This window comes from Goekera deserti, assembly GCF_010685995.1.
Taxonomy (GTDB): domain Bacteria; phylum Actinomycetota; class Actinomycetes; order Mycobacteriales; family Geodermatophilaceae; genus Goekera; species Goekera deserti.
In genome coordinates, this window is sequence record NZ_JAAGWK010000002.1 from 113739 (window position 1) to 171142 (window position 57404).

A 57404-nucleotide genomic window follows, 5' to 3' on the forward strand; every position below is an offset into this window, starting at 1 on the left:
ACCCTCCGGGAGCCGGATGCCGTGCCGCGGGCCGGCGACGACGCCGCGGACGTCGCCTTCGTCGACCTGGCCGCCCTGCGGGCGCTGCCCTGCACGCCGGGGCTGCTCGCGGCGCTGTCCGGCTGGGGCGCGCTCCCCCGCTGAGCGCGCCCCCGGTGGCTCAGCGGGGCGCCGGCTCCGGGCGGCCGGGCTGCTCGCCGCCCCGGGACTCCCCGTAGGACCGCTTGGGCACCATCACCTTGCGCCGGAACACGCACACCACCGTGCCGTCCTGCTTGTAGCCGATCGTCTCCACGTGGACGACACCGCGGTCGTCCTTGGAGCGGGACTCCGTCTTGTCCAGCACGGTGGTCTCGCCGTAGATGGTGTCGCCGTGGAAGGTGGGCGCGATGTGCTTCAGCGACTCGACCTCGAGGTTCGCGATGGCCTTGCCCGACACGTCCGGGACGCTCATCCCCAGCAGCAGCGAGTACACGTAGTTGCCCACCACGACGTTCTTGCCGAAGTCGGTGGTGCCGGCGGCGAAGTGCGCGTCCATGTGCAGCGGGTGGTGGTTCATCGTGATCAGGCAGAAGAGGTGGTCGTCGTACTCGGTGACCGTCTTCCCGGGCCAGTGCTTGTACACCGCGCCGACCTCGAACTCCTCGTAGTACCGGCCGAACTGCATCGTGGAGCTCCCAGTCGTCGGGGATCGAGCAGGACGCCGGGGCGGTCGGGCGCGGCCGCTGCCCGTGCGGGGGCAGCGCGGTCCGCACTCCCACGCGCCGGTGACCCGCTGGGACGGGCGCCGATCCTACGATGGCCCCCGTGACCGTGCAGTCCACCCCCGACCAGCTCGCGGAGCCCGACGTCGTCCGGCTGCCCGCGGGTGCGCGCCGCACCCGCGTCGCCGCGACGCTCGTGGTCCTGGTGCTGCTGCTGTCCGGCACGCTCTGGGGCGAGGACTCCGCGTTCCCCTTCGGCCCGTTCCGGATGTACTCCACCCGCGCCGACCCGGACGCACCGGTGATCTCCACCCGCGTCGTGGGCCTGACCGCGGCAGGCGAGGAGGTCCGGCTCTCCGGCGGGGCCGTGGGCCTGCGGCGGGCGGAGTTCGAGGGCCAGTTGCAGCGCTTCGTCGACGACCCGGCCCTGCTCGGCCAGGTCGCGGACGCCTACGAGGCGCAGAACCCCGACGGCGCCGACCTGGTGGAGGTGCAGGTGGTGCTGCGGCACATCGAGCTCGACGGCGGCAGCACGACCGGGGTCACCGAGGACAGGGTGCTGGTGACGTACCGGCTGGGGGGCGGGTCGTGAGCGTGCTGGCCGAGCGGGAGCAGCGGGACGGCGCCTTCCGCCGGTGGGTGTTCGCCCCGGTGCCGCTGGCTCGCGTCGCGGTCTTCCGCACGATCGCCTACCTGTTCATCCCGGTCGACGTCTTCCTGACGACGGCGTGGGTGCGCGCGCACGCCGACGTGCCCACCGCGTTCTACCAGGAGCTGCTCGTCGGGCGGGTGCTGCACCTGCCCACGCCGACCCACACGCTGGTGCTGAGCGTGCAGTGGCTGCTCGTGGCCGCCGCCGTGGCGGCCGCCACCGGCCGGGCCCCGCGACTGCTCGGCACCGCGGTCTTCCTGCTCTACGGCGAGTGGATGGTCATCGCCATGAGCTACGGGAAGGTCGACCACGACCGGATCGCCTTCCTCGTCGCGCTCGCCGTGCTGCCCACGATCGGCCGGGTGCGGCTGCGCGACCGGCGCCGCTCGGAGGCGGCCGGGTGGGCGATGGGCGCTGTGTTCCTCACGGTCATGCTCACCTACTTCCTCGCCGCCTGGGCCAAGATGCGCTTCGGGGGCTGGGACTGGGCGACCGGCTCGACCTTGGCACGCGCGGTCGTGCGCCGCGGCACGGTCTTCTCCGACTGGACCCTGGGCGTGCCCGGTCTGCTCGAGGCCGCACAGTGGGTCATGGTCGGGCTGGAGTTCGCCGCCCCGCTGATGCTGCTGGTGCGCAGCGACCGGGCGCGTGTCCGGCTGGTGCTCTTCCTGCTCGGCTTCCACGTCATGGTCTTCGCCGGGGTGGGCATCATCTTCCTGCCGCACTGCGTCGCGATCCTCTCGATCCTGCCGTGGGAGCGGGTCACCACCCGCCTGCTGCCCGGACCTGCCCCGGCGCCCCACGAGGGGGCCCCCGCTGCGGCGGACGGTGCCGGCCGACCGGGAGCCGGCCCCCGCCGGGAGGACGCCGCCCCGGGCTGAGCGTGCGGGCGGGCCCCCGGCCGCACCCCCCGGCGGGGACCCGCCCGCAGGCAGCCGACGCGCTCAGATCATCGCGCTGATGCGGGCGGCCATGTCGGTCTCGTGCTGCTGGTAGGCCGACCCGACGTCGGTGAGCAGGGTGCCCATGCCGGTGAGCGCGTCGCTGACCTGCTGGCTGGCCAGGCGCCACTTCTCGTAGAGCTCGGTGAAGCGGGCCGCCGCCTGGCTGTCGGTCCACCCCTCCAGCACCGAGCTGTTGATGCTGCTGGACAGCGTCGCGTGGCGGGACGTGGTGTCCGCCGCCTCCCCCTGGCACTGACCGGCCATCGTCTGCAGCGTCGCGAAATCGACCTTCACGTGTCCTCCTCGGTGTCCCGGGCCGTTCCCGGTGCAGCGGACGGTAGGGCCGTCCGCCGTCCGGCGGGCGCGGTCGTCCACAGGCGGGAGCGCTGTCCACAGATGTCCGCGGCACGGCCCACGGCCCGTCGCCGGCGGTCATCCTCGGCGCGTGACCAGCACAGCACCGCCGGACGGGCCGGCTCCCCGGGGGGTGCGCACCTGGACGGTCGTGTCCCCGGCCTCCCGCCACGACGTCGACGTCGAGGCCGCCGACGACCAGGAACTGGACACCGTGCTGCCGGTGCTCGGGCGGGTGCTGGGCACCTCGGTGACGGCGGTGTGGAGCGGCTCCACCCGGCTGTCCGGCAGCACGCTGCTGGGCAGTGCCGCGCTGTCCCACGGCGCGGTGCTGGCACTGCACGGCCCCGCGCCCCGCTCCCCGGGCACCGCCGGGGACGCGGACCAGCCGGCCAGCGCGCTGGAGCTGCAGGTCACCGGCGGCCCGGAGGCCGGTCGCAGCGTGCCGGTGCCCCAGGGGCGGCTCGTGCTGGGCCGCGGTGCGGGCTGCGGGCTGTCGCTGTCCGACCCCGACGTCTCGCGGCAGCACGTCGTGCTCGACGTCCGCGACGGGCTGATCACCGTGGCCGACCTGGGCTCGGCCAACGGCAGCCGGCTCGGTGACGAGGAGCTGGGAGCTGCCCCGCGCCCCTGGGCCCCGGGGGAGACGCTGCGCGTGGGAGCGTCCGCGGTCCGGCTGGCCGGGCCGTCCGGTGGCGCGCTGCCGGTCGCCCCGGCAGGTGCCGGGCGGTTGCTGCTGCGGCCGCACCACCGGGTGACCTCGCCACGGGTCGGCACCGAGGTCCGCTTCCCCGCCGAGCCGGTGCAGCCGCCGCCGCGCCGGCTCGCCTGGGTCGCGATCGCCCTGCCCGCGGTGGCCGGGGTGGCGATGGCGGTGCTGCTCTCGGCGCCCCAGTTCCTCTTCTTCGCCCTGCTGTCGCCGGTGGTGGCGCTGGGCACGTGGGTGTCCGACCGGTGGTCGGGGAGACGCCGGCGACGGCAGGACGTGCTGTCCCACGCCCTGGAGCTCCGCGCGGCGCAGCAGCGGCTGACGGCGGCGCTGGCCACCGACCTGGCCGCTGCCCGGGCCGCGCACCCCGACGCGGCAGCGCTGACGTCCGCCGCCCGCCGGCGCAGCGCGCCGCTGTGGCAGCGCACCGCGGCGGACCCGGATGCGCTCGTGCTCCGGGTGGGCTCCGGTCCCGGGCCCACGCTGGTCCGGCGCCGCGACGGGGACGCCGGCCCGTCGGGGGTGGAGGCCGAGGAGCAACCGGTCACGGTCGACCTGCGCCGGGCCGGGGTGCTGGGCGTGGTCGGCCCCGTCCCGCTGCTGCGCGGCATGGTCGCCGCGCTCCTCGTGCAGCTCGCCGGCCTGCACTCCCCCGCCGACGCGCGGCTGGCCCTGCTCACCGGCCCGCGATCGGCGGGGGCATGGTCCTGGTGCCGCTGGCTGCCGCACCTGAGCGCGACGGCGGTGGTCTGCTCGTCTCCCGGCCCGGCCGCGGACGAGGACCTGCACCGCACGGTCACCGGCTGGGTGGCCCGGCACCGGGCGGACCGCGGCCCGGGTGGTGCCGGGTGGCTGGTGGTGCTCGTCGACCGCCCGCTGCCGGCAGCCACCGCCGCCCTGCTCCGCGGCGCGCAGGACGCCGGGGTGGTCGTGGTGTGCCTGGCCACCGACGCCGACGGACTGCCGGTACCGGCCGGCGCGGTGCTGGCGATCGGTGGGGAGACCGGCTCGACCGCGGAGCTGTCCCAGCACGGCGACAGCCGGCGCACGGTCACCGCGCTGGACCAGGTCCCACCCGGGACGGCCGCCCGGTTCGCCCGCTCCCTGGCCCCGCTGGGCACGCCGAGCGGGCAGGACGACCTGCCTGCGGCGCTGCGACTGGCCGACGTGCTCCCCCTGCCGGCCGACGGCACCGGCCCCGGCTGGACCCGGTCCCGCACCCGCCTCGTCGCGACCCTGGGTCGCTCGTCGGCCGGGGTCGTGCAGCTCGACCTCTGCGCGCAGGGCCCGCACGCGCTGGTCGCCGGGACGACCGGGTCGGGCAAGTCCGAGCTGCTGCAGACCCTGGTCGCGGGGCTGGCGCTGGCCCACCCGCCCGACCGGTGCTCCTTCCTGCTGGTGGACTACAAGGGCGGGGCGGCGTTCGCCGAGACCGCTGCCCTCCCGCACACCGTCGGCATGGTCACCGACCTGGACCCGCAGTCCACCGCGCGCGCCCTGCGCTCGCTGGGCGCCGAGCTGACCCGCCGCGAGCAGGTGCTGGCCGAGCACGGGGTGCGCGACCTCGGCCAGCTGCCGGAGCACGTGCCGCTGGCCCGGCTGGTCATCGTGGTGGACGAGTTCGCCACCCTGGCCGAGGAGCTGCCCGACTTCGTCCTGGGTCTGGTGGGCATCGCCCAGCGCGGCCGCTCGCTGGGCGTGCACCTGGTGCTGGCCACCCAGCGGCCGGCCGGGGTGGTGTCGCCGGAGATCCGGGCCAACTGCTCGTTGCGGATCTGCCTGCGCACCACCGACGAGGCCGACTCCCGGGACGTGCTGGGCACCCCGGTCGCGGCACACCTGCCGGTCGAGCTGCCCGGCCGCGGCCACGTCCGGTCCGGTTCCGGCACACCGACCCTCGTCCAGGTCGCCCGCGTCTCCACCCGCCCCCCGGGCGCAGCGGCGACCGACCCTGTGGTCCGGGAGCGCAGCTGGCCACCGGGCACCGGGACGCCCGCGGCGCCGGGCACCCCCGGCCCGGCCCCGGCCGGCGACGACGCACGCACCGAGGACGCCCGCACCGAGGACGCCCGCACCGAGGACGCGCCGACGGACCTGGCCCGGCTGGTCGAGGCACTGGTGTCCGCAGCCGCCGCGCAGGGCATCGCCGGAGCACACCGGCCCTGGCAGCCACCCCTGCCCGACCGGCTGCCCGCCGAGGTCCTCGCCCGGGAGCCCGACGGGTCGCCCGAGCCCAGCTGCACCCGGCTGCGGCTGGGCCTGGTCGACCGGCCGGACGCGCAGGCCCGTGACCTGCTGACCCTGGACCTGGACTCCGGCGGTGCGTGGCTGGCGGTCGGCGGTGCCCGCAGCGGCCGCAGCACGCTGCTCCGCTCGGTGCTGCGCACCGCCACCGCCGCGCTGCCGCCGTCCCGCCTGCAGGTGCACGTGCTGGACCACGGTGGCGGTGCGCTGGCCGCCGAGGGGGCCATGCTGCCGCACGCGGGCACCGTGGTCGGCGGGGACGACCCGCTGCGCACGCTCCGCCTGGTGCAGCGGCTCACCGCCGAGGTCGCCGACCGGCGCGCGGGCGACGGCCGGCAGCGCCCGCGGGTCCTGCTGCTGGTGGACGGCGCCGAGGCGCTCGGCACGATGCTGGACGAGATCGACCCCGCGACCGGGTCGGCCGGCCTGCACCGGCTGGTCCGGGACGGCGCTGCGGCCGGGCTCACCTGCCTGCTCACCGCGGACCGTGCCGTGCCGGGCGGCCGGCTGGCCGCGGTCGCCACCCGGCGGCTGGTGCTGCCGCTGCCCGACCGGGCGGACTACGCCGTCGCCGGCCTGCCCGCGCGGGCCGTGCCGGCGCACCGGCCCCCGGGCCGGGCGCTGATCGGCGAGGAGGCCTGGGAGTGCCAGCTCGCGCTCCCGCCGGTGGACGCCCGGCCCGCCCGGGACGCACCCGGCACCCCGGTCCCGGACGGGGTGCGCATCCCCGAGCTGCCGGCGGAGGCGTCCCTGCCGCTGGGCGGCCCGGGCGGCGCGGGGGCACCGCTGTGGCTGCCCGTCGGGCTCGGTGGGGACGAGGGCACCGTCGTGGGCATCGACCTGGCACGCGCCGGGGGCCTGCTCGTGGCAGGCCCGCCCGGCAGCGGGCGCAGCACCACGCTGGACGGCTTCGCTGCCCAGTGGGCGGCCACCGGGGTGCCGGTGCTGCGGATCGGTGCCGGCCCGGGGTCCGCGCCCCTGGTCGACGGCGTGCTGTGCCTGGTCGACCCCGGCGTGGCACAGGTCCAGGACTGGGTCGCCACCACGGCCGGGGGGCCGGCCGTGGTGGTCGTCGACGACCTGGCCGGGCTGCCCGACGCGCTCGGGGACGCGCTGACCCAGCTGTGCCGGCCCGGTCGCGGCCTGGTGCTGGTGGGCGCCGGCGCACCGGCCGAGCTGGCGGCGACCTTCCGCGGCCCGACCGCGGCGCTGCGCCGGTCCCGCTCCGGCCTGCTGCTCCGCCCCGGCCCCGGGGACGCCGAGGTGCTCGGCATCCGGCTGCCCAGGGCGCGGGTCGCCGACCGCCCGGGGTCGGGGTGGCTGGTGGTCGGTGGGGTGCCGCAGCGGGTGCAGGTCGCGCGGCACCGCCTGGGCACCCTGCCCGGGCCGGCCCCGCAGCCACCGGTCACGGACGACCGGACAGCCGACGACCAGGCAACCGGCGACCGGGCAGCGGAGGTCACCGGGACCTCCGCCGGCGGCGGGCACGCCTGGCGGCCCGCCGGGTGACCAGGGCCCGCCCGGGCGGAGCCGGGCCCTCAGAGCAGGTCCAGGACCACACCGATCTCCTGGTTGGCGTACCAGGCCAGCTCGTGTCCCTCGGCCTGGTCGACGAGGAACTGCGCGTCCTCGTCGCCCAGGTCGGCCTCGAGCACCACGGCCACCGCGGCGCGCACGTCCTCCTCGGCCTCCGCGAGGTCGACGTGGGCGCTGGCGACCTGGGCGATGGTGACGTCCCCGGTGATCCGGGCCGCGCCGCGGTCCACGTCCTCGTCACCGATCGGCTCGACGGCGCCGTCCGGCACCTCCAGGGCGAGCACCACCCGCCGCCGCACCGCACCGGGGTCGATGTCGATCAGCCGCAGGCTCGACCGGGCGGCGGCCAGCAGTGCGGCGTACTCGAGCTCCTCGTCGTCGGCGTCCACGTCGTAGAACGACCGCACGTCGGGGGTCACCGCGAACCCGGTGTGCGGGCCCTCCAGGCGCCGGTCGTCCAGCAGACGGCGCAGGACGGTGGTCGTGGCCGGCAGGTACACGCGCACGCGGTCAGCTCGCTCTCTCCTCGGGGACGCCCGACGGTAGCTGGCGCGGGTGGGGTCGCCCCGGCGCCGGTCGGCCGGGCACCGTCAGCGCGCGCCCTCGGCGAGGTTCGCGACCTCCTGCTCGATCAGGTCGGCGAGCACGTGCACGTCGCCGATGCTGTCCCGGTCGGCGTTGAGGCCGATGTAGACGCCGCCGTCGTAGCTGGTCAGACCGATGGCCAGGCCCTGACCCCTGGCCAGCGGCACGACCGGGAAGACCTCGAGCATCCGGGCGCCGGCGGCGTACAGCGGTACCTGGGGCCCGGGCACGTTGGTGACGACGAGGTTGAACAGCCGGCGGGACAGGTCGCTGGCGGCCCGGGCGGCCAGCGCGTGCAGGGTCGGCGGGGCGAACCCGGACAGCCGCACCAGGTTCTCCGCGCCGACACCCTGACCGGCCTGGGAGACCGCGCGCATGGCGTAGCTGATCCGGGCCAGCCGCACCCGCGGGTTCGGCTCGCCCACCGGCAGGTCGACCAGGAAGGAGGAGACCTGGTTGGCGGTCGCGGTCTCCTCCGGCTGCACCGACAGCGGGACGAGCGCCCGCACCGAGGTGGAACCGACGACCGGCTCCCCGCGGGAGAGCAGCCACTCGCGCAGCGCGCCGGTGACGGTCGCCAGCAGCACGTCGTTGACGGTGCCGCCCTGCGCCTTGCGCACCCGCTTCAGCTGGTCCAGGTCCGCGCGGGCGATGGCCACCCGCCGCTGCCGGCCGATCGCGGCGTTCAGCGGGCTGACCGGCGCCGGTCGCACCGCGGTCTGCGCCGCCGCCAGCAGCAGGTTCCCGGCCGCGCCGACCATCCTCCCGGTGGTGGCCCGCACGTCGGTGACGGCACTCCGCGCGGTCTCCAGCACCGCCGAGGGCCGCGCCACGTACTCCTCGAGCGCCTCCCAGACCAGCGCCAGCGGCCCGGGCGGCCGCCGCGGCCGCCAGTCGTCCGGCTGCCCGGCGGCCGGGTCGGCGGTCGCCTCCAGGATGACCTGGCCGATGTCGACGGCGGCCAGGCCGTCCACCAGGGCGGGGTGCGTCTTGGTCACCAGTGCGATCCGGTCGTCGGCCAGCCCCTCGACCAGGTACATCTCCCACAGCGGGCGGCTGCGGTCCAGCGGTCGGGAGACCAGCCGGGACACCAGGTCCAGCAGCTGCTCGTCGGTGCCCGGCCGGGGCAGGCCGGACCGGCGCACGTGGTAGCCGAGGTCGAAGTCGGGGTCGTCGACCCACGCCGGGTTGGCCAGGTGCCCGGGCACCTCCAGCACCCGCTGGCGGTAGCGCGGGACCAGCGGCAGCCGCCCGCGCACCAGCTGCAGCAGGCGGTCGTGGTCGAGTCCGCCCGGCGGCGACTGCAGGATGAGGACCCCGCCCACGTGCATGGGGGTGTCCGGCTCCTCGAGGTAGAGGAAGGATGCATCCAGTGCGGTGAGCCGCTCGACCACGGTTCTCCTCTCGGTCGGAGCCACACCGTACGGCGCGTGGTCGGACGGCGACAGCGCGGCCGGACGACCCGCTCGGGTCAGCCGCGCCCGCGGCGACGGCGGCGCGGCACGTCGGCGCCGGTGAGCTGGGCCGCGAGCGACTGCAGGCCCCGGCGCAGCGCTGATCCGGCCGCCACCTCGGCGAGCGTGCGCCCAGCCGCCAGCGCCGCGTCGGCGGCCCGCCGGTCGGCAGGGAGGAACGCGGTCACCTCGGTCCCGGCGAACCGGGACAGCGCCTCGGCGATCTCCCGCGGGGCGTCACCGGGCACCGGCCCCCGCCGCACCTGGTTGACCACCAGGACCGGGCGGACGTCGGGCAGCACCCCGCGCAGCTCCCCCAGCGCGCGCACGGTGCGCTGCAGGGCGACCGGGTCCGCACCGCTCACGCAGAGCACCGTGTCGGCGGCCTCGAGCACGGTGAGCGTGGCGCCGTTGCGGCGGGGGGCGGCCGTGTCGAAGGAGAGCTCCTCGTCCTCCTCGATGCAGGACGCGCAGTCGACGACGGTCAGCGCGGCCAGCCGGCGTGCCTCGTCCAGCACCACCCCGACCGCCTGCGGGCGCAGCTCGGGCCACCGGTCGGCGCGGGTGAGCCCGGTGAGCACCCGGAACTGTGGGGCGACCGCCCACGCCAGCCGGGCCAGGGAGGCGACGTCCAGCGACCCGGCACCGGCCTGCCGCACCGCGGCGGCGATGCCCGGCGACTCGTCCAGCAGCCCGAGCAGCTGCGCGACCACGCCGCCGTACACGTCGCCGTCCACGAGCAGCGCGCTCACGCCCAGCCGGGCCGCCTCGTCGGCCAGGCCCACCGCGACGGTGCTGCGACCCGGGGCACCGGCCGGACCCCACACCGCCACCACGCGGCCCCGGCCCGACGGCCGGTCGGCCGGGTCCGGGGGCACGCCGAGCGAGGGCAGGGCGGCCCGCGGGTCGCCCACGTCGCGCCCGGCCGGCGCCGGTGCACCGCTGGCCGCCTCGCGCAGCGCCTGCGCGATCAGCTCGGGGTCGGCGTCGGCCGGCAGCACCCGGGCCACACCGAGCTGGCGCAGCCGGGTCGTGGCCCGCTCGTCACCCGGGTCCACCAGCCCGACGACGGCGACGCCCGCCTCGGCCAGGCGCGCCACCGTGTCGCCGTCGAGCCGGCGCAGCTCGGCCGACAGCAGCGCGGCCTGGCCCACCCCGGTCGACGCGGCCGCGAGCAGGTCGGAGACGTCCACGCAGCGGCGGACCACCGTGACCCCGTGGTCGGCCCGGTCCAGCTCGCCGACCAGCTCGGACTCCCAGGCGGCGCCGGTGACGGCGGTGAAGACCTGCAGTGCCATCAGCCGGTGGTGGTGGCCGGCGCGGGGACCCCCGCGGGCACGGTCGGGCTCGGCCCCGCATCCGGCGGGACGGCATCGGTCGGCACAGCGGCGGTCGGCACAGCGGCATCCGGCACAGCGGCACCCGGCACGGCCGGGGTCGGCACGGCCGGGGGCGGCACGGACCCGGCGGGGGCGGCGAGCCCACCGCCGGCGGGGGTCTCCACCGAGGTGCGCACGACGACCACCAGGCCGCGCCCGCCCACGGCGGCCAGCACCTCCCCGGCGCGCTCGGCGGGCAGCGAGACCACCACCTGGATCGTGGTGGTGGCCGAGGAGAGCACGCCGTCCCCGCGGCCGGAGACCGACTGCACGGTGGCCCCGGCGAGCACCAGCGTGACCCCGCCGTCCGCCGCACCGGTCGCGCCCGTGGCGGCGTCGGCCACGGCGTACACGTCGACGACCTGCCCGCGGGTCAGGCCGGGCGGCGCGAAGCCCGCCTGTACCGGCAGCGCGAGCTGCACCTCGGTGCTCGCGCCCTCCAGGGCCGACCGTGGGACCAGCTCACCGCTGCGCACCGCGCGCGCCAGCGGACGCCCCTCCGGGCGGGTGCTGGTGGACAGGTACGCACCGGCGGCGTCGTCCAGCCGCACCGAGACGGCCACCAGGTCGTCGACGGACAGCACCGTGCCCGCGGCCAGGTCGCCCGCGGCTGCCCAGACCGGCACCGTCGCGTCGGCGGCCGTGACCACCCGGGCACCGACCAGCACCGATCCGAGCACCAGCAGGACGCCCAGCACCAGGCGCAGGTCGAGCCAGCGGGGCGGCCGGACACGCCGCGGGACGGGACCGCCGAGGTCGCCGGGGTCGTTCGTGCGGGTGGCGCTCATGCGGGGATCACCAGGGCCTCTCGTCGTCCCACTGCGTGCACTCGGGCGCGGTGGGACGCCGATGATGGCCCACGACGGCGTTGACGCGCATTCGCTGTCCACACCTTGGGGTGTTGTGGACAGCCGCGAACGTGTGCTCCCCTGCTGCCACACTGTCCCGGTCACCCGAACGGAGGAACCATGGCGACGCAGCGCTTCCTGACCCTCGACGACGTCGCGGAGATCCTCAACGTGTCCTGGTCGCAGGCCTACGCGCTGGTGCGTCGCAAGGACCTCATCGCCATCCAGATCGGTGGCCGCGGGCAGTGGCGGGTCGAGGTCGACGAACTCGAACGCTTCATCGCGCAGAAGTACGCCGAGGCCCGCGCGGGCACGGTCGCCGACGAGCCGGTGCCGGCCGACGGTGCCGCCGCCACCGACAGCGCCATCGGCTGAGCTCCCGCCGCCCCGCCTCGGCGGTCACCCCCGTCCGGGGGTGGCGGAGCGGGCGAGCACCACGGCGTCCAGCACCACGGCGCGCACCCCGCGCACGGCGTCCCGCCGGCGTGGTTCGTCCAGGTGGTGCTCGGCCAGTTCCACGAAGTCCGCGCCCACCCGGTCCAGGGTGCCGTCGAGCACCGTGCCGTCGTCGAGGACCACGCTGAGCGGCTGACGGTCCCGGGCCAGTCCCCGCAGCGCCCGACGCAGGTCCAGCCGCCGGCGCACCTCCCCGCCATCGGCAGGCACCGCCGTGCCCGCGCCGAGCCCGGCCACGGCCCGCACGGCGGACAGCGACACCAGGACCTCCCGGCGCGCGTCGTCGACCACCAGCAGCCAGTCGACCCCCACCTCGACGAGGGTGCCGCCCACGCTCCCGGCCCCCCGGCAGCCGAGCACCAGCGGCGTGCCGACCGCGCCGCCCAGCCGGTCGCGCAGCAGCAGGCGGCCATGCTCTGCGCGCACCCGCGAGGGCAGCTCCGCCCGGGCTGCCGCGTCCTCCTCGGCCTCGAACTGGGCCTCGAGGTCCTCGAACAGCTGCGTCCATCGCATGGCCACACCTCCACGATCAGGCTAACTGACGCACTTGTCTTGCGTTTGATTGCGTTTGCTTGCTTTGATGCGCACTCGACCGCAACAGCTTGCCTCAGGAGGAGACATGTCGACTCGGCGACTCATCGCCACGGTGATCGGCATGGCGGGGCTGGCCTGGTGCCTGCGCCTGGTCGGGGGTGGCCTCGACGAGCTGGCCGCGGCGGCCGGGGACCCGCAGTCCGTGGCCGACCGGGCAGGCGCCGACCAGCTGGTGCTCCTGCTGGCGACCGCCCTGGCCTGGCTCGTCTGGGGCTGGGGTGCCCTCGGCCTGCTCCTCACCGCGGCAGCAGCGCTGCCGGGTGTGCTGGGCCGCGCCGCCGGGGTGCTGCTCACCGTCGCCGTGCCCGCCGGGGCCCGGCGGGCGGCCGGGGTGCTGCTGGGGCTCACCCTCACCGCGACCGGCCCGCTGGTCGCCACGGTGGTGGCCGCGCCGGCCGCGGTGGCCAGCACGCTCGCACCGGAGGCGACCGGCAGCACCGGGCCGGCCGGCGCCGTCGTCCCGGACTGGCCGTCGCAGGCCCCGGCCACGGCGGCTCCACCGGTGGAGGAGGCGGCGCCTGACTGGCCGCAGGTGCCCACCGGGGCGCACGTCGTGCTGCGCGGTGACTGCCTGTGGGACGTCGCCGAGCACTGGCTGACCCAGCGGGACGGCACGCCGCCCACCGACGGTCAGGTCGCCGAGGCCGTGCAGCGCTGGTGGGCGGCCAACGCCGCCGTGATCGGCCCGGACCCCGACGTCCTGCTCCCGGGCCAGGTGCTCACCCCACCCGGATGACCAGCGCCCCCCACCGAGCAGCCGCCGACGAGCGCACCCCCGGCGTCCGGCGAACCCCGTCCCGCACCCGACAGAGGAGTCCCATGCCCGCCACCGTCCGCCCCCTGCCCCGGACCGACCCGACCGAGGACGGCCGGCAGGAACACGTCCCCCACGGACGCGGCTCCTCCGAGCACGGCCCCTCCGAGCACGGCCGCTACGAGCACGGCCCCCTCGAGCACGGCCCCCTCGAGCACGGCCCCCTCGAGTCCGTCCCCGATGTGCCGACCCACCGGACGACTCCCCGGGTGCAGGCCGGTCCGCCGCACCTCGCCCTGGTCCGCGGGGGCCGCGAGCTGCCCACCCGCTCGGCCCTGCGGCTCACCCTGGTGTCCACCCCGCAGCCCGCACCGGACGACGAGCGGGTGACGGTGCGCCCCCGGGTGGCCGGTCGCGTCTCCCCGCGTCCGAGCCACCGGCCGGGGCCGCGCCCGCTGCTGGACCACCCGTCACCGGCCCCCGGTGCCCCGGTCGACTTCGGTCACCAGCTGACCGGTCGTGACCAGCTGCCCGACCCCCGGGACGCCGGGCGCCGGCTGGTCACCGCGGCCGTGGAGGCCCTCGCGGGGTTGCGCCCGGTCGCCCAGCTCGCCGCCGTCACCAGCCCCGCGGTGCTGACGGCGCTGTCCAGCGGGCGCCGCCCGGCGTGGTGCCGGGCCTCCCGGGCGCCGCTGGTCGTCGGCCCGGTGCGGGTGTGCGAGCCGGTCGACGGGGTGGCCGAGGTGTCCGCCGTGGCGCGTCGCGCCGGCCGTGCCCACGCCGTGGCGGCGCGACTGGAGGGGATCGACGGCCGCTGGCGCTGCACCGCCCTGCAGATCGGCTGAGCCGACACCCCGGGCCCCGACGCCGGCGCCCGGGACGGCCTCGGTTCAGGCCGAGCTGCCCCCGTGGCAGAACTTGTACTTCTTGCCCGAGCCGCAGGCGCACGGGGAGTTCCGCGCCTGGCCGGTGCCGGTGACCGTCGCCGTCTTGGCCGCCTTCGCCGGACCGGACTCCTTCGGCGAGGGGTCCAGGCTGGGTGCGCTGTAGGTCAGCGGCTTCTCCGCCGGACGCTCGTCCAGGCCCTTCACCGCCAGGGCCGGCCCGGTGCCGGTGCCGGTGGCCGGGGCCTGCGCCGCGGCCGCCTCGGCCGCGGCGGTCTCGGTCACGGCGGTCTGGGCCCGGGACTTGGCCCCACCGGAGCGGCGTCCGGACACGGTCGGCGCGGGAGCAGCGGCCGGCGCCGGGGCAGCGGTCGGCGCGGGGGCAGCGGTCGGGTCGGCGACCGGCGCCGCGGCAGCCGGTGCCGCGGCAGCCGCGGCGGCGGCGCGGGCGCGCACGGCCTCCACGCCGGCCTGGGCCCGGACGAGGGCCTCGGCCTCGGCGGCGGCGGCCTTCTGCGCGGCCTCGGCGTCCTGCTCCTCCTTGGTCTTCACCTCGAGGTTGAACAGGAAGCCGACGGACTCCTCCTTGATGCCGTCGAGCATCGCCTTGAACATGTCGAAGCCCTCGCGCTGGTACTCCACGACCGGGTCGCGCTGGGCCATCGCCCGCAGGTGGATGCCGGCGCGCAGGTAGTCCATCTCGTACAGGTGCTCACGCCACTTGCGGTCCAGCACCGACAGCAGCACCCGGCGCTCCAGCTCGCGCAGCACCTCGGCGCCCAGCGCCTCCTCGCGCTCGGCGTACCGGGCACGCACGTCCTCCAGCAGGGCGGTCCTGAGCTCCTCCGCGCTCAGTGCGGCCTGCTCGCCGTCGGCGACCCGCTCCAGGAACTCGGTGCGGTCCAGGCCCACGGGGTACAGCGCCTTGAGCCCGGTCCACAGCTGGGCCAGGTCCCAGTCCTCGGCGTACCCGACCTCGGTGGCGCCGTCGACGTAGGCGCCGACGACGTCGTCGATCATGGCGGCGACCTGGTCGTGCAGGTCCTGACCGTCCAGCACCTTGCGCCGCTCGTCGTAGATGACGGTGCGCTGACGGTTCAGCACCTCGTCGTACTTGAGCACGTCCTTGCGGGTCTCGTAGTTCTGCTGCTCGACCTGCGTCTGGGCCGACCGGATCGCCCGGCTGACCATCTTGGACTCGATGGGCTGGTCCTCCGGCACGCGCAGCGTGTTCATCATCGACTCGAGCATCGGGCCGTTGAAGCGCCGCATCAGGTCGTCACCGAGGGACAGGTAGAACCGGGACTCACCCGGGTCGCCCTGGCGGCCGGAGCGACCGCGCAGCTGGTTGTCGATGCGCCGGCTCTCGTGCCGCTCGGTGCCCAGCACGTAGAGTCCGCCGGCCTCGACGACCTCCTCGTGCTCGGCCTTGACCTGGTTCTTGACCTCCTCGAGGGTCTCGGCCCAGGCGGCCTCGTACTCCTCCGGGGTCTCCACCGGGCTCAGGCCCTTGGCCCGCAGCACCTCGTCGGCGATGAACTCCGCGTTGCCGCCGAGCTGGATGTCGGTGCCACGACCGGCCATGTTGGTGGCCACGGTGACCGCGGCCAGCCGGCCGGCCTGGGCCACGATGTGCGCCTCGCGGGCGTGGTTCTTGGCGTTCAGCACCTCGTGCGGGATGCCCCGCTTGAGCAGGTACTTGGACAGCAGCTCGCTCTTCTCGACGCTGGCAGTGCCGACCAGCACCGGCTGACCGGCGGCGTGCCGATCGGCGATGTCGTCGACGACGGCGTCGAACTTGGCCTTCTCCGTCTTGTAGATGACGTCGGAGCGGTCCTCGCGGATCATCGGCCGGTTCGTCGGGATCGGCACCACACCGAGCTTGTAGGTCTGGTTGAGCTCGGCGGCCTCGGTCTGGGCCGTGCCGGTCATGCCGGCGAGCTTCTCGTAGAGCCGGAAGTAGTTCTGCAGCGTGATCGTGGCGAGGGTCTGGTTCTCGTCCTTGATCGCCACCTTCTCCTTGGCCTCGATGGCCTGGTGCATGCCCTCGTTGTAGCGGCGGCCGGCGAGCACGCGCCCGGTGAACTCGTCGACGATGAGCACCTCACCGTTGGTGACGATGTACTGCTGGTCCTTGTGGAAGAGCTCCTTGGCCTTCAGCGCGTTGTTCAGGTAGCTGATCAGCGGGGTGTTCGCGGCGTCGTAGAGGTTCTCGATGCCCAGCTGGTCCTCGACGAACTCCACGCCCTCCTCGCTGATCGCGACGGTGCGCTTGCTCTCCTCGACCTCGTAGTGCCGATCGCGCTTGAGCAGCGGGGCGATGCGGGCGAACTCGCCGTACCACTTGGCGCTCTGCTCGGCGGGCCCGCTGATGATCAGCGGCGTGCGGGCCTCGTCGATCAGGATCGAGTCGACCTCGTCGACGATCGCGTACCGGTGGCCGCGCTGCACCAGGTCGGACTTGGCCCACGCCATGTTGTCGCGCAGGTAGTCGAAGCCGAACTCGTTGTTGGTGCCGTGGGTGATGTCGCAGGCGTACTGCGCCCGGCGCACGGCCGGCTGCTGCCCGGACAGGATCGTGCCGACGGTCAGCCCCAGGAAGCGCTGCACCCGGCCCATGCCCTCGGCGTCGCGCTGGGCGAGGTAGTCGTTGGTCGTGATCACGTGCACGCCCTCGCCGGTCAGCCCGTTGAGGTAGGCCGCCAGCACGCCGGTCAGGGTCTTGCCCTCACCGGTGCGCATCTCGGCGATGTTGCCCAGGTGCAGCGCGGCGCCGCCCATGAGCTGCACGTGGTAGTGCCGCTGGCCCAGGATCCGGGTCGAGGCCTCGCGGACGACGGCGAACGCCTCCGGCAGCAGCTGGTCGAGGGTCTCGCCGTCGTCGGCGTACCGCGCCTTGAACTCGTCGGTCTTCGCGCGCAGCTCGGCATCGGTCAGGTCGACGACGTCCGGACCGAGGGCGTCGACGGCGTCCGCGATCTTGGAGAGTCGACGGACGAGCTTGCCTTCACCGGCGCGCAGGAGCTTGGAGAACACCACGCGACCAGAGTAGGCGGCTGCGGGCGGTCCTCGGGCGCCCCGGTCCCACCTGCGCACCCCCAGCCCCAGGCGTCCCGGGGCCGGTCGAGCTCAGCGCAGGACGAGCTCCCCGGCCTTGGGGTCGTAGGCGACCTCGCGCTTCCCCGCCCGCATGCCCTCCAGGATCGTGTCGACCAGCGCCTGCTGGTCGTGGCCCTCCGGCAGCCGCGGCGGGCTGCCGGCGAGCGCCCGGTCGACCAGGCCGGTGTCCACGTGCGGGGGCTTGACGTCCAGCACGGTGAGCGACCGGCCGCGCAGCTCCCGGCGCAGCACCGACGCCCAGGCGGACAGTGCCGCCTTGGTGGCCGAGTACTCGGCCATCTGCAGCGTCGGGGCGTCGGCCACGATCGCCGAGAGCAGCACGACGGCGCCCCCGTCGGACAGCTGCGGCAGCGCGGCGCGCACCAGGCTCATCGGCGCCAGGGTGTTCACCGCGAAGAGCTCCTCGGTGACGGCGTCGTCGGCGTCGGCGGCCGGGCCGAAGGCCACCACCCCGGAGGCGACGACGAGGGCGTCGAGCCCGCCGAGGGCCGCGGTGGCGGTGTCCACGACCGCACGCAGGGCGGTGACGTCGACGGCGTCGGCGGCCACGGCCGGCACCCCGCCGAGGTCGGCAGCGAGCGCCTGCAGCCGGGCGTCGTCCCGGCCGGTGAGCACCAGCCGGGCACCGGCCGCGGCCAGGGACCGGGCCAGGGCACCCCCCAGCACGCCCGTCGCCCCGCTGACCAGCACCCGCGCACCCTGGATCTCCACGATTCCATCGTGCACCACCTTTCTCCCCCGGGCCCGTCCGCGGCGCTCGGGCGCCACACCGGCCCGGCAGCCGGCCGTAACCTGCCGGGGTGGCACGAGACCCGCACGACCTGGGCGAGAGCGCCCTGACCTTCCTCACCGAGCGGCACCTGGCGACGCTGACGACGCTGCGGGCCGACGGCAGCCCGCACGTGGTGCCGGTCGGCGTCACCTGGGACGCCGAGACCGCGACGGCGCGGGTGATCACCTCGGGCACGTCCCGCAAGGCGGCGCACGCGCGGGCCGGTGGCCGGGTCGCCGTCTGCCAGGTGGACGGCGCGCGCTGGCTGACCCTGGAGGGCACCGCCACCGTGCGGGACGACGCGGCGTCGGTGGCCGACGCGGTCGCCCGCTACACCCGGCGCTACCGCACCCCCCGGGAGAACCCGGCGCGGGTGGTCGTCGAGATCGCCGTCGACCGGGTGCTCGGCAACGCCTGACGCCGTGGACCTCTCCCCCGTCGACCTGACCAGCGAGGTGGTGCGTACCGCCCGGCTGGTGCTGCGGCCACCGCACCCGGACGACGCCGACGCCGTCTGGCGCGCCTGCCAGGACCCGGACGTGCAGCGCTGGATCACCGCCCTGCCGGTTCCGTACACCCGCGCGGACGCCGCGGACTTCGTCGGCGTCATCGCACCCGCGGCCCGGGCGCGGGGCACCGGCATGCTCGCCGTGGTGGAGGCCGACGGGGAGCTCGTCGGCTCGGCGGGCATCGACCGCTTCGCCGACGAGCAACTGGGCCCGGCGATCGGCTACTGGACCGCACCGCAGGCGCGCGGCCGTGGCTACGCCGCGGAGGCAGCCCGGGCGCTCGCGGACTGGGCGCTGGAACTGGGCGCGCCCCGGGTGCACCTGGTCGCCGACGTCCGGAACACGGCCTCGCAGGCGGTCGCCCGGCGGGCCGGCTTCACCCAGGAGGGCGTGCTGCGCTCCGCGCTGCCCTACCGCGACGGCACCCGCGGCGACGCCGCGATGTTCGCCCGGCTGCCCGGGGACTGACCCGGACAGCGACCCGCAGGACGCCGAACTGCCCGCAGAGATGGCCATCTCTGCGGGCAGTTCGTGTCGATCCTGGCGCGGTCTGCTCCCGCGCGTGCGGGCGGAGGACCCGTGGGGGCTAGGCGTGCGCCGCCACGGGCTCCTGGTGGGTCGCGGGCGCGGACTCGGCGGGGGCACCCAGCCGGATCAGCCCGTAGTCGTAGGCGTGCCGCCGGTAGACGACGGTCGGCTGACCGGTGTCGGCGCACTGGAAGAGGAAGAAGTCGTGCCCGACCAGCTCCATCTCGTGCAGCGCCTGGTCGACGTGCATCGGGGTGGCGGGGTGCTCCTTCTCCCGGACGATGCGCCCGGGCAGGTGCTCGTCCAGGTCGGTCACCTGCGGACCGGCGGCGGCCAGCTCCTGGTCCCGGAGCATCGCCTGCTCGGCCGAGGCCGCCTCGGCCATCGCACCGTTGAGCCGCACGCTCTCCGGCGTGCGGCGGCCGTGGTGCACCCGGCGGCGGTCGGCCGCCCGGCGCATGCGGTTCTCCAGCTTCCCGACGGCCAGGTCGGTCGCCGCCTGGAAGTCCGGGGCGCAGGCCTCGGCCCGCACCACCGGGCCCTTGCCGCGCAACGTGATCTCCACGCGCTGGCAGTTGGCCGACTGGCGTGGGTTCTTCTCGTGCAACAGCTCGACGTCGATCCGGGAGAGCTTCCCGTCGAACCTCTCGAGCTGACCGACCTTGTCCTCGACGTGCTGCCGGAAGTGTTCCGGCACCTCGACGTTGCGACCTCGGACCACGATCTCCATGAGACCTCCCTTGGGGGGTGTGATCGATCCGACGCTAGACGACCGAGCTGTGCACCGACAGTCCACCCGTCATTCCCACTCCCGCAGGGTGATCACCACGTCACCGTGGAACGGCGGGCGACGCGGGCTGCTGCGCGGCGTGGCCGCCACCACAGCAGCCAGCACAGGCCACGGCGAGCCGTGTTCCTGCGTGAGCACCCGGCTGCACTCGGCCAGCGTCGCGCCACTGGTGACGACGTCGTCCACCAGGACGAGCAGGCCCTGCCCGGCAGCCGGCCGCCCGGGGCGGGCCGGCACGAAGGAGCCGCGGAGGTTGGCCCGGCGGTCGGCGGCCGACAGGCCCGCCGAGTCCCGGCTACGGCCGCGGCGGTCCACCAGCGCCCGCACCGCGACGTCGACCCCGGCCGCGCGCAGCTCGGACGCCGCCCGCTCGGCCAGCTCCCGCACGTGCTCCCGGCCCCGGGCCCGCCGGGCGGCCGCGGTGCTCGGCACCGGCACGAGCACCACCGGGACCGCCCTCGGGTCACCGTGCTCCCCGGCACCGGGCCCCCGGACCCCGCCCTGTCCCCCGCCCTGCCCCCGGACCCCGCCCTGTCCCCCGCCCTGCCCCCGGACCCCGCCCTGCACCCCGCCCTGCCCCCGGACCCCGCCCAGCACCCCGGCGACCGCGAGCGCCAGGGCGGTGCCGAGCGGGCGGGCGAGCTCGGCCCGGCCGTGCTCCTTGAACGCCACGACCGCCGGCCGCACCGGCCCGGCGTACCGGCCCGCGGCGACGGTCGGCGGGAAGCCGGGCGGGGGGCGGCGCGGCTGGGCGAGCAGCGGCCGGGCCAGCAGCGCCGCGCACCGCCCGCAGAGCCCCGCCCCCGGGACCGCGCACCCGGCGCAGACGACCGGCAGCACGAGGTCGGCCAGCGCCGCCCAGCCGGCCGCGAGCGCACCGACCCCCCACCGCGCGGGCCCTGCTGCGTCGCGCACCCAGCCAGCCTGCCGCCGCCCCGCTCCCGGACGCGGCCGCCGGCCCGCCCTGTGCACGGCACGGCCGCCTGGGGACGACCGGCCCCGCCACCGGCTCAGAGCGGGTAGAAGGGCGCCCCGCCGGGCAGCGGCGCGGCGTCGGAGAGCAGCGCCACCCACCGGCCGCCGGACAGCCGCCACACCGAGCCGCCCGCGGTGACCAGCGGCTGCCGGCTGGGCGCGGCTGCGACCTGGGTGGGCTGGCTGGGCAGGCCCGCCAGGGTGATCTCGGCGGGGTCCCAGCCGTCCACGCCCACGCTCCACGGCGCCGTCCGGTCCGGCGCGCCCTCGGCGGCCAGCACCAGCAGGGTGGAGGCGTTGCGCCAGGCCACCGCGCTGACGCCGTCCAGGGACGGCGCCACCTGCCGCAGGTCGCGCAGCGCCACCGCGGAGTCGGTGCGCACCACGGTGCCCACCACCAGCTCCGGGCCCGCGGGGCCGGCCACGACCGCCGCGGCCCGCACGCCGTCCGGGGACAGCTGGAACGACGTCGTCGTGCCGAGCCCGGGCAGCGTGGTGGCGTCGACGACCTGGGGCGAGCCGCCCACCGGCAGCCGGATGACCTCGGTGCCGTCCCGCACCGTCCAGGCCTCCTGCCGGGTCGCCGCGGTCGTGGGCGGGGTGAACGAGGAACCCATCAGCACCGAGGCGAGGTCGCCGCCGTAGGGGCCGGTCAGCAGGCTGGGCACCGGCCCACCCCCCACCCCGACCGTGGTGGTCAGCGCGCCGGTGCGGGCGTCGGCGGAGACCGCCGCCGACGTCAGCCGGTAGGCGCCGGTGCCGGCCGGGCCGGGGGCCGGTGCACCGTCGACGGTGCGCAGCGCGCCGTCGACCAGGTAGTGCCCGACCGAGTCGACCGGTGCCGCGTCGGGGTCCAGGCCGGCCCAGTCGTCGACCGTCTGCACCTCCGGCACGTCGGTCAGCGGCGCGGGTTCGCCGTCGACGAGGACGCGCACGGACCGGATCGTCGCCAGGTCCAGCCGGTCGAGCTGGTCCAGGGACCAGACGAGCTGGGCGGACAGGTCGGCCAGCCGGCCGGGCGAGGTCGTGTCGACGCCGGTCAGGTCGACCGTCGCGGTCTGGCCGGACAGCGACACGTTGTTCCGCAGCGAGGCTCCGGCCAGGGCGTTGGTCACCCCGGCCGCCAGCGTCGGGGAGGGCCCGTCCAGCATCCGCTCGACCAGGCTGGTGGGCTGGGAGGCACCGTTGAGCAGGAACACCGGGTCGGGCACCAGCCGGTTGCCGGTGGGGTCGAGGAAGAAGGCGTCGACCTGGCTGTAGGTGCGGGTGAAGTCCGGCTCCAGGATCACCAGGCCCTCGGGCGGGTCGCTGATCCGCCACTGCCCGTCGACCTGGTCCAGGGTGAGGTCGCGGGACAGCTGTTCCCGGGCGGCGACGGTGAACGTGCCGCGCTCGTCGACGGCGCCGACCAGGTCGGCGGTCAGCTCGACCCGGCCGGTGCCGGTGGGCACGGCCGCGTACACGGAGCCGATGATCGTGGTGCTCGCGGTGTCGTCCCACTGCCCGGCGGCCTCGGGGGTGAGGAACTGCCGCGCGACCGGGTGGCCGCGGGTGGGGCTGCCGGAGGCGTCGAGGAAGCCGCGCACGACGTCCTCCGGGGAGGCCCCCGGCTGGGGCCCGAGGGCCTCGATGCCGACGGCCGGGTCGGGCGCCTCGGCCACCTGGGTGATCTGCACGGTCGCCGACTCCGACGGCACCGTGGAGCAGCCGGCCAGCAGCGCGGCCACGGCGAGCGCGCCGAGCACGGTCCGGGCCATCACGACGCACCGCCGGTGCGGCGGACCACCGCGGGGCGCAGCGGCAGCGGGGACCCGGTCAGCTCGGTGCCGGCCACCAGCGGCACGGTCAGCCGGAACTGGGCACCGGCCCGCGGCCGGCCCCACACCTGCAGCCAGCCGCCGTGCAGCCGGGCGTCCTCCAGGCTGATCGACAGCCCCAGCCCGCTGCCGCCGACGGTGCGCACCCGGCTGGGGTCGGCGCGCCAGAAGCGGTCGAACACGTGCTCGGCCTCCGTCGAGGTCAGCCCGGTGCCGTGGTCGCGGACGGTCACCGCGGCGGCGGTGCCGCTGGCCGCGACCGCGATCTCCACGGGCTTGCCGGCGCCGTGCTCGATGGCGTTGCCGATCAGGTTGCGCAGCACCCGCTGCACCCGACGGGCGTCGACCTCGGCGATGACGCCACCCGGCGGCACGCTGACCACCAGCTCGCTGCCGTGCCGCTCGGCCAGGGTGCGCATGCCGTCCACGACCCGGCCGATCAGCGTGCCGAGGTCGGCCGCCTCGGGTTCCAGGACGGCGGCCCCGGCGTCGTAGCGGCTGATCTCCAGCAGGTCGGACAGCAGGCCCTCGAAGCGGTCGAGCTCGGCGCGCAGCAGCTCGGCGGACCGGGCGACCTGGGGGTCGAAGTCGGCCCGGGCGTCGTGCAGCACGTCGGCGGCCATCGACACCGTCGTCAGCGGGGTGCGCAGCTCGTGCGAGACGTCGGAGGTGAACCGCTGCTGCAGGTGGCTCAAGCCCTCCAGCTCCTTGATCTGGCGTTGCAGGCTGTCGGCCATGGCGTTGAAGCTGGTGGCCAGCCGGGCGAGGTCGTCCTCCCCGCGCACCGCCAGCCGCTCGGTGAGGTTGCCCTCGGCCAGCCGCTGGGCGCCCCGCGCCGCGCGGCGCACCGGGTCGACCACCAGCCGGGTGACCAGCACCCCGATGCCCACGACGAACAGCGTCAGCGCCACCCCGCTGATGGCCACGGTGGTGCGCACCAGGGAGAGCGTCTCCTGCTCCTGGTCCAGCGGGAACGCGTAGTAGAGCTGCACCCGGTCCTGGCTCTGCCCGTCGGTGGGCACCGGCGCCCCGACCAGCAGGGTGGAGCGCGGTACACCGGTCTCGTCGGGCACCTGGGCGTAGCGGTAGGCCTGCGACCCCTGGTCGACGGCGGCGCGCAGGTCGCCGGGCATCGCCCCGTACAGGCCGCGCTGGCTGTCGCTGGACACCACCGACTCCCCCGCGCCGTAGACCATGACGAGGTCGAAGTCACCGGCCGAGCCGCCGCGGGTGAGCAGCTCGCGCACCGTGCGGCCCAGCGCCGAGCGCACCTCGGCGTTGTCGCCGGTGGCGATGCCGGGCACCTGGCTGCCCGCGTAGTCCACGGCCGCCAGGGACTGCTGGATGGCGGCCTCGCGCTTGACCCGCAGCAGCTGCCCGCTGATCTGGTTGAACAGCACCACGCTCACCACCAGGACGACGACGCCGGCCACGAGCATGGTGATCGCACCGACCCGCACCTGCAGGGACGCCCGCCACAGGCGCACGCCGCGACGCACCAGCACGCCCAGCAGGTCCGGGCGCAGCAGCCGGCCGCGACGGCTTGCGACGGCGGGTGACGCTGCCGGGGGCGCGCCCGCCGTCGCCGGGGCGGGTGGCCGGTCGGGGTCGACCGCGTCGGCGCCGTCCCGCACCGGCCGGTCGGAGGTGGTGCTCACGGCCGCCGGTCGGGGCCCACGGTCGCGGTGGGCGCCGGCGTCACGGCGGTCCGGCCTTGTACCCGACCCCGCGGACGGTGAGCACGACCTCGGGGCGCTCCGGGTCGCGCTCGACCTTGGCGCGCAGCCGCTGCACGTGCACGTTGACCAGCCGGGTGTCCGCGGCGTGCCGGTAGCCCCACACCTGCTCGAGCAGCAGCTCGCGGGTGAACACCTGGCGCGGCTTGCGGGCCAGCGCCACCAGCAGGTCGAACTCCAGCGGGGTGAGCGAGATGGCCACGCCGTCCCGGGTGACCTGGTGGGCGGGCACGTCGATGGTGACGTCGGCGATGGAGAGGTTCTCCGCCTGCCCGGTCTCCCCGCGGCGCAGCTGCGCCCGCACCCGGGCGACCAGCTCGACGGGCTTGAACGGCTTGGTGACGTAGTCGTCGGCGCCGGCCTCGAGCCCCTGGACGACGTCGATGGTGTCGCCCTTGGCGGTGAGCATCACGATCGGCACCGTCGACTGGGTGCGGATGTCCTGGCAGATCTGCAGGCCGTTGCGGCCGGGCAGCATCAGGTCGAGCAGCACCAGGTCGGGCCGGACCTGGTTGAAGGTGGCGACGGCGCGGTTGCCGTCGGCGACGAAGGCGGGGTCGTACCCCTCCCGCCGCAGCACGATGCCCAGCATCTCGGCCAGCGCCGCGTCGTCGTCGACGACGAGCACCCGCCCCCGACCGTGGGAGGAGCCGTTCCCGTTCGATGGTCCTGGAGGTGGCACGACCCCATTCTGCGCGACGTCGCCCACAGCACACCGCACCCGCCCGACGCGGGTGCGCCGAGCGGGTGCGGTGACACGCTGGAGAGCCCCCCCCGACCTCAGGGGCAGCGACCAACCCGGGACCGGACCGGCCCCGCGGTCGGAGGACTGGAACCGGCCCCCTTTCAGGGGCCCGCGGCGAGCTTGCGAGTCGTGGGGGGAACGGGGGTCCTCTTAGTAGCGGTAGTGGTCGCTCTTGAACGGGCCCTCGACCGGGACGCCGAGGTAGTCGGCCTGCACCTTGGTGAGCTCGGTGAGCTTGACGCCGAGGGCGTCGAGGTGGAGCCGGGCCACGTGCTCGTCGAGGTGCTTGGGCAGCACGGTGACGCCGGGGGTCTGGCCCTCGTAGGCGGCGCGGTTGTTCCACAGCTCGATCTGCGCGAGGACCTGGTTGGAGAACGAGGCGCTCATGACGAAGCTGGGGTGCCCGGTGGCGTTGCCCAGGTTCAGCAGCCGGCCCTCGGACAGCACGATGATCGTGTGGCCGTCGGCGAAGCGCCACTCGTCGACCTGCGGCTTGATGGTCGTCCGGGTGATGCCCGGGGTCTTCGCCAGGCCGGCCATGTCGATCTCGTTGTCGAAGTGGCCGATGTTGCCGACGATCGCCTGGTGCTTGGTCATCGCCAGCTGCTCGGCGGTGATGATGTTGAAGTTGCCGGTCGCCGTCACGATGATGTCGGCCTGGCCGATGGCCTCGTCCAGGGTGGTGACCTGGTAGCCCTCCATCGCCGCCTGCAGGGCGCAGATGGGGTCGATCTCGGTGATGATCACGCGGGCACCCTGCCCGCGCAGCGCCTCGGCGCAGCCCTTGCCCACGTCGCCGTAGCCGCACACCAGCGCGACCTTGCCGCCGATCATGACGTCGGTGGCCCGGTTGATGCCGTCGATCAGCGAGTGCCGGCAGCCGTAGAGGTTGTCGAACTTGCTCTTGGTGACCGAGTCGTTGACGTTGATCGCCGGGAAGAGCAGCCGGCCGTCGCGGGCGAGCTCGTAGAGCCGCATGACGCCGGTGGTGGTCTCCTCGGTGACGCCCTTGATGCCCTTGCCGATGGTGGTCCAGCGGTCGGTGGACTCGCTGAGCGAGTGGCGCAGCTCGGACAGGACGACGGCGTACTCCTCGGAGTCGGCGTCGGTGGTGTCCGGCACGGCGCCGTCGGCCTCGAAGCGGGTGCCGAGGTGCACCAGCATCGTGGCGTCGCCACCGTCGTCCAGGATCATGTTCGGGCCGACCGGGTTGCCGTGCTCGTCGGTGAAGTCGAACAGGCGCTGGGTGCACCACCAGTACTCCTCCAGCGTCTCGCCCTTCCAGGCGAAGACCGGCACGCCGGCCGGGGCCTCGGGCGTGCCCGCGCCGACGGCGATGGCCGCGGCGGCGTGGTCCTGGGTGGAGAAGATGTTGCAGGACACCCAGCGCACGTCGGCGCCGAGGGCGGTGAGGGTCTCGATCAGCACGGCGGTCTGCACGGTCATGTGCAGCGAGCCGGCGATGCGGGCGCCGGCCAGCGGCTGCTCCTCGCCGTACTCGGCGCGCAGGGCCATCAGGCCCGGCATCTCGTGCTCGGCGAGGTCGATCTCCTTGCGGCCGAAGGCGGCGAGGGAGAGGTCGGCGACCTTGAAGTCGTCGTCCTGGACGAGGGTGCGCGTGCGGGTGCTCTGGGTCATGTCGCTCCAGTGTCCTGAGCCGGCCCCGGATGGGCGGGCTCTGCGGTCGCTGATGTTCGAGCGAGCATGCCGAGGCCTCGGCGGGGCTCTACCGCCGACGAGGGTACGCCGGATCGGCACCCCGCCGGGGTCCCGGGCGTGTCACGCCCCGGCCCCCGCCGCGCTCCCGGGCGAGCGTGGGGGCGAGGACGAGGGCCTCGCCCGCCTCGGCCCTCGCACGCTCGGCCCGAGCCTCTGGGCGAGGTCTAGTGCAGGGAGGTGGTGGAGCGGTAGAGGATGGCCGGGCCACGCGCGGTGACCGGCTCGCCGGCCGGGACGAAGGCCGAGGCGCCCTGCTCGAGCTCCAGCTCGCCGTCGCGGCCGCCGAGCACCGCACGGCCCTCGGTGCAGAGCAGCAGCTGCGGCCCGGCGGTGGTGAGCGAGCCGGTGGAGGTGTCGAGCTGGACCCGGGTGAGGTCGAAGTCGTCGACCGGCACGGGGTAGCGCAGCCCGCCGGGGCCGAGGACCGGCTGCAGCACCGGGACCTTGCCGTCGGTGAAGTCGAGCACCTCGATGAGCGCCGCGAGGTCGACGTGCTTGCCGGTGAGCCCGCCGCGCAGCACGTTGTCCGAGCTGGCCATGACCTCCACGCCGGCGCCGCACAGGTAGGCGTGCAGGTTGCCGGCGGGCAGGAACACGGCCTCGCCGGGGGCCAGCCGCAGGTGGTTGCACATCAGCGAGATGACCACGCCGGGGTCGCCCGGGTAGGTCTCGGCCAGCGAGGCGGCCCAGCGGTAGGTGTTGATGAACTCCGGGTCGTGCGCGGCGACGAACGCGGCGGCCTTGCCGGCCACGGCGTTGACCAGGGACGTGCGCCGGCGCACCGACATGCCGAGCAGCTGCGGCACGGCGGCGCGCAGCCCGCCGCGGGCCAGCGAGGCGATGGTCGGCTTCAGCTCGGCGAGCTGGAGCTTGGCCAGGCAGTGCAGCGACTCCTCGACCGGCCGGAACCCGCACAGCGCCTCGACCGGGGTGATCGCGCAGAGGATCTCCGGCTTGTGGAACCGGTCCTTGAAGGTGCGCGTCGGGTCGTCGCGGGCGATGCCGGCGGCCTCCTCGGCGGCGAAGCCCGCCTCGGCCTGCGCGGTGGTGGGGTGCGCCTGCAGCGACAGCGGCCGGTCGGCGGCGAGCAGCTTCATCAGGAACGGCAGCCGGTCACCGAAGACGGTGCGCACCTGGTCACCCAGCAGCGCACCCGGCTGGTCGGCGATCGCGGCGTCGAGCGCGCGCCCGTCGGGAAGCCGGCTGGGGGCGTCCGCGTGGGCGCCCATCCACATCTCGGCGTACGGCTCCGCCGCCGGCGACGGCAGTCCGAGCATCTCGGGGATCACCGTGCGAGATCCCCACGGGTAGTGCCGGACCTCGTTCGTCAGCTGCCACATCACCGGGGAGGCTACCGGCAGGCCACTCCCGTCCCACCTGTCACGTGCGTCACGCCACCCGACCGGGTGGGTCCCCCGGGTGCCGTCCCCGCGGCACCCGACGGGACGTCGCCGACGCCGGCCCGCCCGGCCGTCAGCCCCGGCGGGCGCTGCTGCCGTGCGTGGTCTCGGCCCGGCGCAGGTCGGGTTCGAGGTAGATCACCCGGGCGGCCGGGACGGCGGCGCGCACCCGCTGCTCCGCGGCGTCGATCGCCGCGGCGATGCCCGCCGCGGTGTCGTCGTGCTCGACCTCGATCTTGGCGGCCACCAGGATCTCCTCCGGCCCCAGGTGCTGGGTGCGCATGTGGATGACCGAGCGCACGCCGCCGTCGGCCTCCAGCGCCTGCACGATCGCGCGCTGGTGGTCGGGGGTGGCCGCCTCGCCGAGCAGCAGGCTCTTGGTCTCCACGCCCAGCACCGCGGCGACGGCGATGAGCAGCAGGCCGATCAGGATGGTGCCGATCGCGTCGAAGACCGGGTTGCCGGTCAGCGTGGCCAGCCCGACGCCGAGCAGGGCGAAGAACAGGCCGGTCAGGGCCGCGGCGTCCTCCAGCAGCACCACCGGCAGCTCGGGGGCGCGGGCGTGCCGGATGAACTGCCAGTAGCTCTCCCCCGGCTTGCGCACCGCGTTGGTCTCCTTGACCGCGGTGCGCAGCGAGAAGCTCTCCAGGCCGATGGCCACCACGAGCACGCCGATCGCCCAGATCGGCGACGTCAGCTCCTCGTGCGCGGAGATCTTGTGGATCCCCTCGTACAGCGCGAAGCAGCCGCCCACGCTGAACAGCACCATCGCGACCAGGAAGCCGTAGACGTACCGGTCACGACCGAAGCCGAACGGGTGCTCGGGGGTGGCGCGGCGCCGGGAGGTCCTGCCGCCGACGAGCAGCAGCACCTGGTTGCCGGAGTCGGCGACCGAGTGGATCGCCTCGGCCAGCATCGAGGAGGCCCCGGTGACCAGGAACGCGATGAACTTGGCGGTGGCGATGCCCAGGTTGGCGCCCAGCGCCGCGATGATCGCCTTGGTGCCGCCGCCGTGCCCGCCACCGCTCTGTTCGGCACCGCCGTGCCCGCCGTCGTGCCCGCCGCCGCCGTGCCCGCCCTCGCCGTGGTCGGTCGTCATGAACGCAGTGCCCTCTCGTGGTCCAGTGCCAGGGCCAAGTAGACGGCGCTGAAGTCGACCACCGCCAGTTGGCGGGCGAGCCGGGCGAGCCTCGGTTCGAGGTCCGGGCCGGGGCCCGGGTCGGACAGGCGGCTGACCGGCACGTTCCGGTCGGTGGCTGCCCGGAGCACCTGGGCCATCGCCTCGCGGGCCGATCGGGGCTCGCGCTCGCCGCCGCCGTCGTGGTCGGCGGCACCGGAGTCGCGGATGGTCAGCAGCCGCAGCCGGCGGGCGTCGTCCTCGGCCCGGTCACGGAAGAAGTCGTCGCCGCCGGTCGGGGCCAGCGGGCCGGAGAGCACGGTGACCGCGGCCACCCGCTGGTCGGGCAGCCGGAACGTGGACACCGGGAGCCCGGCGAGCGTGGCCAGCTGGTCGGCCATCCGGGTCGCCGCGGCGCCGGCGAGCGGGCCCTCGGCGGCGATCACGGGCAGGGCGTCGAGCAGCTCCAGGGCGAGGGTCTTGCCGGGGTTGAGGTAGGACTCCCGGGACGGGCCGCACTCGCCGGCCACCTCGTCGAGGGCGGCGGCGAGCAGCTCTGTGTCGGTGACCTGCGCCGGCAGCAGGCCGAGGTCGGTGGCCAGCAGCAGCAGCGGGGTGAGCAGCGACCACAGCGTGGCGTGCCGTACCCGCGACTCCGGCAGCGCCACGTAGGGCGCCCGGGCGTTCGCGCAGGCGGCGTGCAGCGGGGCGCCGTCGGCACCGATCCCGACCAGGGCGACCCCGCGCCGGGCGGCCTCGTAGGCGGGCTGCACGGCGTACCGGCCGGCCCCGGTGCGGGTGGCCACCACCGCGATGTCGCTGGGCCCCATCCACACCGGCAGGTCCGGCCCACCGACGACGTCCACCGCGACCGGGCTGCCGGGGCCGAGCAGCGCCCGGAGCACCGACGCCGCCACCGCGCCCTCCCGGCGGGCGACGACCACCAGCCCGCGGGGCCGCCCGCCGCTGGTGACCCGCCCCAGGCCGGCCTCCTCGGTCAGCCGGGCGGACTCGCGCACCTGGGCGCCGGCCCCGGCCACCGCGGAGAGCAGCCCGCGGGGGTCGCGGGCACGCAGCAGGCCGAGGTCGTCGAGCACCTCCTCGGCCAGCTCCGGCGAGCTCATGCCGATCGACGCCGGGCTTCGTCGAGCAGCAGGACCGGGATGCCCTCGCGGACCGGGAACGCCCGGTGGCAGGTGCCGCAGACCAGCTCGCTGGCCTGCTCGTCCACCGTCAGCGGGCTGTGGTGGGTGTCCGGGCAGGCCAGGATGGCCAGCAGTGCGGGGTCCAGCCCGAGCGGTCCGGTCCCCTGGGGTGCGTTCGTCACGACCTGACCATCTCCAGTACCTCGTCGCGGATCTGTGCCATGCGGGTCTCGTCGGGCGCCTCCACGTTCAGGCGCAGCAGGGGCTCGGTGTTGCTGGCCCGGAGGTTGAACCAGGCGCCGTCCGGCAGCTGGACGGTCATGCCGTCCATGTCGTCGACGGTCACGCCGTCGCGTGCGGTGAAGGCCGCGCGCACCGCCGCCGCGGCAGCCGCCTGGTCGGCGACGGTGGAGTTGATCTCACCCGACGCCACGTACCGGCTGTACTCGGCGGTGAGCTCGGACAGCGTGCGCGGCTGCTCGCCCAGCGCGGCCAGCACGTGCATCGCGGCGAGCATGCCGGTGTCGGCGCGCCAGAAGTCACGGAAGTAGTAGTGCGCCGAGTGCTCGCCACCGAAGACGGCGTCGGTCCGGGCCATCTCCTCCTTGATGAAGGAGTGGCCCACCCGGGTGCGCACCGGCCGGCCGCCGTGCTCGGCGACGATCTCCGGCACGCCGCGGGAGGTGATCAGGTTGTGGATGATCGCCGACCCGGGCGCCTTCGCCAGCTCCCGGACGGCGACCAGCGCGGTGACCGCGGACGGGCTCACCGCCTGCCCCCGCTCGTCGACGATGAACACCCGGTCGGCGTCGCCGTCGAAGGCCAGGCCGATGTCGGCCCCGTGCTCGACCACGCCGGCCTGCAGGTCGACCAGGTTGGCCGGGTCCAGCGGGTTGGCCTCGTGGTTGGGGAAGGTGCCGTCGAGCTCGAAGTACATGGGGACGACGTCCAGCGGGAGCCCGGTCAGCACCACCGGGACGGTGAAGCCGCCCATGCCGTTGCCGGCGTCGATGACCACCTTGAGCGGGCGGCTGCCGGACAGGTCGACCAGCGAGCGCAGGAACGCCGCGTACTCCACCACGACGTCGCGGCCGGTGACCGAGCCGATCCGCCCGGGGTCGCGCTCGAACACCGAACCCTGCTCGGCCCACTCGCGGATCTGCCGCAGCCCGGAGTCCTGGCCGATCGGGGCGGCGCCGGCCCGGCACATCTTGATGCCGTTGTACTGCGCCGGGTTGTGGCTGGCGGTGAACATCGCGCCCGGCACGCCCATCGAGCCCGCGGCGAAGTACAGCATGTCGGTGGACCCCAGCCCGGCCTCCACGACGTCGACACCGCGGCCGATGACGCCCTCGGCGAAGGCCCGGGACAGCGGCACGGAGGAGTCGCGCATGTCGTGCGCGGTGACCACCGTGGTGGCGCCGCTGTCGCCGACGACGAACTCGGCGAAGGCGGCTCCGATGTCGCGGGCGACGTCCTCGTCCCACTGGTCCGGGACCACGCCCCGCACGTCGTAGGCCTTGATGATGGACGTCAGGTCTGTCACGCGGACGACCCTAGCGGCGCCGACGACACTCCTGCGTCACACCCGTGCCGGACGCCCTGCCCACCGGCTCGCGGCGGGCCCGGTCAGGAGAGGTCGGGGAGGATGCGCAGGTGCCCGCGGCGGGTGCCGCTGCCGTCGTCGGCCGGCGGCCGCTCGGGCTCGGGGCGGGCGGCCTCGCGGACCGCGTCGGCGAGGGCGAGCAGGTCGTCCCCGGTGGGTCCGGCGTCGTCGACGTCGACCTCGTGCCGGACGACCTCCCAGCCGCGGGGCACCGTGAGGCGCCCGGCGTGGAACTCGCAGAGGTCGTAGCTGTGCGGCTCGGAGTAGGTGGCCAGCGGACCCACGACGGCCATCGACTCGGCGTACACGTAGGTCAGGGTGGCCGCCGCCGGCTGCGCGCAGCCGCTGCGCGAACAGCGTCGCGACTGCCTCACCACGGGTTCCTCACGAGCAGGGACAGTAGTGCCCGATCGGCCGCGAGGGGAGGCGGCACACCGTGTGTCACGGACGGAAGTACCGCACCCCGCCCGCCCCGGCGCGGTGCGGTCGGCGGACCGTCGGCGCCGGTGGGCAGGATGGCGGCATGGGCATCGGAGCGGGCAGCGTCGTGCTGCTGGGCGGGCGCAGCGAGATCGGCCTGGAGGTCGTGACCCGACTCTGCCGCGACGGCCGCCCGGTGGTGCTGGCCGCCCGGCGGGCCGACGGGCTGGACCTCCAGGAGCAGGCGCTGCGCTCGGCCGGGGCCGGGGCGGTGCACCGCCTGGAGTTCGACGCCGACGACCTCGCCGGGCACGCCGAGGTGCTCGCCCGGGCGGTGTCGGTGGCCGGTCCGGTCGCCGTGGTCGTGCTCGCGTTCGGCGTGCTCGGCGACCAGGCCCGCGCCGAGCAGGACGCCGGGCACGCGGTGGCGGTGGTGCACACCGACTACGTGGCGCAGGTGTCCGCGCTGACCCACCTGGCCGGGCTGCTGCGCCGGCAGGGCTCGGGGCAGCTGGTGGTGTTCTCCTCGGTCGCCGGGTGGCGGGTGCGGCGGGCCAACTACGTGTACGGCTCGGCGAAGGCGGGCCTGGACGGTTTCGCCTCCGGGCTCGGCGACGCCCTGGCCGGCTCGGGGGTGGGGCTGCTGCTGGTGCGTCCGGGCTTCGTCGTCGGCCGGATGACCGAGGGCATGTCCCCGGCACCGTTCTCCAGCACCCCGGCGCAGGTGGCCGACGCGGTCGTCGCCGGCCTGCACGCCGGCCGGGAGGTCGTCTGGGTGCCGGGCCTGCTGCGCTGGGTGGCCGCGGTCATGCGGGTCACCCCGCGCCGGGTGTGGCGCCGGCTCCCCCGGTGAACGCGTCCGCGCTGCCCACTCCGCCCGGCGGCGGTCGCGGCGCGCGCCCGACCGGGGTGCGCGCCCGTAGGCTCGCCCCCGAGATGACCACTCCGCCGCGCCCCCGATCCCGCCCGCGCCGCGACCGCCACGGCCGCGGCCTGCGCGGCCGGCTGGTCCCGCCGTCGGTGCCGCTGTCGCGCAGTCGCGCGGAGCAGTTCGACGACCTGGTGCTGGACGCCGTGGAGGACCTGGAGCGCCGCTGGGAGCGGGAGCTGGCCGGGGTGGAGTTCGCCGTGGAGGACGTGCCCTGGGTCGAGCACTCCAGTCCGGACGACGTCGTCCTGGACGCCGACGTGCTGGAGGACGGGTCGGTGCCGCTGGCCCGGGTGCTGCCGGCGCACACCGAGGGCGGTCAGGAGCACCCGGCGCGGATCGTGGTCTACCGGCGCCCGCTGGAGATCCGGGCCCACGACCGGGACGACCTGGCCGACCTGGTGCGCGACGTGGTCGTCGACCAGGTCGCGGTGCTGCTCGGCCGGGACCCGGACGAGATCGACCCCTGAGGCACGCCGCCCGTCGCCGGTGGGCTCGCCGGTGCCCGGCACGAGGGCAGGACCGCCCCGGCGGCGGTACGCGCGCTCTGGACGGGGGCGTTGTCGGTGGCGGCTGCCATGCTGTGCGCCGCGACCGGCGGACGCCGGCGCTCAGGGCGACGGGGGGCTCGGCGTGCGCACGTCCCGCACCTGGTGGCTCGCCGCTGCGGTCGCCGTCGCGGTGCTCGTCGCCGGGCTCGCCGGTTGGGCGCTGCAGACCCACGAGCACCGCGCCACGGCCTCGCTGACGGTCACCCCGCGCACCGACGCCGGGGCGGACGCCACCCGGCTCGTCGCCGACCGGTACGGCACGCTCGCCGGCTCGGTCGCCACCGCCCGCGGCGCGCTCGCCCTGCTGGGGGACGACGCACCCGACGTCACCGCCGGTGAGCTCACCCAGGACGTCGAGGTCGACCGTCCCGCCGGGGGCAGCACGATCGCGGTGACCGTGACGCTGCCCGGGCGTGACGACGCCGTCGCCACCGCGAACGCGCTGGTCACCACCCTGGTCGAGCAGGGCGCCGACGAGGAGGTGGTGGCCGTGGAGGTGGCGGCCGAGGCCGTCCCGGAGAGCGCCACCGCCACCCCGGACGCCGGGGTGTGGGCCGTGTCCACCGTGCTCGTCGCGCTGGCGCTCGGCCTCGCGGCGGTGCTCCTGACCCCCTCCGGGGCCACCCGACCTCGGGCTACGGAGCCCGCACCGGTGCCGGTCGAGCCGCCGGCGCCCGAGCCGGCGACGGAGCTGCACGACGACCTGCCGGCCTTCCGTGACCACCCGCCGGGCTCGCCGGTGGCCGGCGGCTCGGCGGGCGCGACTGCCCCTCGGGGCGGCGTCGCCTCCGCGAGCGGCAGCCTCCTCCCGGGCGGCGTCCACACCGCGAGCCAGCCCCTCCCCCCGAGCGGCGCCCTCCCCGCGAGCGGCGCACTCCCCACGAGCGGCTCCCTCCCCCCGAGCCAGGTCCTCTCCACGAGCGACGCCGCCCCGGCGGACCGGCCGGGCGAGCCGGCACCGGGCAGGGGCGGGTCGACGGCCCGGCCGGGCCCACGGCACGCGGTGACCAGGGCCGGTCTGGGCACCGCCCTGGTGGTCACCGGGCTGGTGCTGGCCGGCACTGCCGTGACCACCGCCGCGCTGGTCCGGGACGACGACGCGGCCCGGGCCCAGCAGGACGAGCCGCGCGGTGAGCCGGCAGGCGACGGGCGTGCGGCGGAGCCCCGGGCGGCGGACCGCCCGGGGTCCGGGGCAGGCGCTGCCTCCCCGAGCGCGGCGGAGCTCGTCCCGGTGGCGGCGGGGGCGCTGGCCGGGGTCTCCGTGCCGGTCGGCACCGCCGGCCGGGTCGCGCGGGCCGTGTTCGGTGGCGTGGTGCTGGAACGCCGGCCCGTCGGGGTGACCGTCACCTACCCCCTGCTCAGCGTGAGCAGCGACGGCGAGCGGGCGTTGGCGCACCTGCAGCTGCCCACCTACAACTGCTTCGGCAACGCGGCCCCGGCCGACCCGGTCGCCGGGGGCTGCGCCCGCTCCACCCCCGAGTACGCCGACGCCGCTGCCGACGTCGCCCTCGCCGGCGACCGGCTCACCGTCGCGGCGGTGCTGCCCACCTACACCCGCCCGGCCGGGCAGCCGCCGCAGTACACCGGCCGCAGTTACGAGGTCTCGGCGAGCCTGCAGGCCACCGTCGAGCTGGCGCCCGGGATGGCCGCGGCCACGGGCGAGCTGCGGCTGGGCGCCGAGTCCGCCGGCACGGTGCCCGACGGTCTGAACGTCCTCCTCGGCCCGGGCTGACCCGCCCCCGGCCGGGGAGGCGGCACGGGGCAGGTCAGCGGCGGGCGGAGACGAACAGACCCGACCGCGCGTCCAAGCCGACGACCGGCGCACCCCGCTCGGTGCGCAACCCGCCGACGTCGCTGGTCCCCCACCAGGGCCAGCGGTCGTCGCCGTCGAGGAGCGTGAGCAGCACCGCATCGGGGCGGGCCGGGTCGCCGACCACCGCCACCTCGAGCTGGCCGATCGCCACGTGCAGCCGGGCGGCGGCAGGCAGGAAGACCCGGGCGGCCGGGTCGGCCACCCGGGACAGGACGGCGGGCAGCACGAGCTCCAGCCGGGCGGGGTCGGTGCTGCGCGTGACGGGCCCGACCGTGTCGAGCTCGTCGACCAGCCGCGCGCTGCGGGAGGTCGAGTGCGCGGCGGTGTCGAGCCGGGCCGCGAGGTGACGCACGGTCGGGTCGCCCAGCGGCAGGCCGCGGAAGCACAGCCGCCACGGCCCGCGCAGGGAGTCGAGCAGGTCCAGCAGGCCGCCGGCGAGCTGCGCCGCGACGTCGTCGTCCCGGGCCAGCAGGCGGGCCGGCGGGCGCCCGGCCGGGAGCGGGCCGGCGTCCTGGCCGAGCAGTCCGACGACGGTCACCGGGCCGGTGCGGCGCAGGGTGACCAGCGCGAGCCCGTCCGGGCCGGCGCGGCGCGGGCCTCCGGCAACCTGGTCCACCAGCACGGCGACGGGCCGGCGGCGCGACCACCGGCGGGCGGTGTGCACCGCCGCGGTCAGCCAGGGCGCCCGGGCCGGGACCGGGGCGGCCAGCCGGCCCATCAGCGGTGCCGCTGCACGGACCTCGCGGAGGACCGGGGCGCGGCCGGTGACGGAGCGGATGGGCACCGGCTCACCTCACCACGCTCACGCTGCGTCCGTGCGCTCCGGCGCCGCCCGTCAGGGGCGGCCGGGCCGGCGCGGGGCGGCAGGACGCGGGTCGATCAGGTGGGGCGGGAGCTCAGACGGCGCGACGGCGCAGGCGGCGGCGCTCACGCTCGGACAGGCCGCCCCAGATGCCGAAGCGCTCGTCATTCTCCAGCGCGAACTCCAGGCACTCGGTCTTGACCTCGCAGCCGGTGCAGATCTTCTTGGCCTCGCGCGTGGAGCCGCCCTTCTCGGGGAAGAACGCCTCGGGGTCGGTCTCGGCGCACAGGGCGCGCTCCTGCCAGCTCTGCTCGTCGCCCTCGAAGGCGGCGGCGAAGCCGACGACGTCGGCCAGGCCGGCGCCGTAGGCGGCCATGCCCGAGCCGTAGGCGGCCAGGTCCCGCTCAGCCGCTCGCTCGGTGTTGCTCACGTACTCGCTCATCCACGAAACCTCGCCCATGACGATGCGCCCCTTCGCTCTCGTCCCACCAGCGCGTACCCGGGTGCTCCCGGGTTGCCAGCCGGCGATGACATCGAGGGAATTACACGCGTGTCGTTGACAGGGCGTCAACTCACCCAGGTGTAACGCTGAGCGACTCCCGTCCCACTCGTCACTCTTCGTCGTCGGTGAGTCACACCAGTAACCAACACGCCGCCCGTGCCGTGGACATGTGCCGACAGCTCCCGGCCAGTTTCGTACACATCGTCACGCACCGAGGTCGCTCGCGTGCGCTGCACCAGGGCCGCGCCGGGCGACATGTGCCATGTCCCACCGCGCAGAACAGGCAGTTCCGGGCGTTTGCAGGCAGCTCCGGCGTGTGACCGTGGCGCCCTCCCACCCGGAGCGCCGACGCTCGACCGGCGGTGCTCCTGCCGCCCCGGCGGGCGGACCCGCCGGTGGTGCGGGGCACCATGTCCGACGTGCGCATCGTGGTCCTGGCAGGTGGCGTCGGCGGCGCCCGTTTCCTCCGTGGGGTGCGGGCAGCCGTCCCGGACGCGGAGGTGACGGCCGTGGTCAACACCGGCGACGACGTCACCCTGCACGGGCTGCGGATCTGCCCCGACCTGGACACGGTGATGTACACCCTCGGCGGCGGCATCGACGGCGAGCGCGGCTGGGGCCGGCTGGACGAGAGCTGGACGGTGAAGGAGGAGCTCGCCGCCTACGGTGCCGAACCGACCTGGTTCGGTCTCGGCGACCGCGACCTGGCCACCCACCTGGTCCGCACCCGCATGCTGGACGCCGGCTACCCGCTGTCCCAGGTGACCGCGGCGCTGGCCGAGCGCTGGCAGCCCGGCGTCACCCTGCTGCCGATGAGCGACCAGCGGGTGGAGACGCACGTGCTCGTCACCGACCCGGACACCGGCCGGCGGCAGGCGATCCACTTCCAGGAGTGGTGGATCCGGCACCGCGCCGCGCTCGACCCGCACGGCTTCGTCCAGGTCGGGGTGGACGACGCCCGGCCCGCACCCGGCGTGGCCGAGGCCTTCGCGGCCGCCGACGCCGTCCTGCTGGCGCCGTCCAACCCGGTGGTGAGCATCGGGACCGTGCTCGGCGTGCCGGGGCTGCGCCCGGCGCTGCTGGCCACGCCGGCCCGGGTCGTCGGGCTGTCCCCCATCGTGGGGGGCAGCGCCGTGCGCGGCATGGCCGACCGCTGCCTGCCGGCCCTCGGGGTCGAGGTCAGCGCCGAGGGCGTGGGCCGGCACTACGGGGCCCGGTCCGCCGAGGGCCTGCTCGACGCGTGGCTGGTGCACTCCGGGGACACCGCGGACGTGCCCGGCGTCGACGTGCGGGCGGTGCCCCTGCTGATGCACTCGCCCGAGGCGACCCGCGCCATGGCCCGGGCCGCCCTGGACGCCGCCGGTGTCTGAACTCCCCGGCCCCCGGGCCGCGGAGCCACCCGCGGGCATCTCGGTGCACCCCGTCCGGGGCCTGCCCGAGTTCGCTCCCGGGAACGACCTGGCCGCGGCGGTCGCCGGCGCGGCGCCGTGGCTGCGCGACGGCGACGTCGTGGTGGTGACGTCGAAGGTGGTGTCCAAGGTCGAGGGCGCGCTGGTGCACGTCGAGCCGGGCGCCGACCGGGAGGTGGTGCGCCAGCGCGCCATCGACGAGCAGACGGTGCGCGTGGTGGCCCGGCGGGGGCCGCTGAAGATCGTGGAGACCCGGCACGGCTGGGTGGTCGCGGCCGCCGGCATCGACGCCTCCAACGTCGCCGCGGACACCCTCGTCCTGCTCCCGGCCGACTCCGACGCCTCCGCGCGGGCGCTGCGCGGCCGGCTGGCCGCGCTGCTGGGGGTCGACGTCGCCGTCGTGGTGAGCGACACCTTCGGCCGGACCTGGCGGGAGGGGCTGACCGACGTCGCGGTCGGCTCGGCCGGGGTGCCCGCCCTGGTCGACCACCGCGGCGCGGTCGACCGGCACGGCAACCGGCTGGAGACCACCCAGGTCGCGCTGGTGGACGAGCTGGCCGCGGCCGCGGACCTGGTGAAGGGCAAGCTGGACGGCGTCCCGGTGGCGGTGGTCCGCGGGCTGCGGTCCACCCCGCCGGCCGAGGACGCCGGCACCCGGCCACTGGTGCGCCTGGGTCCCGGCGACCTCTTCGCCACCGGCACCCGCGACGTGGTGGCCTCGCGCTCCCCGGCCACCGGCGCGCTGGAGCCCGACCCCCGTGCCCACGCCGCGGTCACCGAGGCGTTCCGGGTGGCCAGCGCCGCCCTCGGCGACTTCCCCGTGGTGCTCCGGCACGGCAGCGAGGACGACGGCGTCGTCGACGTGCACCTGCCGGCGGTCGGCACCACGCAGTCGGCCCTGGCGCTGGGGGCGGTGCTGGGGGCGACGGTGGTCCAGCTGCACACCGAGGGCTGGGCGACCCGGTGGGAGCCCACCGGCGCCGGCACGACCCTGGTGGGCCGGCTGCACGTGGGGCGCGCCCCCGCCTGACGGGCCGTGGCACCGTCCTCCCGCTGAGCGACGGCGCCGCTGGACGGTGCCCGGCTGACAGGTGCGCTCCGTATCGTCGTCCTCTCGGTCGCGCCCCGGACGCGGCCCGCCGACGTGAGGACGAGGTGTGGACGAGCGGGACGGACGGCAGGAACCGACCGACGGGCGGCGTCTGCCGCCGCGCCTGGACCCGCGTGCCGGCCGGCCCTCGCGCCGGGACGCCGAGCCCGCCGCGCGGGCCGGCGGTGAGCGGGCCGCCCACGGTGCTCCTCGGCACGGGGGTGCCCAGCGGCCGCCACGGACCGCCGCGGCCCGCGCCGCGCTGGTCGCCCGCGTCGTCGCCGCGGTGATGTCGCTGGTGCTGCTGGGCACCGGCGGCTGGGGCTGGTACCTGGCCCGGGTGGCCGAGGCGTCGCTGGCCCGGACGGACGCCATCCCCGCCGACGGCAACACCGAGAGCGACGAGGCCGCGGCCGCCGGCGAGGCCACCAACCTGCTGCTGGTCGGCAACGACAGCCGCTCGGGGATCTCCGCCGAGCAGGCGCAGCAGTACAGCACCGGCATCGACTCCGGCATCAACACCGACACGATGATCCTGATGCACATCCCGGCCAGCGGGGCGGCGGCGTCCTTCGTGTCGTTCCCGCGCGACTCCTACGTCGACATCCCGGGCCACGGCATGGACAAGCTGAACTCGGCCTACGCCTACGGCTACGCCGCCGCGCCGGAGGGGGCCACCGAGACCGCCCGCGAGGCCGCCGGCGCGCAGCTGCTGATCCGCACGATCAGCCAGCTGTCCGGCCTGCAGATCGACCACTACGCCGAGGTCGACCTGCTCGGCTTCGTCAACCTGTCCACGATCGTGGGCGGCGTCGAGGTCAACCTGTGCAAGGCCGTGGACGACTCGGAGTTCTCCGGCGCGGTCTTCCCGGCCGGCGTGCAGACGATCACCGGCGCCGACGCGCTGAAGTTCGTCCGCCAGCGCCACGGGCTGCCCGGCGGCGACTTCGACCGCATCGTGCGCCAGCAGGTCTACCTGTCCGGCGTGATCCGCAACATCCTCAGCCAGAACGTGCTGCTCAGCCCCTCCAAGCAGCGGGCGCTCGTCGACGCGGCGGCGTCCTCGGTGGTCGTGGACCAGGACCTCGACCTGCTGTCGCTGGCCGCGCAGCTGCAGTCGGTGTCGCTGGGGGCCATCGACTTCCAGACCATCCCCTCGGTGGGCGACGGTCGGGACGACCAGGGCCGGTACATCCTGGAGCTGCAGGACGAGCAGGTGCTGCACACCTGGTTCGCCAACCTGACCGCCAGCACCGACGCCGAGGGCGGCGAGGCCCCGGCCGCGCCCGCCGCACCGGCGACGGTGGCCCCGGCCGACGTCCCGGTCGGGGTCTACAACGGCTCGGGCACCTCGGGCCTGGCCGCGAAGACCAGTGCGGAGCTGACCGCCGCCGGCTTCCCGGTGACCGCGACCGCGAGCGCCGTCTCCCAGGACTACACGACCACCGAGATCCGCTACGCCGCCGGCGACGAGGCCCTGGCGAACACGCTGCTGGCGTCGGTGCCCGGTGCGGTGCTGAGCGTCGACGACGGCGTCGAGTCCGGGACGGTGCAGCTGGTGCTGGGCAGCGACTTCAACGGCATCGGCCAGCCGGTCAGCGCGCCGGCCCCCGCCGGTGGGGTGACGTCGACCACCGACGAGCGCACCGCCGCGGACACCACCTGCATCAACTGACACCCACCCCCGCGCGACTCCCCCGACACCAGTCCCGCCAGGGACATCCCACGCCCCCCTGACTTTTTCGGGCAAAAGTCAGGAGAGCCCGGCGGCCGGGTGCTTCGGGGACGGAATGCGGGGTCGGGGGGCGCAGGCTCAGCTGCGGAGCTCGGTGACGCAGGCGCGGACGGAGTCCTCCCAGGCAGGCAGCGGGGCGAGCCCGGCCGCGGTCCAGCTGGCGGGGCTGAGCACCGACCAGGCCGGGCGGGGGGCCGGGCGCCGGAACTCCGCCGACGTCGTGGGCTGCACCCGGGCGGGGTCCGCGCCGGCCGCCTCGAAGACCAGCCGGGCCAGCCCGAACCAGGTGGTCGCGCCGGTGTTGGTGGCGTGCAGCGTGCCCCGCGCCGGGCTGAGCGCCGCAGCGACCAGGCCGGCGGCGAGGTCCCGGGACCAGGTGGGCGTGCCGTGCTGGTCGTCCACGACGCTGACGGTTTCCCGCTCGCCCTCCAGCCGCAGCATGGTGCGCACGAAGTTGCTGCCGTGCGTGGCGTACACCCACGCCGTGCGCACGACGACGGCGTCACCACCGGCGGCGAGCACCGCCTGCTCACCGGCCAGCTTGGTGCGCCCGTAGGCGCTGCGCGGCGCCGTCGGGTCGCCTGGCTCGTAGGGGTGCGAGGCGTCGCCGGAGAAGACGTAGTCGGTGGAGACGTGCACCAGCCGGCCGGCGCCGGCGAGCTCCTCGGCCAGCCAGCCCGGGGCGTGCCCGTTGACCCGCAGCGCGGTCGCCTCGTCGGTCTCGGCGTCGTCGACGGCGGTGTAGGCGGCGGCGTTGAGCACGACCGGGCGCTGGTCGCGCCGCGCGGCGTCGGCCAGCCAGCCGCGCACGTACCCGCGGACGGCGTCGGAGTCGGTCAGGTCGGCGTCGGCGCGGCGCAGGCCGGTGACGTGGTCGCCCGGACGGTCGGCCAGCGCCCGCAGCAGGTCCCCGCCGAGCTGACCACCGGCGCCGGTGACCAGCCAGGAGGTGCCGCCGCCGGTCGTCGGGTCGCTGTCCACGGCGCACACCGTAGCGACGTCCGCGCCCGGGTGAGCGAGCGCACGGTGCCCTGCCGTCCGGCCGCCCGCCCCCTCGGTCCCGCCGCTGCCCTAGGGTCCTCGACCATGCGCGGGATCATCCTGGCCGGGGGCACCGGCTCACGCCTGTTCCCCATCACCCAGGCCGTCAGCAAGCAGCTGATGCCGGTCTACGACAAGCCGATGATCTACTACCCGCTGTCCACGCTGATGATGGCCGGCGCCCGCGAGGTGCTGGTGATCACGACCCCGGGCGACCGGGCGGCGTTCGAGCACCTGCTCGGCGACGGCTCCCGGCTGGGCATGAGCATCACCTACGCGGTGCAGCCGGCGCCCGAGGGGCTGGCGCAGGCGTTCCTGATCGGCGCGGAGTTCATCGGCGACCAGGCCGTGGCGCTGGTGCTCGGTGACAACATCTTCTACGGCGCCGGTCTCGGCACGGCCCTGTCCCGGCTGCCCGACCCGGACGGCGGGCACGTGTTCGCCTACCACGTGGCCAACCCGCGGGAGTACGGCGTCGTGGAGTTCGACGACGCCGGGCGGGTGCTGTCCATCGAGGAGAAGCCGACCGAGCCGAAGAGCTCCTACGCGGTGCCCGGGCTGTACTTCTACGACGCCGGCGTGGTCGAGGTGGCCCGCGGCATCAGGCCCAGCGCGCGCGGCGAGCTGGAGATCACTGCGGTCAACGAGCACTACCTGGGCCAGGGCCGGCTGACGGTCACGGTGCTCGACCGGGGCACCGCCTGGCTGGACACCGGCACCTTCGCCTCGCTGCGCCAGGCCACCGAGTTCGTCTCCGTCGTCGAGGAGCGGCAGGGCCTGAAGATCGGCTGCATCGAGGAGGTCGCCTGGCGGCAGGGCTGGCTCGACGACGACGGCCTGCGCCGCGCCGCCGAGCCGCTGGGCAAGAGCGGCTACGGCGACTACCTGCTCACCCTGCTCACCGAGCCCGGCCCCCGCTGACCCGCTGACCCGCCACAACTGACACGAACACCCCGCCGAGATGGCCATCTCGGCGGGGTGTTCGTGTCGGCCCCGGGGACGCCGGAGGGTGGTCGGTCCTCCCTGCCGCCGCGCCCCCGCAGCGACAGGGAGGGGCTCAGGCGGCGTTGAGCAGGTCGGCCAGCGTGTGCGTCCGGCGGTCGCCGGCCTCGTCTGTCGCGGTGGGGGTGGCGTCGAAGGCGTCGAAGTCGGGCCACAGGTCGGCGCCGAGCAGGTCGGCCTCGTCCAGCCCGGTCAGGGAGTCGGCGACGGCGGGCTCCTCGTCCTCGGCCGGCTCGGCGGGGGCACCGGACGTGCGGCGTGCCGCGGCGAGCAGCCCGCCGGCCACGGCCAGCGCGACCAGCCCCACGAGGACGACGGTCAGGCCGCCCACCTCGGAGCCGCCGACCAGCCGGCCGACCTCGCCGATGGTGCTGGTGGCACTGGCGACGACGAAGCCGACGGACCCGAACCGGCCGCTGTCGGTGCCCTCCAGGACGACGTGGTGGTCACCGACCTCGAAGCCCTCGGGCAGCTGCACCGTGAAGGACACCTCGCCGCGGTCGTCGGCGATGACGGTGCCCAGGTCGACGGGCGTGGAGTGCAGCGTGCCGCGGACGCGCTCGCCGGGGGTGAACCCGGACCCGATCACGGTCTGGACGCCACCGGCCTCCACCTCCTGGTGGGTGGCTGACACCTCCACGCGGCTGGACGACGCGGTGCGCACGCTGGTCTCGGTGGACGACGACCCGCCGGTGGCGGAGCCGGCGGACTGCTGACCGGCCGGCCGCTGACCGGCGGCCGGTGCGGGCGCCGGGGCCGCGGCGGGAGGAGCCGGAGCAGTCGCGCCCGGAGCGTTCGCGCCAGGGGCGGTTGCACCAGGAGTGGCGGCGGCCGGGGTGCCCGCGACGGGCGCGGGGACGGTGCTGTCGGCCGGAGCCGGGACGGTGCCGCCGGTCTGCGGGTCGGTGCCGGCGCTGCCGGTGGCGGGCGCGGCCGGGTCGGCGTAGGTCAGCGTGATGGTGGCCGCCTCGGTGACCAGGGAGCTGCTGCCCCCGGCCGGCACCAGCGAGGTGCCGCCCGCGCCGCCGAAGCCGGCGAGCCCGGCCGCGCCGCCGTAGACGCCGCCACCGCCGCCGCCCCCGGACGACGACCCGCCGGCGCCGTAGCGGGCCGCGGAGGTGACGACGTCGAACTCCTCCGGGCCGAGCGGCTCGGCCGCCGGGGCGCTCGGGGCGCTGGTCGTCGGCGCCGCGGACGGCGAGGACTCGGCGCTGGGTGCGGCGGTCGTCGTCGCCGCGGTGGTGGACTCCGCGGCGGTGGTGGCCGCGGCAGCGGGCGCGTCGGCCTCGGTCGACGTCGCCTCGGCGGCGGCCGTCGTCTCCGCGGAATCGGTGGGCCCGGTGGCCTCGGTGGACTCGGCGTCGCTGGGCCCGGCGGCGTCGCTGGGCCCGGCGACGTCGGTGGGCCCGGCGGCGTCGGTGGCCTGAGCGGCGTCGGTTGCCCCGGTGGCGTCGGCAGGACCGGCGGCGTCCTCGGACCCGGTGGCGGGCGTGGGCTCGTCGGACTGGGTGGCGTCCGTGCCGGCTGCGTCCGTGGACGCGTCCGCCGGCTCGGCCGGCGCGGTGGGCTGCGCGGGGGTCACGTCGTCGTCCATGGCCGGGCTCGACGGGGCGGCGGGCGCGCTGGTCGGGGAGGCGGGGGTGCCGGCGTCCGGGCCGGAGGTGGCGGGCGGCGTCACGGGGGCGGGCACGGGCACCGGTGCACGGTAGGTCCACGCGGTCGCGTCGGCGGCTCCGCCGGGTGTGCTGGAGGCGCCACCGCCACCGGCGGCGACGAGCACCCGGGAGCTCAGCGAGCCAGGGGTGCCCGCGGGCACGGTGCGCACGTCGGAGGCACCACCGCCACCGCCGGCCGACGCCGAGTCGGCATCCCGCGCGGCACCGCCGGGGGCGCCTCCGCCTGCGCCGCCGGCACCACCGGCGGCGGGCACGCCCCGGGTGCTGGCCACGCCGTTGCCGCCGTCGCCGCCCACGGTGAGGTACAGCTGCTGACCGGCCTGCACCGGCAGGGTGGCGTGCACGACGACGCCGCTGCCCCCGGCCAGGCCCGTCGCGCCGTCACCACCGGCGCCGCCGACCGCGGTGAGGGCCAGCGAGGTGACGCCGTCCGGCACCACGAAGGTCTGCTCGGTGCCCGAGGCGACCCAGCTGCAGGTGACCGTCTCGCCCCCGTCGGTGGAGCGCACGCACGTCTCGCTCGCCGCGGCCGGTGCCAGGGAGCCGAGGACCAGACCGGTGCTCAGCAGACCGGTCACACCGACCAGTGCGAGTGCCGATGGGATGGGTGCGCGCTTCACGGTGTCTCCTCGGTGCTGGACCGCCGCGCGGTGGGCGGGGGTCCGCCACCGAGCAGCCGCCATGGGCTCGATGCCGTGACGCTATGAAGTCATGCGCATCAGCCGCGTCGTGACGCGCTCTGCGTGAGGTGTCGGGGACCCGTGTGGTCAATGAGTCCACGGAGGCGTCCCGGCGCCCCCGGACCGGTCCGTCACCGCCGTCCCCGGAGGGCGTACCTGGTGGGCCACCTCGGGTCCACGCGGGCGACCCACCGGCGCCGCCTCGCGCTCGGTGTCCTCTCGCGGCCGCTGCCCTGGCTCCGGCGCCGCGGCGTCAGCGGGAGGAGCTCGGCCACACGTCGTCGAGAGCAGCGCCCGGCTCGTCGTCGGTGAGCTCGGTCGGGAGACCCGTCCGCTCCACCGCCGTCCACCTCCACCGCCGTCGCTCCAGCGACGCGCCGCGGACCCCGCCGGACCGCGACGGTCAGCCCGACGCCGAGTGCCAGCACGACGCTGGCGAGCATTCCGGTGGTCAATGTGGCGATCGCGGACCCGTCCACCATCGGGCCGGTGGCGGCGACCAGCCTGACGGCACTGACCACGAGGAAGTCGGCCGACCCGAGTGCGCCGGTGGCAGCCCCTTCCAGCACCACCTCGTGGTCCCCGGTCCTGATCCGCTCGTGCAACTCGACCGAGAAGACGACACGACCCTGCCCGTCGGCGACCTTCTCCCCGAGGTGGATGCGCGCTGAGGGCAGCGTGCCGTCGACGGGCTCACCCGCCCGGAAGCCGGATCCGACGACGACCTGGAGACTGCCGGCCTCGACCCGCGCGTGCTCGACCTCGACCTCGGCGCGCGGGACGGCGGCGCTCCGGGGCGGGGAGGCGGGGGCGGGCTCACCAGCGGCCGAGCGGGAGTCCTGCTGCGCCTCGTCGGCGACCCCCTCAGCCGCTGACGGCTCCGTGCCCGCAGGCGGAGCAGACGTCGGGCTGACGGTCGGTTCGGACGGAGCCGCCCCGACGGACGATCCGGTCGTCACCTCGGTCGCGGGCTCAGGACTCGGGACACGGGAGCTCTCCGGTGCAGGGACCACCTCCGGTGCGGCGACCACCTCCGGTGCAGGAACGACCTCGGGCGCGGGTACGACCTCCGGTGCAGGAGTGACCTCAGGCGCGGGGATGGTCTCCGGCCGCGCCACGGCCTCCGGCGTGGGCAGCGCCACGGCCTCCGGCGTCGGCAGCGCCACGACCTCCGGCGCTGGCGCGACGACCGGAGCGGGGATCGCCTCGGGGACCGGGGAGGGCTCGGGGGCGGGGACCACGTCGTCGTCCGGGACCGGACCGAGCACCGGAGCAGCGGCGACCTCAGGGGCCGGGAGCACGTCCGGAGCGGGCGCCATCGCGACGTCCGGCCCCGGCGCGAGCTCGGGACCGGGAGCTGGTGCCTCCGGCGACGCAGGGGCGGGGACGATCTCCGGCGCTCCCCTGGGCGTGACCTCCGGCGTGTGCACGGCGGTCTCCGGTGGCGGCACCGGACCGAGCGGTGTCGCAGTCGGCGGAGCGACGTGGGACGTGTCGCTTGCTGCCGGAGCGGGACTGGCCGGCCGGCTCGAGGCGTCCGTGGTCACCGGCCGCGAGTAGGTGAGCGTGACCCTGGCGGGCCCGGCGTCCTCGATGGTGCTCCCGCCCGACGGCACGAGGGACGAGCCACCACCGCCACCGGCCCCGGGCAGACCGCCAGAGCCACCCAGGGCTCCTCCCCCACCTCCTCCGGCCCCGGCTGCACCGGGTGTGGCCAGGCTGCGCCCACCGACCGCCTCGGACCGTGCGGGCGCCTCGGCGCCGGGCGCAGCGGTGGTCGTGGACTGCTCGATGCCCGCGGTCACCGCCCCGGTCTCGTCGACGACCGAGTCGGTGGTGTCCGGGACGGGGATCGACCGACCAGGCCCACCGCCACCAGGCAGGTCGACCGGGGGCGTGCTGGTCACCGACCCGACCCCGGCATCCCCTTCGGCGACGCCGGTCGGCACCGGACCGTCACCAGCTGCGCCGCCCGGCGTGGCAGCGGCCCCGCCGCCGCCAGCGGCCACGAGGACCTGCCATTCGAGGGCTCCCGGTGCGCCGACGGTCACCTGTCGGACATCGGACGCGCCTCCGCCACCGGCTCCTGCCGCGGATGTGGCGTCGGCGGCATGACCGCCGGCAGCGCCACCGTTGACGCCGCCCGCACCGCCGGCCGCAGCGACTCCCCCTGCACCGGACGACCCCGCACCACCCGGGCCGCCGACGAGCACGACGAGCATCTGACCTGGCTCGACCGGCAGCTGTGCCCACACGGCCGCGCCGCGGCCCCCGGGCGCACCGTCGGCACCGTCCCCGCCCGCCGCGCCGACCGCGGTGACGTCGAGGACGGTGACGCCGTCGGGCACGAGGAAGGTGTGTTCGACAGCGGGGTCCGACCACGTGCACGTCAGCGTGCCGACGGTGTCCGCCACCGGCGCACAGGCTTCGTCGGCGAGCGCCGGTGTCACCGAGCCGAGGACGACCCCTGCGCTCATCAGACCGGTCACGCCGACGAGGCAGACGGTCGACAGGAACGAGTTGCGCGTCACGGGTTCTCCTGGGTGCTGGACCGGCGCTCCGGACGGGGTGGGCCCCGTACCGCCGAGCAGCTGCCATGGCCGATCGATGCCGTGACGCTAAGGAGTCGAGCAGGCACCACCGACCGGGACACGCATGTTCGCGTGCCGGAGGTGGTGACTGAGACCAGTGAGCCGACTGTGGTGTCCCGCCCTGCGCGAACCAGTTCGTCACCGCACGTGACACGTCGAGCCCGGAGTCACGGGCCCGTGGACGAGACAGGGCGCGACGGCCGTGGCCCGGGTGTCCGCGCCTCAGGTGGTGCTCAGGAGCAGGCCGCTGGTCAGGCCGGCTTGCGGAGGGCCAGGAGGACGTTGTTGCGCCGCGGCGGGACGCGGCACTCCACGACGAGCTCGAAGTCGGGGGCCGCCTGAGCCGCCAGGCTCCGCAGCTCGTCGTACGGCATGAAGCGCACGGTGGTGTCACCGGAGATGTAGCGGTCGGATCCGTAGGCCAGCAGGTGAGCGAGTCCGCGCCCCATCTCCCAGTCCTTGAAGGCGAGCAGACCACCGGGACGTACCAGGGCCGCGGCGTCGGCCAGCAGCGCGACGCGCTGGTCGTCGGCCACGTGGTGCACCACGTCGACGACCAGGACGACGTCGAACTGGCCGGCGTCGGTGGCGACGAGGTCGGCACTGGGCTGGCAGTGGAACTGCACCCGCGACCGGTCGCCCTCGAAGAGACGACCCGGCGTCGGTGCGAGATCGATGCCGGTGTAGGTGACCCGGGGCATCTTGGCCAGCATCGCCATCGCCATCGAACCGTCGCCGCAGCCGATCTCCGCGATCCGCGAGGCGTTCGGAGCCAGGGTGGCGACCGTGGTCGCGAGATCGGCCAGGTCGATGAACCGCGCACGGTAGGCCTCCGAGACCGCCGGCTCGTACTTGCCCAGTCGTGACCGGACCGCGTATCCCAGCCCCATGTGCTCCCCCTCGAACGTGGACGGCGGACGCGGACGCGTCAGCCGCGGGTGCTCGGCCCCGGGGATCGTCCACGGGGCCCGTGCTTCGTCACACACAGCCTCGCACGCGTGACTGCGTGCTCGACCACCGCGTCACACGGCTCAGAGCGCGCGGTGGTCCGTCGGCGCCATCCGGGGTCCGCGCTTGGGCGGGCGGGTGCCACCCACCTCCAGCAGTCGCACCACGCGCTGCCGGTGGCCGCGGAACGGCTCGAGCAGCTCCATCATCTGGTCGTCGTCGCACTTGCGGCCGGCCAGCGACCAGCCGACGAGGTTCTTCAGGTGGTAGTCGCCGTAGCTGACGGTGTCCGGGCAGCCCAGCGCCCGCTGCACCACCTCGGCCGCGGTCCACACGCCGATGCCGGGCACCGTGCGCATCCGGCGCTGCAGCGTGGGCGAGTCGCAGCCGTCCACGGCCTCCAGCCGGTCGGCCACGGTCGCCGCGGCCCGCAGGGCGCGGCGGCGGGCGCCGTCCAGACCGCAGCGGTGCCACTCCCAGTCGGTCACCGCGAGCACCCGCGCCGCGGACGGCGGCACCCGCATGCCGTCCGGCGCCGGCCCGGGCGCGGGCTCCCCGGCCAGCCGCAGCAGCTCGCGCCAGGTGCGGTGCGCCTCGATGCCGGTGACCTTCTGCTCGAGGACGGCGGGCAGCAGCGCGTCCCAGACCCGGCCGGTGCGACCCAGCCGCAGCCAGGTGCTGCGCCGGTGCAGGTCGGCGACCAGCGGGTGGCCGTCGGCGGGGAAGCCGTCGACGCGGTCCTCCGAGCCCAGCCAGCACGGCACCAGCGGCCCGGCCCACCCGGCGCCGGGCCCCCAGGCCGCGACCCGCACCTGCCCGGCGGCGACGGTGATGCGCACGGTGGCCGGGCCGCAGGGGGTCGTGGTGGTGCGCCAGACGCCGTCCTCGGCGTAGCGCAGCGTCGGGTCGGCAGTGCCGCGGCGGTGCGGGGACAGGGCGCGGCGCACGTCCAGCGGCCAGTCCGGGCGCCACGCGTCCTCGAAGTCGGGGATCAGCTGGGCGGGCACGGTCATCGGTGCTCCGCCGTCCGCACAGCACCCGCTCCGTCCACTCCCCGAGATTAGCCAGGCCCGCCGCCCGACCCCGCACTCCCTGTACAGAAAGTGCGGAGTTCCCGCGGGCTGTCCGTGCAGAGAACGCGGTGCTGCTCGGGCGGCTGGACATGCGTCTGGTCGTCGGCGGCCATACGCTCGCCCGGCCGGACGGCGCACGCGCGGGACCCCCGCCGCTGCGAGCGACACCCCCGACGAAGCGGGCGCACCGTCCACCCCGCAGTCGACCCAGAGGTGCACCCCGTGGCCACCGACGTCACCGCCCGACCGGTCAGCGCCCCGACCGCCACCCCGACCCGGCAGGCGCGTGGGCCGGTGCTGCTGATGGCCCTGGTCGGCGGCCTCGTCGGTGCCGCGGGCATCGCCGTCGCGCACCGCGCGCTGATCGACGACGCGTACATCACCCTCGCGTACGCCCGGCAGCTCGCCGAGCACCTGCACTGGGGGCTCATCCCCACCGAGGAGTCCAACGCCGCGACGTCGCCGCTGAACGTGGCGCTGCTCGCTGCCGCCACCCGGCTGGTCGCGCTGGTGACCGGCGAGATCCGGCCGGTCGTCGGCCTGGGTGTGCTCACCGTGGTGCTCAGCGCCCTGCTGACCGGCTGGGCGGCGTCGCTGTCGCGCCGGCTGGGTGCGTCGGCCGGGTGGGCGCTGGTCGTGCTGGCCGTCGTGCTCGCCAACCCGTTCGTGAACTCCTCGCTCGGCATGGAGGTGCTGCTCACCGCGACGCTGCTGGTGGGGCTCACCCGCGCCGCGGTGCACGGGCGGGTGGCCGGCTTCGGTGTGCTGGCCGGCCTGCTGGTGCTCACGAGGGTCGACCTGGGCGTGATCGTCGCCGTCGTGTTCCTGCTGTCCCCGCAGGTGCGCCGCTGGGGCGCGGTCGCGGTGGCGGCGGTGGTGGCGCTGCCGTGGTTCGTGTTCAGCTGGTGGCACTTCGGCTCGGCGATCCCCGACTCGTTCGTGATCAAGACGCTGCAGGGCTCCTTCGGCGAGGCCACGTTCGCCAACGGGCTGTGGGAGCAGTGGGCGCCGCAGAGCTCGTTCGCGGTGTGGCTGGCGGTGGCCCCGGCGCTGCTCGGCGTGCTGCTCGTGCTGGGGATGCTGGTGGCCGGTGCGTGCCGGCGGCTGCCTCGGGAGCGCTGGCCGCTGGTCGGGCTGGGGCTGGGCGGCGTGGCGTACTTCGCGGCGTACTCGGCGCTCGGCGTCCCGCCGTACCAGTGGTACTACGTGCCCTCGACGGTGAGCCTCGGTGTCGCCGGGGTGCTCGCCCTGGCCGCGCCGACCGCGCGCTGGCGCCCGGCCGGTGCGCGGCCCGCACCGATCACCCGACTGATCCCCGCGCTGCTGACCGTGGCGATGGTCGCCCTCGGTGTGAGCGTGCTGCCCGGGTCGTGGGTCGACTGGGAGCGGCCGACCTTCTTCGGCAACTGGGCGCTGCCGCAGCAGTACGTGGCGATCGGCGCGGACGTCGGCCGGATCGTCGGCGACGCCACCGTCGAGGCGCCGCCGGAGATCGGCACGCTGGCCTACGCCTGCGAGTGCTCGATGGTCGACGAGTTCTCCGACCGCGGCCGCACCCTGGAGCTGGTGCAGGCGCGCATCGACGAGGCGGGCACCGTCGGCCAGGCGCTGCTGCTGGCCAACTTCACCCGGCTCGACCGTGACCAGGCGCCGCGCCCGGCCGAGTACCGGCTGGTCTACAGCTACGACGCGGCGCCGCCCGGGGTGCCGAGCTGGCCGGTCTCCTCCCCCGCCACCGGCGACGCGGTGCTCTACCTGGAGCCGCTGCCCACCGCCCGATGAGCCCCGCGGCACCGGTACGGCCAGGCAGCACGACCAGAGGCGCCTGGTCGTCTTCGCACCCGGGCGAGCCGGGACCCGATGCCGCAACGCCATCCGAGCCGGAGCGGAGCTGTCGCATGCGTCAGCGACGCATGCGCGGGCTGTCCCCGGTGGTGGACTCGGCGGCACGGGCCGGGTCGTCGGTGGTCTGCCCGCCGGCGTCGACCAGACTGGGCAGCTCCGCGACGAAGACCTCGTTCTCGGCGCCGCCGAGGAGGAGTTGCGCGTCGGCGACGCCGGTGCCGGTCACCCGTTCCGCCGTACGGCGAGGCCGTCGCCGTAGACCGTCGTCTCACCCAGCTCGGAGGTGTCGTAGGTGACCGCCAGCTGCGCGACGAACGCCGTGTCGGTCGGCTCGCCGTACGCGAAGTCGTAGTTCGTGGTCATCCGCTCGCCGCGATCCGCGGTCGCACGGGTTCTCGACCTCGTCGGAGAAGTAGTGGTGGTTGCCCCGCCGGACGGCGAACTGGTCGGCGTGGTCGCCTGAGGGACCGGCGTATCGCAGCACGTCGGTCTCGCGCTGGGGGGTGCGACTGTCGTCCCCGTAGGTGAGCCGGTTCCCCCAGTCCCCGACCAGGATCGTGTCGCGCGCGTCGCCGAAGGTGACCTCCAGATCGGCGACGCCCGTCTCGGTGTCGTTCCTGATGAAGAAGCGGTTGCCGCGCCGCACGGCGAGCGTGTCGGTGGTCAGGGCGTACTCGTCGGACTCGGCACTCGTGTCGCCGTCCCCGTTGCCGACCAGGACGGTGTCTCCGGCGTCGCCGTAGGAGAAGTCGTGGTCCGCGACGCCGGTGTCGATGTCGTTCTCGACGAAGTAGCGGTTGCCGCGGCGCACGGTCAGGGCGTCGGTCCCGTCGCCGTCCCAGTCGCCGACGAGCACGGTGTCGCCGGCGTCCCCGAAGGAGAACGACCGTCCGCCCTGCCCACGGACGATGAAGGTGTTGCCCCGGCGCACCATCGCGTCGTCGAACCCGTCGCCGCCGAAGACGCCCCCGTCGTCGACGAAGCACCGAAATACACCTGGTCGCCCGCGCCCCCGACGGGGTTGCCCTGCGCGGCCACGGGCGACGCCCCACCCATGAGCACGGCGAACGCGACTCCACCAGCGCAGGTGGCGGTCAGTCGGACGCGTGTGCTCATGGGGCTCCTGTCGTCTCGGCCGTCCCACGGTGGGAGGCCCGAGGCCGTGAACACCATGCCGCGCCGCCGACACGTCGCAGCGAGTGAGCAGGTGGGAGGCCATCTGCGGACCTCGAGCCGGGCTCGATCGGCGTGTCGGTCACCGGCAACGGCACATCGTGACGAGCGGCGGCGACACCGCCCGTCGAGCCCCGTCCAGGAAGCGCCGGTTCCCATCGGCAGCCATCGGCGGACGTCGGACGAACATCTCGAACCGAGATGACGCACCAGTCCCAATCACCCCAGGAACCTCACGCTCCGCATACCGCATGGATACAGCGCGTACGGTCGCCGCGTCAGCACTTCCCTGCTACGAGAGTCGGTCAGATGTTCGACAAGATCACCGGAGACGTCATGGGCCCCTTGGAGATCAAGGGCGGCCTGGAGATCAACGGCACACTGCACGGCGGCGCCGTCGTCACCGGCCAACTCGACATGATCGGCATCGTCGACGGCCCGCTCGAGGTGCGTCTGGACGGGCACGCCGACGTCGAGGCCATCGTGAAGGGCGACGTGCACATCCGCAGTGGCAGGCTCCGGATGCGCGGGATCATCGAGGGCCGCCTGGGCGCGAAGCCCGGCTCGGCCGATGTCCAGCTGGCCGTGGGGACCGTCATCAACGGACGTCGTCTGGAGGCGGACGGCACCTTCACCCCGATGCAGCCCGGCACGGAGTTCTCGTTCCCCGACGACGTCGCCATGATGGCCTTGCAGCCCGACGCCAGCTGGGCGCGCGTCGCCTGACACGACGCGCCGATCGTTCCCGCGCGCCTCACAGGTCTCAGGGCGGCGGCAGCATAATCTCTTGACGTCGCAGTACGGAGCGTGACGGGGTCCCCCCCGGCGCAACGGATGCGGGAGCCGTCGGGTCAGCACGCCTGACCCGCGGCCGAGCACCCGGGCCCCGGCTGTGGCGCCCCCTCCGATCGCTGGGGCCCGGGTACTCGTTGTCCCGTCGCGACCCTCGTGCCTCGATCGCCGCGCGGCAGCGGCTACGCTGAGTCGTCGCACGCTGCGGAGGACTCTTGGGCACGAACGTGCAGCACGACCGCTCCACCCCGGGGGACGTCGACTTCGCCCGGGTCTTCACGTCCCTGCCGACCGCCTACCTGGTGATGTCCCCGGACCTGGTGATCGTGGAGGCGAACCCCGCCTACCTCTCCCTGGTCGGACGCACCCGGCAGGACATCGTCGGCCGGTACGTCTTCGACGCGTTCCCACCGGCAGCGGAGTCGCTGGACGCCGACGGCGTGAACCCGGTGCTGGTGTCGTTCGAGCGCGCTCGCGACACCGGCGAGCCCGACCCGATGCCGCTGGTGCACTACCAGCTGCGCGACACCGCGACCGGCCGCCTGGTCCCGCGCGCCTGGTCGCTGATCAGCGTGCCCGTGCTGGACGACGAGGGCCGCACCGTCCTGGTGCTGCAGCGGACGGAGGACGTGTCGGAGTACGTGGCCGAGCGCCGGCGCCGCACCGACACCCGGGGCGATGACGAGTGGGCGCGCACCGACGTGCTGGAGGCCGACTCCTACGCCCGCAGCCGGGAGCTGCGCGCGCTGCTGGACTCCCAGCAGGAGGCCACCCGCCGGCTGGCCGCGATGGCGCAGGTCGTCCTGCAGCTGTCCGCCGCCGAGACGGTCAGCGACGTCACCGACGTGCTGGCCGGGGCGGGGCTGGCCGCCCTCGGCGCCGACGGCGGTGCGATCGCCCTGCGGGACGACGCCCAGGGCTCCGTCCAGCTGACCCTCACCCCGTCGCTGGGCGAGGGGGCCCAGCGGCAGTACGGCACGATCGGCCTGGACAGCCGGCTGCCCGGGGCCTGGACGGCGCGCACCGGGGAGACCGTGGTCTTCGAGAGCCAGGCCCAGGCGGAGGCGTGGACCCCGGAGATGCGGACCGTCGCCGAGCAGTCGGGGCAGCGGGCGTGGATCACCGTCCCGCTGACCCACCAGGGCCGGCTGCTGGGCTCGCTGCTGGCCGGGTGGGCTGCGGAGCGGACCTTCACCCGGGACGAGGTGGAACTGGTCCAGGCGTTCGCCGCACAGTGCGCCCAGGCGCTGGACCGGGTGCAGGCGCTGACGCGGGAACGGCAGGACGCCCGGAGCAGCCGGCTGCTGGCGGAGAACCTGCAGCGCAGCATGCTCACCGAGCCGTTCCAGCCCGACCACTGCCAGATCGCGGTGCGCTACCTGCCGGCGATGGTGTCCAGCCAGGTGGGCGGCGACTGGTACGACGCGTTCCTGCAGGCCGACGGCCAGCTGAACGTGGTCATCGGCGACGTGGTCGGGCACGACATCAGCGCGGTCGCGGTGATGGGCCAGCTGCGCAGCCTGCTGCGCGGCATCAGCGTGTCCGGTGACCCGGCGCCGGCCCAGGTGCTCGACCTGCTGGACACCGCCATCACCCAGCTCGGCCTGAGCACCTACGCCACCGTCGGGATGCTGCGGGTGGAGCAGACCGAGCAGGACCGGGACCGCGGCGTGACCCGGCTGCGGTGGGCCAGCGCCGGGCACCTGCCGCCGGTGGTCGTCGGCGCGGCGGGCCAGCTGATCGACGTCCCACCGCCGAGCGGGACGCTGATGCTCGGGGTGGACCACACGGCCGTCCGCGGCGAGAGCGTGCTGGAGGTGGAGCGGGACGCCACGGTGCTGCTGTACACCGACGGCCTGGTCGAGCGTCCGGGCAGCGACCTCGACGTCGGGGTGGCCGCGCTGCGCCGGCTGGTCCTGGAGCTCGCCGACCTGCCCCTGGACGCGCTGTGCGACCAGGTGCTCGACCGGCTCGTGGGCGACCGCCGGGACGACGACGTCGCCCTCGTCGCGGTCCGGATGCACCGGCAGGACCGGCCCCGTCCCGCCGAGGCCGGCCCCAACGTCGTGCCGGAGAACATCGACACGCCCGCGCGGGAACGCTGAGCCGGTGGGGCGCGCGTGCGCCTCGCGGGCCCAGCGCCTCAGTCGTCGGTCGGGTCGTCGGCACCCCGGCCGCCGGGCCCGCGCCCGGGCCGGGACTGGTCGCTGTCCACCCGCTCGGTCACCCGGGCCTCCAGGTCGGTGAGCCGTTCGTCGGCCTGCTCCTGGGTCAGGCTGCCGTCCTCGACCGCCTGGGCGATCCGCTCCTGCTCGGCGGTGACCAGCGCGTCGACCAGGTTCTCGACCGGCACGCCCTGCTGGCCGGCGACGTCGGCGAGGCTGGTGCCGTCGGTCTGCAGGGCGGTGCGCAGCTCGTCCTCGGTCATGCCCAGCGCGGTCGCGGCCGCCTCCAGCTGGAACGGGCCCCCGCCGGGCCCGCCGCGCTCGCCGACACCGGCCTCGCTCAGCGTGCTGGCCACCTCGTCGGCCTGCTCCTGGGTCAGCGACCCGTCGTCGACCAGGCCGGACAGGGCCTCGGTGATCCGCTGCACCGCGGTCTGACCGGTGCCGTCCGGCGCGGCCAGCGCGGGGACGGCGAGGGCGACGCCGCCCAGGGTGAGTGCGCCGGCGGTGGCGGCGACGACGAGTTTCTTCCGCATGGGGACCCCTCACTGCAGCCGGACCGTCCGGCCGCAGGGACGACGATCGGACGCGCCCCTGTGCCGGCCATGTGCACGGTCCAGCGCGTTGCTGAGCGTCCTTCGTGCGGGTCGCGCCGGGCCTCACGATGCCCGGTGGACCCCGCGCAGGGCATGTCCGATCAGCGCGGCAGCAGCTCGTCCAGTCCGAGCCGGACCCGCGCGACCTCGGCCTGGACCTCTCCGAGGGTCCCTCGGACGGCGGGCTCGTCGCCCGGGTGCACCGACTCCAGTCGCTTGCACAGCTCGGCCAGCCGCAGGGCACCGAGCGCCCCGCTGCTGCCCTTGAGCCGGTGCGCCACCCCGGCGAGGGTGGCCGTCTCCTCGTCCGGGGTGCCGGTCCCGTCGGCGGCATCGAGCAGCGCGGCGACGGAGCCGGCGAGGCTGTCGGCGTAGCCGCGGTACAGGTGGGTGAAGGCGTCGTCGCCGAGTTCGCGCAGCTCGGCGACGGTCTCCGGGTCGAACACCGCTCCCCCGGTCGGCGCCGCCCCGCGTGTGCTGGCCCGCGGGACGTGCA

51 protein-coding genes (2 of these 51 cut by a window edge) are annotated in these 57404 nt (G+C 75.7%); 19 read left to right on the forward strand and 32 right to left on the reverse strand.

Annotation, left to right across the window (positions count from 1 at the left end; genetic code table 11):
• A protein-coding gene (locus G1H19_RS00740; RefSeq protein ID WP_162393426.1) for an NUDIX domain-containing protein crosses the window boundary here: on the forward strand, positions 1 to 144 show its end. Its footprint begins 273 nt before the window's first position; the window shows 144 of its 417 coding nt (coding positions 274–417); its start codon lies beyond the left edge, outside the window; it ends in the stop codon at positions 142 to 144.
• A 16-nt stretch (positions 145 to 160) separates the two neighbouring features.
• Here G1H19_RS00740 and G1H19_RS00745 read toward each other — a convergent pair whose 3' ends face one another.
• Positions 161 to 667 (reverse strand): MaoC family dehydratase, encoded by a 507-nt coding sequence (locus tag G1H19_RS00745; RefSeq protein WP_152731303.1) that lies wholly within the window; start codon positions 665 to 667, stop codon positions 161 to 163.
• Positions 668 to 798: 131 nt separating this feature from the next.
• On the opposite strand from G1H19_RS00745, the gene G1H19_RS00750 reads away from it, so the two are divergent.
• On the forward strand, positions 799 to 1296 hold the full coding sequence (locus G1H19_RS00750) for a hypothetical protein (RefSeq protein WP_413229284.1): 498 nt from the start codon (positions 799 to 801) through the stop codon (positions 1294 to 1296).
• Positions 1293 to 2237 (forward strand): MFS transporter permease, encoded by a 945-nt coding sequence (locus G1H19_RS00755; protein WP_235928279.1) that lies wholly within the window; start codon positions 1293 to 1295, stop codon positions 2235 to 2237. The genes G1H19_RS00750 and G1H19_RS00755 overlap by 4 nt, the downstream gene beginning before the upstream one ends.
• Positions 2238 to 2300: 63 nt before the next feature.
• On the opposite strand, the gene G1H19_RS00760 is transcribed toward G1H19_RS00755, so the two are convergent.
• Positions 2301 to 2594: a WXG100 family type VII secretion target gene (locus G1H19_RS00760; RefSeq protein ID WP_162393425.1), complete on the reverse strand. Its 294-nt coding sequence runs from the start codon at positions 2592 to 2594 to the stop codon at positions 2301 to 2303.
• A 151-nt stretch (positions 2595 to 2745) separates the two neighbouring features.
• On the opposite strand from G1H19_RS00760, the gene G1H19_RS00765 reads away from it, so the two are divergent.
• Positions 2746 to 7116, forward strand: coding sequence for an FtsK/SpoIIIE domain-containing protein (locus tag G1H19_RS00765; RefSeq protein WP_152731301.1), 4371 nt, complete (start codon positions 2746 to 2748; stop codon positions 7114 to 7116).
• 29 nt (positions 7117 to 7145) lie between these two features.
• Here G1H19_RS00765 and G1H19_RS00770 read toward each other — a convergent pair whose 3' ends face one another.
• The 4 genes from G1H19_RS00770 to G1H19_RS00785 form a co-directional block, all read right to left on the reverse strand.
• Positions 7146 to 7649 carry a DUF6912 family protein gene (locus G1H19_RS00770; RefSeq protein WP_162393424.1) on the reverse strand — a complete coding sequence of 168 codons (504 nt, stop codon included), beginning with the start codon at positions 7647 to 7649 and terminating at the stop codon, positions 7146 to 7148.
• 84 nt (positions 7650 to 7733) lie between these two features.
• Entirely contained in the window at positions 7734 to 9122 is a 1389-nt protein-coding gene (locus tag G1H19_RS00775) for a WS/DGAT/MGAT family O-acyltransferase (protein ID WP_162393423.1), read from the reverse strand.
• 77 nt (positions 9123 to 9199) lie between these two features.
• Positions 9200 to 10480: an AAA family ATPase gene (locus G1H19_RS00780; protein ID WP_152731299.1), complete on the reverse strand. Its 1281-nt coding sequence runs from the start codon at positions 10478 to 10480 to the stop codon at positions 9200 to 9202.
• Complete coding sequence (locus G1H19_RS00785; protein WP_152731298.1) at positions 10480 to 11349, reverse strand: SAF domain-containing protein; 870 nt, start codon at positions 11347 to 11349, stop codon at positions 10480 to 10482. The genes G1H19_RS00780 and G1H19_RS00785 overlap by 1 nt, the downstream gene beginning before the upstream one ends.
• A gap of 180 nt (positions 11350 to 11529) precedes the next feature.
• Between G1H19_RS00785 and G1H19_RS00790 the strand changes: the two genes are divergently transcribed.
• The gene (locus G1H19_RS00790) at positions 11530 to 11784 is read left to right on the forward strand and encodes a helix-turn-helix domain-containing protein (RefSeq protein WP_152731297.1); all 255 of its coding nucleotides are present in this window, start codon (positions 11530 to 11532) and stop codon (positions 11782 to 11784) included.
• A 24-nt stretch (positions 11785 to 11808) separates the two neighbouring features.
• Here the strand turns inward: G1H19_RS00790 and G1H19_RS00795 are convergent, their stop codons facing one another.
• Positions 11809 to 12378 carry a hypothetical protein gene (locus G1H19_RS00795; RefSeq protein ID WP_152731296.1) on the reverse strand — a complete coding sequence of 190 codons (570 nt, stop codon included), beginning with the start codon at positions 12376 to 12378 and terminating at the stop codon, positions 11809 to 11811.
• Between the two features lie 106 nt (positions 12379 to 12484).
• Between G1H19_RS00795 and G1H19_RS00800 the strand changes: the two genes are divergently transcribed.
• Together G1H19_RS00800 and G1H19_RS00805 are read left to right on the forward strand one after the other, a co-directional pair.
• Positions 12485 to 13195: a LysM peptidoglycan-binding domain-containing protein gene (locus G1H19_RS00800; protein WP_152731295.1), complete on the forward strand. Its 711-nt coding sequence runs from the start codon at positions 12485 to 12487 to the stop codon at positions 13193 to 13195.
• Positions 13196 to 13278: 83 nt separating this feature from the next.
• Positions 13279 to 14058, forward strand: a complete 780-nt coding sequence (locus tag G1H19_RS00805; protein WP_222856657.1) for an Rv3235 family protein — start codon at positions 13279 to 13281, stop codon at positions 14056 to 14058.
• Between the two features lie 45 nt (positions 14059 to 14103).
• Here the strand turns inward: G1H19_RS00805 and secA are convergent, their stop codons facing one another.
• A complete protein-coding gene (gene secA / locus G1H19_RS00810; RefSeq protein ID WP_162393422.1) occupies positions 14104 to 17136 on the reverse strand; it encodes a preprotein translocase subunit SecA in 3033 nt (1010 codons plus the stop codon).
• A 90-nt stretch (positions 17137 to 17226) separates the two neighbouring features.
• Complete coding sequence (locus G1H19_RS00815; RefSeq protein ID WP_162393421.1) at positions 17227 to 17928, reverse strand: SDR family NAD(P)-dependent oxidoreductase; 702 nt, start codon at positions 17926 to 17928, stop codon at positions 17227 to 17229.
• A gap of 89 nt (positions 17929 to 18017) precedes the next feature.
• Between G1H19_RS00815 and G1H19_RS00820 the strand changes: the two genes are divergently transcribed.
• A complete protein-coding gene (locus G1H19_RS00820) occupies positions 18018 to 18407 on the forward strand; it encodes a pyridoxamine 5'-phosphate oxidase family protein (RefSeq protein WP_162393420.1) in 390 nt (129 codons plus the stop codon).
• A gap of 4 nt (positions 18408 to 18411) precedes the next feature.
• Entirely contained in the window at positions 18412 to 18966 is a 555-nt protein-coding gene (locus tag G1H19_RS00825; protein ID WP_202925999.1) for a GNAT family N-acetyltransferase, read from the forward strand.
• 118 nt (positions 18967 to 19084) lie between these two features.
• Here the strand turns inward: G1H19_RS00825 and hpf are convergent, their stop codons facing one another.
• The 12 genes from hpf to G1H19_RS00885 form a co-directional block, all read right to left on the reverse strand.
• Positions 19085 to 19756, reverse strand: coding sequence for a ribosome hibernation-promoting factor, HPF/YfiA family (gene hpf, locus G1H19_RS00830; RefSeq protein WP_152731293.1), 672 nt, complete (start codon positions 19754 to 19756; stop codon positions 19085 to 19087).
• Between the two features lie 69 nt (positions 19757 to 19825).
• Positions 19826 to 20731: a ComF family protein gene (locus G1H19_RS22430; RefSeq protein ID WP_202925998.1), complete on the reverse strand. Its 906-nt coding sequence runs from the start codon at positions 20729 to 20731 to the stop codon at positions 19826 to 19828.
• A gap of 95 nt (positions 20732 to 20826) precedes the next feature.
• Positions 20827 to 22548: an LpqB family beta-propeller domain-containing protein gene (locus G1H19_RS00840; protein WP_152731292.1), complete on the reverse strand. Its 1722-nt coding sequence runs from the start codon at positions 22546 to 22548 to the stop codon at positions 20827 to 20829.
• On the reverse strand, positions 22548 to 24266 hold the full coding sequence (mtrB, locus tag G1H19_RS00845) for an MtrAB system histidine kinase MtrB (protein ID WP_235928277.1): 1719 nt from the start codon (positions 24264 to 24266) through the stop codon (positions 22548 to 22550). Before mtrB ends, G1H19_RS00840 begins: the two co-directional genes overlap by 1 nt.
• A gap of 40 nt (positions 24267 to 24306) precedes the next feature.
• Positions 24307 to 24972 carry an MtrAB system response regulator MtrA gene (gene mtrA, locus G1H19_RS00850; protein ID WP_456071374.1) on the reverse strand — a complete coding sequence of 222 codons (666 nt, stop codon included), beginning with the start codon at positions 24970 to 24972 and terminating at the stop codon, positions 24307 to 24309.
• A gap of 267 nt (positions 24973 to 25239) precedes the next feature.
• Entirely contained in the window at positions 25240 to 26727 is a 1488-nt protein-coding gene (gene ahcY / locus G1H19_RS00855) for an adenosylhomocysteinase (RefSeq protein WP_152731291.1), read from the reverse strand.
• 245 nt (positions 26728 to 26972) lie between these two features.
• Positions 26973 to 28148, reverse strand: a complete 1176-nt coding sequence (manA, locus tag G1H19_RS00860) for a mannose-6-phosphate isomerase, class I (RefSeq protein WP_152731290.1) — start codon at positions 28146 to 28148, stop codon at positions 26973 to 26975.
• Positions 28149 to 28281: 133 nt separating this feature from the next.
• Entirely contained in the window at positions 28282 to 29307 is a 1026-nt protein-coding gene (locus G1H19_RS00865; RefSeq protein ID WP_152731289.1) for a cation diffusion facilitator family transporter, read from the reverse strand.
• On the reverse strand, positions 29304 to 30449 hold the full coding sequence (locus tag G1H19_RS00870; protein ID WP_152731288.1) for an SIS domain-containing protein: 1146 nt from the start codon (positions 30447 to 30449) through the stop codon (positions 29304 to 29306). The genes G1H19_RS00865 and G1H19_RS00870 overlap by 4 nt, the downstream gene beginning before the upstream one ends.
• On the reverse strand, positions 30446 to 30652 hold the full coding sequence (locus tag G1H19_RS00875; protein ID WP_162393418.1) for a Trm112 family protein: 207 nt from the start codon (positions 30650 to 30652) through the stop codon (positions 30446 to 30448). The genes G1H19_RS00870 and G1H19_RS00875 overlap by 4 nt, the downstream gene beginning before the upstream one ends.
• Positions 30649 to 32016, reverse strand: a complete 1368-nt coding sequence (locus G1H19_RS00880) for a phosphomannomutase/phosphoglucomutase (protein WP_162393417.1) — start codon at positions 32014 to 32016, stop codon at positions 30649 to 30651. Before G1H19_RS00880 ends, G1H19_RS00875 begins: the two co-directional genes overlap by 4 nt.
• Positions 32017 to 32099: 83 nt before the next feature.
• The gene (locus G1H19_RS00885) at positions 32100 to 32450 is read right to left on the reverse strand and encodes a DUF3499 domain-containing protein (RefSeq protein WP_162393416.1); all 351 of its coding nucleotides are present in this window, start codon (positions 32448 to 32450) and stop codon (positions 32100 to 32102) included.
• Positions 32451 to 32599: 149 nt separating this feature from the next.
• Between G1H19_RS00885 and G1H19_RS00890 the strand changes: the two genes are divergently transcribed.
• The 3 genes from G1H19_RS00890 to G1H19_RS00900 all read left to right on the forward strand — a co-directional run bounded on the left by G1H19_RS00890 (position 32600) and on the right by G1H19_RS00900 (position 35707).
• A complete protein-coding gene (locus G1H19_RS00890; protein WP_152731287.1) occupies positions 32600 to 33349 on the forward strand; it encodes an SDR family NAD(P)-dependent oxidoreductase in 750 nt (249 codons plus the stop codon).
• A gap of 83 nt (positions 33350 to 33432) precedes the next feature.
• A complete protein-coding gene (locus G1H19_RS00895) occupies positions 33433 to 33894 on the forward strand; it encodes a metallopeptidase family protein (RefSeq protein WP_152731286.1) in 462 nt (153 codons plus the stop codon).
• Positions 33895 to 34057: 163 nt separating this feature from the next.
• A complete protein-coding gene (locus G1H19_RS00900) occupies positions 34058 to 35707 on the forward strand; it encodes a hypothetical protein (RefSeq protein ID WP_152731285.1) in 1650 nt (549 codons plus the stop codon).
• Positions 35708 to 35741: 34 nt separating this feature from the next.
• Here G1H19_RS00900 and G1H19_RS00905 read toward each other — a convergent pair whose 3' ends face one another.
• A complete protein-coding gene (locus G1H19_RS00905; protein WP_162393415.1) occupies positions 35742 to 36572 on the reverse strand; it encodes a hypothetical protein in 831 nt (276 codons plus the stop codon).
• Positions 36573 to 36684: 112 nt separating this feature from the next.
• Positions 36685 to 37032 carry a WhiB family transcriptional regulator gene (locus tag G1H19_RS00910; RefSeq protein ID WP_268895164.1) on the reverse strand — a complete coding sequence of 116 codons (348 nt, stop codon included), beginning with the start codon at positions 37030 to 37032 and terminating at the stop codon, positions 36685 to 36687.
• 470 nt (positions 37033 to 37502) lie between these two features.
• Here G1H19_RS00910 and cofD point away from each other — a divergent pair, with 470 nt between their 5' ends.
• The 3 genes from cofD to G1H19_RS00925 all read left to right on the forward strand — a co-directional run bounded on the left by cofD (position 37503) and on the right by G1H19_RS00925 (position 41266).
• The gene (cofD, locus tag G1H19_RS00915; RefSeq protein ID WP_152731283.1) at positions 37503 to 38462 is read left to right on the forward strand and encodes a 2-phospho-L-lactate transferase; all 960 of its coding nucleotides are present in this window, start codon (positions 37503 to 37505) and stop codon (positions 38460 to 38462) included.
• Positions 38455 to 39531 (forward strand): coenzyme F420-0:L-glutamate ligase, encoded by a 1077-nt coding sequence (locus G1H19_RS00920; RefSeq protein WP_162393413.1) that lies wholly within the window; start codon positions 38455 to 38457, stop codon positions 39529 to 39531. The genes cofD and G1H19_RS00920 overlap by 8 nt, the downstream gene beginning before the upstream one ends.
• 127 nt (positions 39532 to 39658) lie before the next feature.
• A complete protein-coding gene (locus tag G1H19_RS00925) occupies positions 39659 to 41266 on the forward strand; it encodes an LCP family protein (RefSeq protein WP_328726541.1) in 1608 nt (535 codons plus the stop codon).
• Positions 41267 to 41404: 138 nt separating this feature from the next.
• Here the strand turns inward: G1H19_RS00925 and rfbD are convergent, their stop codons facing one another.
• Positions 41405 to 42307, reverse strand: a complete 903-nt coding sequence (rfbD, locus tag G1H19_RS00930) for a dTDP-4-dehydrorhamnose reductase (RefSeq protein WP_162393412.1) — start codon at positions 42305 to 42307, stop codon at positions 41405 to 41407.
• A 105-nt stretch (positions 42308 to 42412) separates the two neighbouring features.
• Here rfbD and rfbA point away from each other — a divergent pair, with 105 nt between their 5' ends.
• Positions 42413 to 43288, forward strand: coding sequence for a glucose-1-phosphate thymidylyltransferase RfbA (gene rfbA / locus G1H19_RS00935; RefSeq protein ID WP_152731282.1), 876 nt, complete (start codon positions 42413 to 42415; stop codon positions 43286 to 43288).
• A 136-nt stretch (positions 43289 to 43424) separates the two neighbouring features.
• On the opposite strand, the gene G1H19_RS22825 is transcribed toward rfbA, so the two are convergent.
• The 4 genes from G1H19_RS22825 to G1H19_RS00955 all read right to left on the reverse strand — a co-directional run bounded on the left by G1H19_RS22825 (position 43425) and on the right by G1H19_RS00955 (position 50277).
• Entirely contained in the window at positions 43425 to 45665 is a 2241-nt protein-coding gene (locus G1H19_RS22825) for a glycine-rich protein (protein ID WP_162393411.1), read from the reverse strand.
• 191 nt (positions 45666 to 45856) lie between these two features.
• The gene (locus tag G1H19_RS24810) at positions 45857 to 48202 is read right to left on the reverse strand and encodes a glycine-rich protein (protein ID WP_407647187.1); all 2346 of its coding nucleotides are present in this window, start codon (positions 48200 to 48202) and stop codon (positions 45857 to 45859) included.
• Positions 48203 to 48567: 365 nt separating this feature from the next.
• Positions 48568 to 49206 carry a methyltransferase gene (locus G1H19_RS00950; RefSeq protein ID WP_152731280.1) on the reverse strand — a complete coding sequence of 213 codons (639 nt, stop codon included), beginning with the start codon at positions 49204 to 49206 and terminating at the stop codon, positions 48568 to 48570.
• Positions 49207 to 49347: 141 nt separating this feature from the next.
• Positions 49348 to 50277, reverse strand: coding sequence for a DNA-3-methyladenine glycosylase family protein (locus G1H19_RS00955; RefSeq protein WP_152731279.1), 930 nt, complete (start codon positions 50275 to 50277; stop codon positions 49348 to 49350).
• 282 nt (positions 50278 to 50559) lie between these two features.
• On the opposite strand from G1H19_RS00955, the gene G1H19_RS00960 reads away from it, so the two are divergent.
• Entirely contained in the window at positions 50560 to 52119 is a 1560-nt protein-coding gene (locus G1H19_RS00960; protein WP_152731278.1) for a hypothetical protein, read from the forward strand.
• 121 nt (positions 52120 to 52240) lie between these two features.
• Here G1H19_RS00960 and G1H19_RS00965 read toward each other — a convergent pair whose 3' ends face one another.
• A complete protein-coding gene (locus tag G1H19_RS00965; RefSeq protein ID WP_162393410.1) occupies positions 52241 to 52408 on the reverse strand; it encodes a hypothetical protein in 168 nt (55 codons plus the stop codon).
• A gap of 42 nt (positions 52409 to 52450) precedes the next feature.
• The gene (locus tag G1H19_RS00970; protein WP_152731277.1) at positions 52451 to 53116 is read right to left on the reverse strand and encodes a hypothetical protein; all 666 of its coding nucleotides are present in this window, start codon (positions 53114 to 53116) and stop codon (positions 52451 to 52453) included.
• A gap of 548 nt (positions 53117 to 53664) precedes the next feature.
• On the opposite strand from G1H19_RS00970, the gene G1H19_RS00975 reads away from it, so the two are divergent.
• A complete protein-coding gene (locus tag G1H19_RS00975) occupies positions 53665 to 54081 on the forward strand; it encodes a hypothetical protein (protein ID WP_152731276.1) in 417 nt (138 codons plus the stop codon).
• 281 nt (positions 54082 to 54362) lie between these two features.
• Positions 54363 to 56252 (forward strand): SpoIIE family protein phosphatase, encoded by a 1890-nt coding sequence (locus tag G1H19_RS00980; protein WP_152731275.1) that lies wholly within the window; start codon positions 54363 to 54365, stop codon positions 56250 to 56252.
• 38 nt (positions 56253 to 56290) lie between these two features.
• On the opposite strand, the gene G1H19_RS00985 is transcribed toward G1H19_RS00980, so the two are convergent.
• A complete protein-coding gene (locus G1H19_RS00985) occupies positions 56291 to 56848 on the reverse strand; it encodes a hypothetical protein (protein ID WP_152731274.1) in 558 nt (185 codons plus the stop codon).
• Between the two features lie 161 nt (positions 56849 to 57009).
• Positions 57010 to 57404, reverse strand: the 3' end of a protein-coding gene (locus G1H19_RS00990; protein ID WP_152731273.1) for a PAS domain S-box protein. The gene runs 3853 nt beyond the window's last position; only the last 395 of its 4248 coding nucleotides appear in the window; the start codon falls outside the window, past its right edge — the gene reads right to left on this strand; the stop codon is at positions 57010 to 57012.

Excerpts from the sequence above, each read along its gene's own strand:
- G1H19_RS00745 (WP_152731303.1), bottom strand. The coding sequence starts at position 667 with ATGCAGTTCGGCCGGTACTACGAGGAGTTCGAGGTCGGCGCGGTGTAC.
- G1H19_RS00750 (WP_413229284.1), top strand. The coding sequence starts at position 799 with ATGGCCCCCGTGACCGTGCAGTCCACCCCCGACCAGCTCGCGGAGCCC.
- G1H19_RS00780 (WP_152731299.1), bottom strand. The coding sequence starts at position 10,480 with ATGGCACTGCAGGTCTTCACCGCCGTCACCGGCGCCGCCTGGGAGTCC.
- G1H19_RS00785 (WP_152731298.1), bottom strand. The coding sequence starts at position 11,349 with ATGAGCGCCACCCGCACGAACGACCCCGGCGACCTCGGCGGTCCCGTC.
- G1H19_RS00790 (WP_152731297.1), top strand. The coding sequence starts at position 11,530 with ATGGCGACGCAGCGCTTCCTGACCCTCGACGACGTCGCGGAGATCCTC.
- G1H19_RS00795 (WP_152731296.1), bottom strand. The coding sequence starts at position 12,378 with ATGCGATGGACGCAGCTGTTCGAGGACCTCGAGGCCCAGTTCGAGGCC.
- G1H19_RS00800 (WP_152731295.1), top strand. The coding sequence starts at position 12,485 with ATGTCGACTCGGCGACTCATCGCCACGGTGATCGGCATGGCGGGGCTG.
- G1H19_RS00805 (WP_222856657.1), top strand. The coding sequence starts at position 13,279 with ATGCCCGCCACCGTCCGCCCCCTGCCCCGGACCGACCCGACCGAGGAC.
- hpf (WP_152731293.1), bottom strand. The coding sequence starts at position 19,756 with ATGGAGATCGTGGTCCGAGGTCGCAACGTCGAGGTGCCGGAACACTTC.
- G1H19_RS00840 (WP_152731292.1), bottom strand. The coding sequence starts at position 22,548 with ATGGCCCGGACCGTGCTCGGCGCGCTCGCCGTGGCCGCGCTGCTGGCC.
- ahcY (WP_152731291.1), bottom strand. The coding sequence starts at position 26,727 with ATGACCCAGAGCACCCGCACGCGCACCCTCGTCCAGGACGACGACTTC.
- manA (WP_152731290.1), bottom strand. The coding sequence starts at position 28,148 with ATGTGGCAGCTGACGAACGAGGTCCGGCACTACCCGTGGGGATCTCGC.
- G1H19_RS00865 (WP_152731289.1), bottom strand. The coding sequence starts at position 29,307 with ATGACGACCGACCACGGCGAGGGCGGGCACGGCGGCGGCGGGCACGAC.
- G1H19_RS00870 (WP_152731288.1), bottom strand. The coding sequence starts at position 30,449 with ATGAGCTCGCCGGAGCTGGCCGAGGAGGTGCTCGACGACCTCGGCCTG.
- G1H19_RS00890 (WP_152731287.1), top strand. The coding sequence starts at position 32,600 with ATGGGCATCGGAGCGGGCAGCGTCGTGCTGCTGGGCGGGCGCAGCGAG.
- G1H19_RS00895 (WP_152731286.1), top strand. The coding sequence starts at position 33,433 with ATGACCACTCCGCCGCGCCCCCGATCCCGCCCGCGCCGCGACCGCCAC.
- G1H19_RS00910 (WP_268895164.1), bottom strand. The coding sequence starts at position 37,032 with ATGAGCGAGTACGTGAGCAACACCGAGCGAGCGGCTGAGCGGGACCTG.
- cofD (WP_152731283.1), top strand. The coding sequence starts at position 37,503 with ATGTCCGACGTGCGCATCGTGGTCCTGGCAGGTGGCGTCGGCGGCGCC.
- rfbA (WP_152731282.1), top strand. The coding sequence starts at position 42,413 with ATGCGCGGGATCATCCTGGCCGGGGGCACCGGCTCACGCCTGTTCCCC.
- G1H19_RS24810 (WP_407647187.1), bottom strand. The coding sequence starts at position 48,202 with ATGAGCGCAGGGGTCGTCCTCGGCTCGGTGACACCGGCGCTCGCCGAC.
- G1H19_RS00950 (WP_152731280.1), bottom strand. The coding sequence starts at position 49,206 with ATGGGGCTGGGATACGCGGTCCGGTCACGACTGGGCAAGTACGAGCCG.
- G1H19_RS00955 (WP_152731279.1), bottom strand. The coding sequence starts at position 50,277 with ATGACCGTGCCCGCCCAGCTGATCCCCGACTTCGAGGACGCGTGGCGC.
- G1H19_RS00970 (WP_152731277.1), bottom strand. The coding sequence starts at position 53,116 with ATGGTGCGCCGGGGCAACACCTTCATCGTCCGTGGGCAGGGCGGACGG.
- G1H19_RS00975 (WP_152731276.1), top strand. The coding sequence starts at position 53,665 with ATGTTCGACAAGATCACCGGAGACGTCATGGGCCCCTTGGAGATCAAG.
- G1H19_RS00985 (WP_152731274.1), bottom strand. The coding sequence starts at position 56,848 with ATGCGGAAGAAACTCGTCGTCGCCGCCACCGCCGGCGCACTCACCCTG.